Origin of the sequence: Streptomyces sp. NPDC051064 (assembly GCF_044455985.1) — a bacterium.
Lineage (GTDB): Bacteria > Actinomycetota > Actinomycetes > Streptomycetales > Streptomycetaceae > Streptomyces.
Genome location: NZ_JBITFK010000007.1, coordinates 179,202 through 236,872 on the forward strand (window position 1 = coordinate 179,202; position 57,671 = coordinate 236,872).

At 70.7% G+C, this 57,671-nt stretch carries 47 protein-coding genes and 4 pseudogenes; 30 read left to right on the forward strand and 21 right to left on the reverse strand.

Annotated elements, in window-relative coordinates; translation table 11 throughout:
- Positions 1-273, reverse strand: a pseudogene (locus tag ACIBCU_RS25290) (hypothetical protein); the annotation flags it as partial.
- A 256-nt stretch (positions 274-529) separates the two neighbouring features.
- Here ACIBCU_RS25290 and ACIBCU_RS25295 point away from each other — a divergent pair.
- The 7 genes from ACIBCU_RS25295 to ACIBCU_RS25325 all read left to right on the forward strand — a co-directional run bounded on the left by ACIBCU_RS25295 (position 530) and on the right by ACIBCU_RS25325 (position 9,424).
- Complete coding sequence (locus tag ACIBCU_RS25295; protein WP_399234170.1) at positions 530-1,510, forward strand: formylglycine-generating enzyme family protein; 981 nt, start codon at positions 530-532, stop codon at positions 1,508-1,510.
- 66 nt (positions 1,511-1,576) lie between these two features.
- Positions 1,577-2,791 carry an ROK family protein gene (locus ACIBCU_RS25300; RefSeq protein WP_362927622.1) on the forward strand — a complete coding sequence of 405 codons (1,215 nt, stop codon included), beginning with the start codon at positions 1,577-1,579 and terminating at the stop codon, positions 2,789-2,791.
- Positions 2,788-3,618 carry an ABC transporter permease gene (locus ACIBCU_RS25305; RefSeq protein WP_362927623.1) on the forward strand — a complete coding sequence of 277 codons (831 nt, stop codon included), beginning with the start codon at positions 2,788-2,790 and terminating at the stop codon, positions 3,616-3,618. The genes ACIBCU_RS25300 and ACIBCU_RS25305 overlap by 4 nt, the downstream gene beginning before the upstream one ends.
- The gene (locus ACIBCU_RS25310; RefSeq protein ID WP_399234173.1) at positions 3,615-4,394 is read left to right on the forward strand and encodes an ABC transporter ATP-binding protein; all 780 of its coding nucleotides are present in this window, start codon (positions 3,615-3,617) and stop codon (positions 4,392-4,394) included. Before ACIBCU_RS25305 ends, ACIBCU_RS25310 begins: the two co-directional genes overlap by 4 nt.
- Before the next feature lie 45 nt (positions 4,395-4,439).
- The gene (locus tag ACIBCU_RS25315) at positions 4,440-5,423 is read left to right on the forward strand and encodes an aliphatic sulfonate ABC transporter substrate-binding protein (protein WP_362927625.1); all 984 of its coding nucleotides are present in this window, start codon (positions 4,440-4,442) and stop codon (positions 5,421-5,423) included.
- Positions 5,420-6,931, forward strand: coding sequence for a sulfatase-like hydrolase/transferase (locus ACIBCU_RS25320; protein ID WP_399234175.1), 1,512 nt, complete (start codon positions 5,420-5,422; stop codon positions 6,929-6,931). The genes ACIBCU_RS25315 and ACIBCU_RS25320 overlap by 4 nt, the downstream gene beginning before the upstream one ends.
- A 312-nt stretch (positions 6,932-7,243) precedes the next feature.
- A complete protein-coding gene (locus ACIBCU_RS25325) occupies positions 7,244-9,424 on the forward strand; it encodes a discoidin domain-containing protein (protein ID WP_399234177.1) in 2,181 nt (726 codons plus the stop codon).
- A gap of 75 nt (positions 9,425-9,499) precedes the next feature.
- On the opposite strand, the gene ACIBCU_RS25330 is transcribed toward ACIBCU_RS25325, so the two are convergent.
- Together ACIBCU_RS25330 and ACIBCU_RS25335 are read right to left on the reverse strand one after the other, a co-directional pair.
- A complete protein-coding gene (locus ACIBCU_RS25330; protein ID WP_399234565.1) occupies positions 9,500-11,122 on the reverse strand; it encodes an FAD-dependent monooxygenase in 1,623 nt (540 codons plus the stop codon).
- A gap of 120 nt (positions 11,123-11,242) precedes the next feature.
- On the reverse strand, positions 11,243-13,945 hold the full coding sequence (locus tag ACIBCU_RS25335) for a cellulose binding domain-containing protein (RefSeq protein ID WP_399234179.1): 2,703 nt from the start codon (positions 13,943-13,945) through the stop codon (positions 11,243-11,245).
- Between the two features lie 758 nt (positions 13,946-14,703).
- On the opposite strand from ACIBCU_RS25335, the gene ACIBCU_RS25340 reads away from it, so the two are divergent.
- From ACIBCU_RS25340 to ACIBCU_RS25355, 4 genes are all read left to right on the forward strand, one after another.
- Entirely contained in the window at positions 14,704-14,931 is a 228-nt protein-coding gene (locus ACIBCU_RS25340) for a type A2 lantipeptide (protein ID WP_362927629.1), read from the forward strand.
- 83 nt (positions 14,932-15,014) lie between these two features.
- Positions 15,015-15,821, forward strand: a complete 807-nt coding sequence (locus ACIBCU_RS25345) for an HlyD family efflux transporter periplasmic adaptor subunit (RefSeq protein WP_399234181.1) — start codon at positions 15,015-15,017, stop codon at positions 15,819-15,821.
- Entirely contained in the window at positions 15,818-18,091 is a 2,274-nt protein-coding gene (locus tag ACIBCU_RS25350; protein WP_362927631.1) for an NHLP family bacteriocin export ABC transporter peptidase/permease/ATPase subunit, read from the forward strand. The genes ACIBCU_RS25345 and ACIBCU_RS25350 overlap by 4 nt, the downstream gene beginning before the upstream one ends.
- 1 nt (position 18,092) lies before the next feature.
- Positions 18,093-20,951 (forward strand): NHLP bacteriocin export ABC transporter permease/ATPase subunit, encoded by a 2,859-nt coding sequence (locus tag ACIBCU_RS25355; protein ID WP_362927632.1) that lies wholly within the window; start codon positions 18,093-18,095, stop codon positions 20,949-20,951.
- On the opposite strand, the gene tkt is transcribed toward ACIBCU_RS25355, so the two are convergent.
- A complete protein-coding gene (gene tkt / locus ACIBCU_RS25360) occupies positions 20,948-23,149 on the reverse strand; it encodes a transketolase (RefSeq protein WP_362927633.1) in 2,202 nt (733 codons plus the stop codon). The genes ACIBCU_RS25355 and tkt overlap by 4 nt on opposite strands.
- 299 nt (positions 23,150-23,448) lie before the next feature.
- On the opposite strand from tkt, the gene ACIBCU_RS25365 reads away from it, so the two are divergent.
- Positions 23,449-25,224, forward strand: coding sequence for a serine/threonine-protein kinase (locus ACIBCU_RS25365; RefSeq protein WP_399234184.1), 1,776 nt, complete (start codon positions 23,449-23,451; stop codon positions 25,222-25,224).
- A 9-nt stretch (positions 25,225-25,233) separates the two neighbouring features.
- On the opposite strand, the gene ACIBCU_RS25370 is transcribed toward ACIBCU_RS25365, so the two are convergent.
- Entirely contained in the window at positions 25,234-26,904 is a 1,671-nt protein-coding gene (locus tag ACIBCU_RS25370) for an IclR family transcriptional regulator C-terminal domain-containing protein (RefSeq protein ID WP_399234186.1), read from the reverse strand.
- 126 nt (positions 26,905-27,030) lie between these two features.
- Here ACIBCU_RS25370 and ACIBCU_RS25375 point away from each other — a divergent pair, with 126 nt between their 5' ends.
- The 5 genes and pseudogenes from ACIBCU_RS25375 to ACIBCU_RS25395 form a co-directional block, all read left to right on the forward strand.
- The gene (locus ACIBCU_RS25375; RefSeq protein ID WP_362927636.1) at positions 27,031-27,801 is read left to right on the forward strand and encodes a CoA transferase subunit A; all 771 of its coding nucleotides are present in this window, start codon (positions 27,031-27,033) and stop codon (positions 27,799-27,801) included.
- Entirely contained in the window at positions 27,801-28,448 is a 648-nt protein-coding gene (locus ACIBCU_RS25380) for a CoA transferase subunit B (RefSeq protein ID WP_399234189.1), read from the forward strand. Before ACIBCU_RS25375 ends, ACIBCU_RS25380 begins: the two co-directional genes overlap by 1 nt.
- Entirely contained in the window at positions 28,445-29,659 is a 1,215-nt protein-coding gene (locus tag ACIBCU_RS25385) for a thiolase family protein (protein ID WP_399234191.1), read from the forward strand. The genes ACIBCU_RS25380 and ACIBCU_RS25385 overlap by 4 nt, the downstream gene beginning before the upstream one ends.
- Positions 29,660-29,859: 200 nt before the next feature.
- The gene (locus ACIBCU_RS25390; RefSeq protein ID WP_362927639.1) at positions 29,860-31,683 is read left to right on the forward strand and encodes a SpoIIE family protein phosphatase; all 1,824 of its coding nucleotides are present in this window, start codon (positions 29,860-29,862) and stop codon (positions 31,681-31,683) included.
- A gap of 28 nt (positions 31,684-31,711) precedes the next feature.
- Positions 31,712-31,954: pseudogene (locus ACIBCU_RS25395) on the forward strand (serine hydrolase); the annotation flags it as partial.
- A gap of 54 nt (positions 31,955-32,008) precedes the next feature.
- Here the strand turns inward: ACIBCU_RS25395 and ACIBCU_RS25400 are convergent.
- Both ACIBCU_RS25400 and ACIBCU_RS25405 read right to left on the reverse strand, forming a co-directional pair.
- Complete coding sequence (locus ACIBCU_RS25400) at positions 32,009-32,506, reverse strand: hypothetical protein (protein WP_399234193.1); 498 nt, start codon at positions 32,504-32,506, stop codon at positions 32,009-32,011.
- A 75-nt stretch (positions 32,507-32,581) separates the two neighbouring features.
- A complete protein-coding gene (locus ACIBCU_RS25405) occupies positions 32,582-33,157 on the reverse strand; it encodes a CGNR zinc finger domain-containing protein (protein WP_399234195.1) in 576 nt (191 codons plus the stop codon).
- 102 nt (positions 33,158-33,259) lie between these two features.
- On the opposite strand from ACIBCU_RS25405, the gene ACIBCU_RS25410 reads away from it, so the two are divergent.
- Together ACIBCU_RS25410 and ACIBCU_RS25415 are read left to right on the forward strand one after the other, a co-directional pair.
- Positions 33,260-34,432, forward strand: a complete 1,173-nt coding sequence (locus ACIBCU_RS25410) for an epoxide hydrolase (RefSeq protein ID WP_399234197.1) — start codon at positions 33,260-33,262, stop codon at positions 34,430-34,432.
- A gap of 243 nt (positions 34,433-34,675) precedes the next feature.
- Positions 34,676-35,287, forward strand: coding sequence for a dihydrofolate reductase family protein (locus tag ACIBCU_RS25415; protein ID WP_399234199.1), 612 nt, complete (start codon positions 34,676-34,678; stop codon positions 35,285-35,287).
- Positions 35,288-35,317: 30 nt separating this feature from the next.
- On the opposite strand, the gene ACIBCU_RS25420 is transcribed toward ACIBCU_RS25415, so the two are convergent.
- Positions 35,318-35,449, reverse strand: coding sequence for a hypothetical protein (locus tag ACIBCU_RS25420; RefSeq protein ID WP_362927645.1), 132 nt, complete (start codon positions 35,447-35,449; stop codon positions 35,318-35,320).
- Positions 35,450-35,635: 186 nt separating this feature from the next.
- Positions 35,636-36,541 (reverse strand): NAD(P)-dependent oxidoreductase, encoded by a 906-nt coding sequence (locus ACIBCU_RS25425; RefSeq protein ID WP_399234201.1) that lies wholly within the window; start codon positions 36,539-36,541, stop codon positions 35,636-35,638.
- 84 nt (positions 36,542-36,625) lie between these two features.
- Here ACIBCU_RS25425 and ACIBCU_RS25430 point away from each other — a divergent pair, with 84 nt between their 5' ends.
- Both ACIBCU_RS25430 and ACIBCU_RS25435 read left to right on the forward strand, forming a co-directional pair.
- A complete protein-coding gene (locus ACIBCU_RS25430) occupies positions 36,626-36,997 on the forward strand; it encodes a winged helix-turn-helix transcriptional regulator (RefSeq protein ID WP_399234203.1) in 372 nt (123 codons plus the stop codon).
- A 174-nt stretch (positions 36,998-37,171) separates the two neighbouring features.
- Positions 37,172-37,690, forward strand: a complete 519-nt coding sequence (locus ACIBCU_RS25435) for a GNAT family N-acetyltransferase (protein WP_399234205.1) — start codon at positions 37,172-37,174, stop codon at positions 37,688-37,690.
- A gap of 59 nt (positions 37,691-37,749) precedes the next feature.
- Here ACIBCU_RS25435 and ACIBCU_RS25440 read toward each other — a convergent pair whose 3' ends face one another.
- Positions 37,750-38,268 (reverse strand): hypothetical protein, encoded by a 519-nt coding sequence (locus ACIBCU_RS25440; RefSeq protein WP_362927648.1) that lies wholly within the window; start codon positions 38,266-38,268, stop codon positions 37,750-37,752.
- Positions 38,269-38,386: 118 nt separating this feature from the next.
- On the opposite strand from ACIBCU_RS25440, the gene ACIBCU_RS25445 reads away from it, so the two are divergent.
- Entirely contained in the window at positions 38,387-39,061 is a 675-nt protein-coding gene (locus ACIBCU_RS25445; RefSeq protein ID WP_362927649.1) for a TetR/AcrR family transcriptional regulator C-terminal domain-containing protein, read from the forward strand.
- A gap of 355 nt (positions 39,062-39,416) precedes the next feature.
- Here the strand turns inward: ACIBCU_RS25445 and ACIBCU_RS25450 are convergent, their stop codons facing one another.
- The gene (locus tag ACIBCU_RS25450; RefSeq protein WP_399234567.1) at positions 39,417-39,836 is read right to left on the reverse strand and encodes a TetR-like C-terminal domain-containing protein; all 420 of its coding nucleotides are present in this window, start codon (positions 39,834-39,836) and stop codon (positions 39,417-39,419) included.
- A gap of 139 nt (positions 39,837-39,975) precedes the next feature.
- On the opposite strand from ACIBCU_RS25450, the pseudogene ACIBCU_RS25455 reads away from it, so the two are divergent.
- Positions 39,976-40,193: pseudogene (locus tag ACIBCU_RS25455) on the forward strand (DUF2470 domain-containing protein); the annotation flags it as partial.
- A gap of 54 nt (positions 40,194-40,247) precedes the next feature.
- Here ACIBCU_RS25455 and ACIBCU_RS25460 read toward each other — a convergent pair.
- The 3 genes from ACIBCU_RS25460 to ACIBCU_RS25470 all read right to left on the reverse strand — a co-directional run bounded on the left by ACIBCU_RS25460 (position 40,248) and on the right by ACIBCU_RS25470 (position 42,268).
- A complete protein-coding gene (locus ACIBCU_RS25460; RefSeq protein ID WP_362927651.1) occupies positions 40,248-40,787 on the reverse strand; it encodes a hypothetical protein in 540 nt (179 codons plus the stop codon).
- 68 nt (positions 40,788-40,855) lie between these two features.
- Positions 40,856-41,950: a hypothetical protein gene (locus ACIBCU_RS25465; RefSeq protein WP_399234208.1), complete on the reverse strand. Its 1,095-nt coding sequence runs from the start codon at positions 41,948-41,950 to the stop codon at positions 40,856-40,858.
- Between the two features lie 240 nt (positions 41,951-42,190).
- On the reverse strand, positions 42,191-42,268 hold the full coding sequence (locus ACIBCU_RS25470; protein ID WP_371604899.1) for a 50S ribosomal protein bL37: 78 nt from the start codon (positions 42,266-42,268) through the stop codon (positions 42,191-42,193).
- 400 nt (positions 42,269-42,668) lie between these two features.
- Between ACIBCU_RS25470 and malX the strand changes: the two genes are divergently transcribed.
- Entirely contained in the window at positions 42,669-44,270 is a 1,602-nt protein-coding gene (gene malX / locus ACIBCU_RS25475; protein WP_399234209.1) for a maltose/glucose-specific PTS transporter subunit IIBC, read from the forward strand.
- A gap of 2 nt (positions 44,271-44,272) precedes the next feature.
- Positions 44,273-45,460, forward strand: coding sequence for a MalY/PatB family protein (locus tag ACIBCU_RS25480; RefSeq protein WP_399234211.1), 1,188 nt, complete (start codon positions 44,273-44,275; stop codon positions 45,458-45,460).
- Positions 45,461-45,618: 158 nt separating this feature from the next.
- On the opposite strand, the gene ACIBCU_RS25485 is transcribed toward ACIBCU_RS25480, so the two are convergent.
- Positions 45,619-45,795, reverse strand: coding sequence for a hypothetical protein (locus ACIBCU_RS25485; protein WP_362927655.1), 177 nt, complete (start codon positions 45,793-45,795; stop codon positions 45,619-45,621).
- Between the two features lie 184 nt (positions 45,796-45,979).
- Between ACIBCU_RS25485 and ACIBCU_RS25490 the strand changes: the two genes are divergently transcribed.
- Both ACIBCU_RS25490 and ACIBCU_RS25495 read left to right on the forward strand, forming a co-directional pair.
- Complete coding sequence (locus tag ACIBCU_RS25490) at positions 45,980-46,450, forward strand: MarR family transcriptional regulator (protein WP_362927656.1); 471 nt, start codon at positions 45,980-45,982, stop codon at positions 46,448-46,450.
- Complete coding sequence (locus ACIBCU_RS25495; RefSeq protein WP_399234214.1) at positions 46,447-49,191, forward strand: FUSC family protein; 2,745 nt, start codon at positions 46,447-46,449, stop codon at positions 49,189-49,191. The genes ACIBCU_RS25490 and ACIBCU_RS25495 overlap by 4 nt, the downstream gene beginning before the upstream one ends.
- Positions 49,192-49,227: 36 nt before the next feature.
- Here ACIBCU_RS25495 and ACIBCU_RS25500 read toward each other — a convergent pair whose 3' ends face one another.
- The 3 genes and pseudogenes from ACIBCU_RS25500 to ACIBCU_RS25510 all read right to left on the reverse strand — a co-directional run bounded on the left by ACIBCU_RS25500 (position 49,228) and on the right by ACIBCU_RS25510 (position 50,552).
- Positions 49,228-49,746: a hypothetical protein gene (locus ACIBCU_RS25500; RefSeq protein ID WP_362927658.1), complete on the reverse strand. Its 519-nt coding sequence runs from the start codon at positions 49,744-49,746 to the stop codon at positions 49,228-49,230.
- Positions 49,747-49,916: 170 nt separating this feature from the next.
- Positions 49,917-50,009, reverse strand: a pseudogene (locus tag ACIBCU_RS25505) (maleylpyruvate isomerase); the annotation flags it as partial.
- A 72-nt stretch (positions 50,010-50,081) separates the two neighbouring features.
- Complete coding sequence (locus tag ACIBCU_RS25510) at positions 50,082-50,552, reverse strand: HIT family protein (RefSeq protein WP_399234217.1); 471 nt, start codon at positions 50,550-50,552, stop codon at positions 50,082-50,084.
- A gap of 141 nt (positions 50,553-50,693) precedes the next feature.
- On the opposite strand from ACIBCU_RS25510, the gene ACIBCU_RS25515 reads away from it, so the two are divergent.
- Positions 50,694-51,092 carry a hypothetical protein gene (locus tag ACIBCU_RS25515; protein WP_399234219.1) on the forward strand — a complete coding sequence of 133 codons (399 nt, stop codon included), beginning with the start codon at positions 50,694-50,696 and terminating at the stop codon, positions 51,090-51,092.
- A 78-nt stretch (positions 51,093-51,170) separates the two neighbouring features.
- On the opposite strand, the gene ACIBCU_RS25520 is transcribed toward ACIBCU_RS25515, so the two are convergent.
- Positions 51,171-52,610, reverse strand: coding sequence for a gamma-aminobutyraldehyde dehydrogenase (locus ACIBCU_RS25520; protein WP_399234221.1), 1,440 nt, complete (start codon positions 52,608-52,610; stop codon positions 51,171-51,173).
- 104 nt (positions 52,611-52,714) lie between these two features.
- Positions 52,715-54,250: a purine-cytosine permease family protein gene (locus ACIBCU_RS25525; protein WP_399234223.1), complete on the reverse strand. Its 1,536-nt coding sequence runs from the start codon at positions 54,248-54,250 to the stop codon at positions 52,715-52,717.
- 103 nt (positions 54,251-54,353) lie between these two features.
- On the opposite strand from ACIBCU_RS25525, the gene ACIBCU_RS25530 reads away from it, so the two are divergent.
- Positions 54,354-55,805 (forward strand): PucR family transcriptional regulator ligand-binding domain-containing protein, encoded by a 1,452-nt coding sequence (locus tag ACIBCU_RS25530; protein ID WP_362927663.1) that lies wholly within the window; start codon positions 54,354-54,356, stop codon positions 55,803-55,805.
- Between the two features lie 106 nt (positions 55,806-55,911).
- Complete coding sequence (locus ACIBCU_RS25535) at positions 55,912-56,403, forward strand: ATP-binding protein (RefSeq protein WP_399234569.1); 492 nt, start codon at positions 55,912-55,914, stop codon at positions 56,401-56,403.
- Positions 56,404-56,474: 71 nt separating this feature from the next.
- Here the strand turns inward: ACIBCU_RS25535 and ACIBCU_RS25540 are convergent, their stop codons facing one another.
- Positions 56,475-57,023, reverse strand: a complete 549-nt coding sequence (locus ACIBCU_RS25540) for a transglycosylase SLT domain-containing protein (RefSeq protein ID WP_362927806.1) — start codon at positions 57,021-57,023, stop codon at positions 56,475-56,477.
- Between the last annotated feature and the right edge of the window lie 648 nt (positions 57,024-57,671).

A 57,671-nucleotide genomic window follows, 5' to 3' on the forward strand; every position in this document is an offset into this window, starting at 1 on the left:
GCTGCCGGAACCGGACTCCTTGTCCTTGTCCTTGTCCTTCTCCCAGTCGTCGGCCGACAGACCGGCGAGCGCACCGCCACCGGTGTGGACGCCGCCCTCGGGCTTGTCGTGCTTCCACGAGTCCGGCTTCTCACGGTCGTCGTTGCTGCTGGCGGAGGAACCGCTGTCCTTGTCCCAGTCGTCCGCCGAGGTCACGGCATATGCGGCGGGAACGGAGACCGCGAGGACCGCCGTGACGGCGGCCGATGCGAACAGGGTGCGGGCAGAGCGCATGGATACACAGTCCTTTCGCCACTCCCGCGCTGGCCGGCTAGTTGCCGACTCATCGGATCACGGGTGCGACGTGATCCACCGTCAGCCGAAAACCGGTGGCGCACCACTCGGGAAGGCCGCATTCGAGGGAAGCGCTGGGCTCATCGTGTGAGAGGGAGCCAGATGTCACCCGTTGGACGGCACGCCGCGCCGGGAGGAGGTTTGGGCGGCGACGATCACCGGTGTAGGGGCTCAGGGGTGCTCGTAGGATCACGGCATGAACGACATAGCACCTGCCGGCTGCTGCTCACCCGGCCGTGGGAGGCCTGACGGCCCGTCCGGGACCGCCCCCTCCGTCCGCCCAGGACAGGACCGGACCGCCCCCGCGGTATCAGCTTCGAAGGATGTCGCCGACGGGATGGTGCTGCTCCCGGGCGGACCGTTCCTCATGGGGACCGAGGACCCCGACGGGTTCCGGGCGGACGGCGAGGGCCCGGTCCGCGAGGTGCGGGTGTCCGCCTTCCGCATCGACGCCCACGCGGTCAGCAACGAGCGGTTCGCGGAGTTCGTCTCGGCCACCGGTCACGTCACGGAGGCCGAGCGTTTCGGCTGGTCGTACGTCTTCGCCGGGTTCCTGCCGGCCGCGCTCCGGCGCGGCGCCGGCCGTCCGGACGGCGCCCCGTGGTGGTGCGGGGTGGAGGGCGTCCGGTGGGACAGGCCCGAAGGTCCCGGCAGCGGGATCGAGGACCGCGCGGACCATCCCGTCGTGCACGTCTCGTGGAACGACGCGCGCGCGTACTGCCGTTGGGCCGACGCCCGGCTGCCGACGGAAGCCGAGTGGGAGTACGCGGCCCGGGGCGGCCTGGTGCAGGCACGCTTCCCGTGGGGCGACGAGCTGACCCCGGACGGGGAGCACCGCTGCAACGTCTGGCAGGGGCACTTCCCCACGAAGAACACCGCCGAGGACGGCTACGCGGGCACCGCACCGGTCGACGCCTACCAGCCGAACGGATACGGCCTGTACAACATGGCGGGGAACGTCTGGGAGTGGTGCCAGGACCGGTGGAGCACCGGCCGTCAGGCGGCCCGCCGGAGCGACCCGCACGGCCCGGGCACGGGCGACGCCAAGGTGATCCGGGGCGGCTCCTACCTGTGCCACCGCTCGTACTGCAACCGCTACCGGGTGGCAGCGCGCACCCGCAACACACCGGACAGCACAACGGGGAACCTCGGCTTCCGCTGTGTGCGCCCGGCCTGACCCCGCCGTCATTGCGGCAACATGAATATTTTTCCGGGTCATTGACTAAAAAATCGCGCGGTCATCATGCTGGGCGCCATGCACTCACACGGTGGACCTCTCTCGCGGCTGAGGCGCGGGCACGAGGAACGCGTACTCGGTCTGCTGCGCCGTCACGGACCACAGAGCCGAGCCGAGCTCGGACGCCAGGCCGGGCTGTCGCGTACCACGCTGTACGACATAGTCGGGACCCTGGTCGCGAGCGGTGCCGTCGTGGCGGCAGCCGCGGAACCGGGTCCGCGCCGGCGCGGCCGTCCGGTCGAGCACCTCACGCTCAATCCCGCGGCCGGCCAGGCCGTCGGCATCGATTTCGCCCGCCGAGCCGTTCATGTGGCCGCCGCCAACGTGGCTCACGAGGTGATCGGGTCGGCGAGCCGGGCCCACCCTCCCGGGCTCTCCTGGGAGCGGCGGGTGGAGCTGGCCGAGCGGCTGGTCGCCTCGCTGGCGGGCGGCACGCTGCGGCTGGCCGCCCTCGGCACGACCGGTGCGGTCGGGGTCGGTGTCGTGGGCCCGGTGCGGACGGCCGGGGGCGCACCCGAGGAACCGCTGGCCAATCTGGCCGGGCTGCTCGGCAAGCGGTTCGGGGCCCCGGTCCTGCTGGACAACAACACCCGGCTCGCGGCCCTCGCGGAGTCCACCTGGGGGGCAGCGGCGGCGAGCCAGGACGTGCTCTATCTGCGGCTGTCGCACGGAGTGGGCGGCGGCCTCGTGGTGAACGGTTCGCTCCACCGGGGTGTGGACGGACTGGCGGGCGAGCTCGGGCACATCACCGCCGAACCCGAAGGCCGACCGTGCGAGTGCGGGGGCACGGGATGCCTGGAGACGATCGCGTCGATCGGGCCCGTACTCGCCTCCTTCCGCGCCCTGGGCGGACGCGCGGACGACGTCCCGACCCTCCTGCGAGCGGTCGAGAACGGCGACCGGGCGGCACATGAGGTGCTGCGGACGGCGGGGGCCCGGACCGGTGCGGTGCTCGCGGGGGTCGTCAACGCGGTCGGTCCGGGTGTGATCGTGCTGGGCGGCGAGCTGGCCCGGGCCGGCGAGGCGCTGCTCGCACCCGTGCAGGAGGCACTCGACGCGCATGTCATGCCGCTGGCCCGTGGGCGCGTGACGCTACTGCCCGCCGGGCTCGGCGAGGCGGGCGGCGCGCTCGGCGGGGTCGCCCTCGCCCTGCATGAATCCCCTCTGCTCGCCCGCTACCCGGGTCCGGGCGCCGACGACCTTCCCGAGGACGCCACATGAGTTCCACGGAGACACCCCTGAAGCAGGCCGGCCCCGTGCTCGAGGAGGCGGTACCCGCCCGCGAGCGCCGGCGGAAGCGCCTCCGGGCCCCCGCGGTCGTCCTGAACCTGATCGCCCTGGCGGCGGGCATCGGCCTGTGGGCCTGGCTGGCCTCGCTGGGGGTGCAGGCACTCCCCGGGCCCGCCGCCGTGGCGGGCAGGGCGGGGGAGCTGATCGCGGACGGCACGCTGGCCGACGACTCGCTGGCCAGCCTGCGCCGTGTCCTGAGCGGCTTCGCGCTGGGCACCCTGCTGGCCGTGCCCGTGGGCTTCCTGATGGGCTGGTACCCGGTGGCACGCGGGCTGCTGGAGCCGTACGTCCAGTTCTTCCGCACCGTGCCGCCGCTGGCCATGATCCCGCTGGCCATCGTGCTGCTGGGCATCGGCGAGGTACCCAAGGTGTTCGTCATCTTCCTGGCGGCGTTCCTGTCGAGCGTCGTGGCGGCCTTCCAGGGCGTCGTAGGGGTCGACAGGACGCTCATCGACGCGGCCCGGGTACTGGGCGCCCGGGACGGGACCATCTTCCTGAAGGTGGTCGTCCCCGCCTCCGCTCCGTTCATCCTCGTCGGAATGCGGATCGGCCTGGGCTCCGCCTGGGGAACCCTCGTCGCGGCGGAGCTGATCGCCGCCCAGGAGGGCCTCGGCTACCGGATGCAGAACGCCCAGCTCTACTACGACCTCCCCACCATCTTCGTCGGTCTGATCACCATCGGTCTGCTCGGCCTTCTGATGGACCGGCTGCTGCTGCTCGCCGAACGTCGCCTCACCCGTTGGCAGGAGACCCGTTGAACGCCAAGATCTCCTTCCGGAACGTCTCCCGGACCTTTCCGCTGAAGAAGACCACCTTCACCGCCCTGGACGAGGTGTCGCTGGACATCGGTGACGAGGAGTTCGTCACCGTCGTCGGCCCGTCCGGGTGCGGCAAGAGCACCCTGCTCAATCTCGCCGCCGGCCTCGCCGTCCCGACCTCGGGCGAGGTCCTCGTCGACGGACGGCCGGTCGACGGCCCCGGACCGGACCGTGGGGTGATCTTCCAGCAGTACGCGCTGTTCCCGTGGCTGACCGTGCGCGGCAACGTCGAGTTCGGACTGAAGCTGGCGTCCGTGCCGGCCGCCGAGCGGAAGCGGCGGGCGGAGCACGCCATCGCGCTGGTCGGTCTCACCGACTTCGCCGACGCGCTGCCCAAGACGCTGTCGGGCGGGATGAAGCAGCGCTGCGCGATCGCCCGTGCCTACGCGGTCGACCCACAGGTGCTGCTGATGGACGAGCCCTTCGGAGCGCTGGACGCGCTGACCCGGGTCCAGCTGCAGGATCAGCTCCTGGACACCTGGAGCCGGGACCGACGCACCGTCCTGTTCGTCACGCACGACGTGGACGAGGCCGTGTACCTCGCGCGTCGCGTCGTGGTGATGGCCGCGCGGCCGGGCCGGATCCAGTCGGTCATCGATGTGGACCTGCCGTATCCGCGTACCGAAGCCATCCGGCTCTCCCCCGAGTTCGCCCGGATCCGCAATGCCGTGTGGACCTCCGTCTACCACCAGTCCCCGGCCGCCCCGGCCGCCTGAGACCTCCCACCCGCTCCCCCTGACTCCCGTAAGGAACCCTGCGTCATGCGTCTACCTCAGCGCGCCCTGACGGCGGCCGTCGCCGTGTCCGCCCTGGCACTCTCCGTCACCGGGTGCTCCGGTGACTCGTCGTCCGACGGAGCGTCCACCGTCCGCTTCGGCTACATCAGCGACTACAACGGCGCGAGCCTGCTGGCCATCGCGGACAAGCAGGGGCTGTGGAAGGAGGAGGGGCTGAACCCCGAGTACAAGCCGTTCACCAACGGCCCGCTGCAGATCCAGGCGCTCGGGTCCGACAACCTCGACTTCGGCTACATCGGACCCGGAGCCATGTGGCTGCCCGCGTCGGGCAAGGCCAAGGTCGTCGCGATCAACACGCTCGCCCGCGCCGACCGGGTCATAGCCCAGCCCGGCATCACCTCCATCGAGGGCCTCAAGGGCAAGAAGGTCGGCGTGCCCGAGGGCACCTCCGGTGCGATGGCGCTCAACCTCGCACTGCAGAAGGCCGGGATGTCGGAGAAGGACATCGAGAAGGTGCCGATGGACCCGTCCACGGTCGTCTCGGCGTTCGTCTCCGGTCAGATCGACGGAGCCGGCCTCTGGTATCCGCTGATCGACACCATCAAGGCGAAGGAGCCGAAGCTCAACGAGGTGGCCAGTACGGCGGACTTCAAGGACCGGGCGTTCCCCACGGCCTTCGTGGCGCCCGCCGACAGCGACGAGAAGTTCAACGGCAAGGTCGTCAAGGTCCTCCAGAAGGCCAACGACTGGCGCGCCGCACACCCCGGCGAGGCCATCGACGCGGCCGCCTCGCTGCTGAAGATCGACCGCGCCAAGGTGGCGGCGGACGCGGCCAACGTGGAGACGCTGTCGACGGCCGATCTGGTCGCCAGGACCGAGGACGGCACCGTGGACGGCTGGCTGGACGGGCTCGGCGAGTTCTTCGTGGACACGGGCCAGCTCAAGAAGGCCCCGGCGGCGGACACGTACTACGAGGGCGGCCTCTACACAAAGGCGTACAAGAAGTGAACCTGCTTTTCCTGATGACCGATCAGCACCGGGTGGACACCCTCGGCTGTTACGGCAACCCGCATGTCGCCACCCCGAACCTGGACCGTCTGGCGGCCACCGGCACCCGCTTCGACCGCTTCTACACGCCGACCGCGATCTGCACCCCGGCGCGCGCGAGCCTGCTCACCGGACAGGCGCCCTTCCGGCACCGGCTGCTCGCCAACTACGAGCGCAACGTGGGTTATCTGGAGGACCTGCGCGAGGACGCCTTCACCTTCCCGGCGGCCCTTGCGGAGCGCGACTACCGGCTGGGGCTCATCGGCAAGTGGCACGGCGGGACCCATCGCAACGCCGCCAGTTACGGTTTCGAGGGCCCGGACCTGCCGGGCTGGCACAACCCCGTCGACCATCCGGACTACCTGGCGTATCTGGAGGAGCGCAGACTGCCGCCGTACCGCATCTCCGAACCGATCAGGGGCACGGCCCCGGGCGGTAACCCGGGAAATCTGCTGGCCGCCCGGCTGCACCAGCCGGTGGAGGCGACGTTCGAGCACTACCTCGTCACCCGGGCCGTCGAGCACCTGGAACGGTACGCGGCCGGAGAGGAGCCGTTCTTCCTGGCGACGCACTTCTTCGGCCCGCATCTGCCCTATCTGCTACCGGACGCCTACTTCGACCTCTACGATCCGGAGCTCGTCGAACTGCCGCCGTCCATCGCCGAGACCTTCGAGGGCAAGCCACCGGTGCAGCGCAACTACAGCGCGCACTGGGCCTTCGACACCATCCCGATCGAGACGACCCGCAAGCTGATCGCCGTCTACTGGGGCTATGTGACCCTCATCGACGAGCAGATCGGACGCATCCTCACCCGCCTCGACGAGCTGGGGCTCAGCGAGGACACCTCCGTGTTCTTCACCGCGGACCACGGCGAGTTCACCGGCGCCCACCGGCTCCACGACAAGGGTCCGGCGATGTACGAGGATATCTACCGCATCCCCGGCATCATCCGGATCCCCGGTGCAGCCCCGCAGGTCAGGGACGAGCTGGTCAGCCTCACCGACTGCACCGCCACACTGCTCGAACTGGCGGGATGCGACCCGTCACCGGCCGTGGACAGCCGCAGCCTGGTCCCGCTGGTCAAGGGTGAGACCCCGGACTGGCCGGGTGAGCTGGTCGCGGAGTTCCACGGTCACCACTTCCCGTACCCGCAGCGGATGATCCGCGACGACCGCTACAAGCTCGTCGTCAATCCGGAGTCGGTCAACGAGCTGTACGACCTGGAAGCGGACCCCCACGAGCTCAGCAACCGCTACACGCACGCCGAGTTCACGGCGGTCCGGGCCCGGTTGATGCGGCGGCTGTACGAGCTGCTGCGGGACAGGGGCGACAACTTCTACCACTGGATGACGTCCATGTACGACATCGGCGCCTCCGACTACGACCCGAGCCTGAGCGCCTTCGAGACGGACGACACGACCTGGACCGCGGCGGCGGATCCGGGCGGGACACTCGCGGAGACCCCGTAAGCGGGCGAGGTGTTCACGCCGGGCGCGACAGCGGACTTCGACTACGTACGGACGCACGGAGCCTCCTGAAACCAGCCACCACTTCCTGAACCCATAACCCGGCAGTTATCACAATCAGTCACCGAGGAAGGTGATCCGGAGGGGCCGTCACCGCGCCGCAGTCATCAGTTCTTGTCGACAACAGGCCCTGAGATACCGGTTGTTGCACATCTCTTGACGCGTCCGTAACCAGGGTGGAGTATCTCGCACAGCCGGAGAGAGCGCTCTCTGGCTGTGCGCGTCGTGTACCCACCCCACGACTCAGGAGACCCCATGTACGCACCTCCGAACCTCCACAGACCCGCGTTCGCACCGCTCGGAAGACGCAGCGGCGTCCTGGCCGTCATCGCCGGCCTCGTCCTCTCGCTCCTGGCCTTCGTCCCCCAGTCCCCCGCGAGCGCCGCACCCTCGCTGCTCTCCCAGGGGAAGACGGTCACCTCGTCCAGCCAGGAGAACGACGGCACCCCCGCCGCCGCCGCGGTGGACGGAAACAACGGAACACGCTGGTCGAGCGCGTTCTCCGACCCCCAGTGGATCAAGGTCGACCTCGGCGCCGCCGCCTCGGTCAGCCAGATCGTGCTCCGCTGGGAGGCGGCCTACTCCACCGGCTACCGGATCGAGTTCTCCCCGGACAACAGCAGCTGGAGCACCGCCTACTCCACCACCACCGGCCCCGGCGGCACGGAGACCCTCAACGTCTCCAGCACCGCTCGCTACGTCCGGCTGACCGGCATCGCGCGCGCCACCGGATACGGCCACTCCCTCTGGGAGTTCCAGGTGTTCGGCACGACCGGCCAAGGCGACCCGCAGATCCCCGGCGGTGGCGACCTCGGCCCCAACGTGCTGGTCTTCGACCCCTCGACCCCGGACATCCAGGGCAAGGTCGACGCGATCTTCAAGCAGCAGGAGTCCGCGCAGTTCGGCACGGGCCGCTACGCGCTGATGTTCAAGCCGGGCAAGTACGACAACATCAACGCCCAGATCGGCTTCTACACCTCCATCGCCGGCCTCGGCCTCAAGCCCGACGACACCACCTTCAACGGCGACGTCACCGTGGACGCGGGCTGGTTCAACGGCAACGCCACCCAGAACTTCTGGCGTTCGGCCGAGAACCTCGCCCTCAACCCGGTCAACGGCACCAACCGCTGGGCGGTCTCCCAGGCCGCCCCCTTCCGCCGTATGCACGTCAAGGGCGGACTCAACCTCGCACCCGACGGCTACGGATGGGCGAGCGGCGGCTACATCGCCGACAGCAAGATCGACGGCCAGGTCGGCCCGTACTCGCAGCAGCAGTGGTACACCCGCGACAGCTCCATCGGCAGCTGGGGCAACGGCGTCTGGAACATGACGTTCTCCGGCGTCGAGGGCGCCCCCGCCCAGAGCTTCCCCGAGCCGCCGTACACCACGCTGAACACCACCCCGGTCTCCCGCGAGAAGCCCTTCCTCTACCTCGACGGCAACGACTACAAGGTCTTCGTCCCCGCCAAGCGCACCGACGCACGCGGTGTCTCGTGGAACGGCACCCCGCAGGGCGAGTCCATCCCGCTGAGCCAGTTCTACGTCGTGAAGCCGGGCGCGACCGCGCAGACCATCAACGCGGCCGTACGCCAGGGGCTGCACCTGCTGTTCACCCCGGGCATCTACCACGTCGACGAGGCCATCGAGATCAACCGTGCGAACACCGTCGCTCTCGGCCTGGGCCTCGCCACGATCATCCCGGACAACGGCGTGACCGCGATCAAGGTCGGCGACGTCGACGGCGTCAAGCTCGCCGGACTCCTCGTGGACGCGGGGACACAGAACTCCTCGGTGCTCGTCCAGGTCGGTCCCGAGGGCGCGGCGGCCGACCACTCGGCCAACCCGACCAGCCTCCAGGACGTGTTCGTCCGGATCGGTGGCGCGGGCGCCAGCAAGGCGACCACCGGCATGGTGGTCAACAGCGACGACACGATCATCGACCACACCTGGCTGTGGCGCGCGGATCACGGCGACGGGGTCGGCTGGGAGACCAACCGGTCCGACTACGGCCTCCGGGTGAACGGTGACGACGTGCTGGCCACCGGGCTGTTCGTCGAGCACTTCAACAAGTACGACGTCCAGTGGTACGGCGAGAACGGGAAGACGATCTTCTTCCAGAACGAGAAGGCGTACGACGCCCCCGACCAGGCCGCCATCCAGAACGGCGACATCAAGGGCTACGCCGCCTACAAGGTGGCCGACACCGTCACCACCCACGAGGGCTGGGGCATGGGCAGCTACTGCTACTTCAACGTCGACCCGACCATCCGCCAGCAGCACGGCTTCCAGGCCCCGGTGAAACCCGGAGTCACGTTCCACGACCTGCTCGTCGTCTCCCTCGGCGGCCAGGGACAGTACGACCACGTCATCAACGACACCGGATCCCCCACATCCGGTACGTCGACCATCCCCTCCCAGGTGGTGTCCTTTCCCTGAGACGGGATGAGAGGGGCCGAGTCGGCTCATCACACGGCGCGGGGCCCGGCCGGTCACTCCCTGCCGGGCCCCGCGTCACGTCCCGAGGAGCATGGCCAGATGCGCCGGCAGTTCCGGCCCGTCCGCCGGGATCGCGCGCAGCCCGAGATAGCCGTCGGGCCGCACGACGACCGCCTCGCCGCCCCGCGCGCCGTACGTACGACGGAACTCGTCGAGGCCGTCGTGCACGGCGGGCAGGCGCAGCGCGGGCGCGCTCACCTTCGGGGCGAGCACCGCGCAGGCGTTCAGCATGCCGTGGGCCGCGTGCACCGCCGCGGCCGCCACTTGGTCGAACGAGGCGAGCTGGTCCTCGTGGTCGGCGTAGAGGATCAAGGTGTGCTCGCGCTCCCGCAGCATGCTGAACAGCCGGACGGGGAAGGCCCCCAGGGCGTACAGGAGGCCGCCGCAGTCGGGCGCCCGGTCGCCCGGTGCCGGGCCGTCGTGTGCGGAGCCGTCCGGCCCCACGATCTCGCTGCCCCGGTAGCCGACGAGGAGCTGGGCCTCGCGGAGCATCATCGTCGCGAGGTTCTCCGGGTCGGCCTGGATGCCGCTCCGCGCGTGGCGCAGGGTGCGGTCCACCACTTCCTCACCGACCGGCCGGCGTTCGGCGTCGTAGCTCTCGAGCAGCCCGGGGCCGGCGCGGCCCCGTACGGCGGCGGCGACCTTCCAGGCCAGGTTGTAGGCGTCCTGGATCCCGGTGTTCATCCCCTGGGCGCCCGTGGGCGGGTGGATGTGCGCGGCGTCCCCGGCCACGAAGACCCGCCCACGGCCGTACCGGCCGACGATGCGGTGGCTGATGCGGAACACGGAGGACCAGCGCAGCGAGGACGCGGTCGTGGGGCGGGGGGAGAGCCGGTCGAGCACTGTCTGGATGTGCTCGATACCGGGCACCGGGCCCTGGTCACCGCTCAGGCCGTGCGTGACACCGTCCGCGTCCTTCCGCCCGGCACGGGACAGTTCGGGCGGGGCGGCCATCGACATCCGGTAGCGGTGGTCGCCGGGCAGCGGGATGCACACGAGGAGGTCGTCCGGTTGTTTGTCGACGACGTGCGAGGCGCGGATGCCGTATCCGGCCGGCAGGTCCCAGTCGACCTCGACGTCTCCCAGCATGTACTCCTCGGGAAGGGCCGCGCCTTCGAAGGACAGGCCCAGTCCTTTGCGCACGGCGCTGTGGGCGCCGTCGCAGCCCATGAGGTAGCGCGCAGTCAGTTCCTCGGTGCCTCCCGACGGTGCGGAGAGAACGACCCGCACCTCGTCGGAGTCCTGCTCGAAGGAGACGAGTTCGGTGCCGCGTTCGACGTCACCTCCCCTGCGGTGGAGGAGTTCCTCCAGGAGCCGCTCGGTCTCGTACTGCGGGAGGGCGGCGAAGCCGTAGGGCACCTCCGGCGGCAGTTCGAGATCGATCCGCAGGCCTTCCTCACCATTGACGTAGAGCAGTTGCCCCTTCAGCGGGACGGCTGTCTCCAGGGCCTCACGGACCATCCCCATCCGGTCCCAGATCTCCAGTGTCCGGGGCTGGACACCCACGGCCCGGGCATAGGGAAGCCGTGCCGGGAGCCGGTCGACGATCCGGCACGACACTCCGCGGCGGCACAGTTCGGACGCGGCTGTCAGGCCGACGGGGCCCGCCCCTGCGATCAGCACATCGACGTCCACCACGGGTGCCTCCCAGGGCGAGGTGCGTTCACTCCAATGCAGCACGCCGTGGGCGGTATGTCCATTTGGCGGCCCGCGGGGCCGGTGCGGGTGTGCTCTGCTCGCCGTACCGGCCCCCGGACGTCAGCCGACGGTGCAGACCTCACCGCCCAGCGTGAACGCGTCGGGCTCGGTGCTGCCGCCCGGTGTCGTACCGGTGAAACCGAAGCCGGCCGAGGAGCCGGGCGCCACCTTGCCGTTCCAGCCGACGTTCGTCACGGTCACCTTCGCCCCGTCCTGCTGGTGGGAGGCGTTCCACATCTGGGTGACCTTCTGGCCGCCCGGGAAGGACCAGCCCAGCTGCCAGCCGTCGTAGGCCGTGCTGCCGGTGTTGGTGACCGTCACCTCGGCCTGGAAGCCACCCGACCACTGGTTGGTGACCGTGTACGTCACCGCGCAGTCGGCATCCGCCGGCGGCTCCTCCGGGTCGGGATCGGGGTCCGGGTCGGTGCCGGACCCGTCGGTGCCGGAGGACTCGCCGACCTGGATGCCCCGGCCGTTCGTGGAGACGTACACCCGGCCGTAGACCCGTGGGTCCCCGGTGATGGCCGCGCCGGTCCAGGCCCACCGGTGCGCGTCGTCGTTGATCCGCGTCCAGTTGGCGCCCGCGTCCGTGGACCGGAAGATGCCGCGCACCCCGCCGATCTTCGCGCTGACGAAGACGGTCTGGTAAGAGGCCCCGGATGCCGCCTTGCCGAAGCCGACGCTGTCGGCCTGCTCCACTCCGGAGAACTCGGTGAAGCTCGTGCCGGAGTCGGTGGAGCGCCAGAGCCCGTACGCCCCCGTGGCGGCGCCGCCCGCAAGCCAGATGTCGCCTTCCTTGCCGGGCAACGCCTTGAAGCGGACGTTGCCCTCGGCCGGGAGGCCGGTCGCCTTCGCGGTGAACGTGGCGCCGCCGTCGGTCGACACGTAGAAGGTGCCGGCCTTGAATCCGTAGAACTTCTCCGGGTTCTCGCGGTCCGACTCGACCGTCGCACCCGCCGGGATTCCGGTCGAGGCCGTCCAGGAGTTGCCGTAACCGGTGGTGTGATGGACGGCCGCGCCGTCCGGGCTCCAGACGAATCCGCTGCCGTCCGCCGCGGCGGCGACCGTGCCTCCGCCGGTGACACCAGGGGGCTCGGAGCCCTGGAACCAGTTGGCACCGTTGTCGGTGGAGAAGCCGATGTGCGGAGCGGCGTCGGCGTTGCCGGCCCGCACGACCGTGCCGGGAGACTTCTCCGCGAAGTCCAGGCTGGTGGTCGAGTCCAGGTTCGGCGAGGTGAACATCATGGCGGGCACCGCGTCGAGGTCGGTGTGCCGGAAGCCTCCGATGTCACCGAGGGCGCTCAGCAGCGGCGCGCCGGAGGGCGGGCTGGCCAGGTCGTTGACGGCCGTCTCCTCCAGCCCCTTCACCATCGGCGTGATCGTGAACTGACTCCCGGAGTCCCAGGACGTGAGGTCCTCGGTGCCGTAGACCGTGGCGCCCGTGCCGTACATCATCCGGTCCGAGTCGAAGGGGTCGATCTCCAGGGACTCGGTCATCCAGCCCAGTTTGGGCGCGGTCTCCGGCGGTGAGGGGTTCGCGCCCCAGCTGAGCCAGGGCACCGAGGAGACGTCCAGCGTGTACCGGTTCGAACGGGTGGGGTAGCTGATGTAGTCCCATGCCTGTGTCCACGTCGCGCCGCTGTCCGTGGAGCGGAAGATCTGGGTGTCGGGCCACCACGAACTGTATGCGGTCGCCATCAGGGTTCCGGGCTTCTGCCGGTCGACGGAGATGCCGCTGAAGCCGTAGTAGGTGTCGGCCTCCGCGACGGGACTGACGTCCGTCCAGGCGCCGGACTCCGTGTCGTACCGCCAGATCTGTCCCTTGCCGCCGTCGTACGGACCGCCCGTGTCACTCAGCGTCAGATAGAGATGGCCCGTCGAGGAGTCGAGTACGCCCTTGTGCGCGAGGTATCCGGTCGGCTGGCCTGCGATCCTGGACCAGGTGGAGCCGCCGTCCGTGGAGCGGTAGACGGTGTTCTCCTTGTCGGCGACCCCGACGTAGATGACCTGGGTGGTGCTGCCCGCGCTGCCGGAGCGCTCGTCGAAGGTCACCCACACGATGCCCTGGTTGTCGTTGCCGTACCCGCTGGTGTCCGTGGGGTCCTGCGCGTAGTTGCCGGGGTTCGGGAAGGCGGTCACCTCCGACCACGTGACGCCCGAGTCGGTGGACCGCCAGAGTCCGTTGCCGCTGGGGGCACCGAGGTACAGCACGGAGTTCTTGTTCGGGTCGACCGCGAGCCGCTCCCCCATCCCGCGTCCCGGCATGTTGCCGCCGAGCTTGAAAGGCAGCGTGGCCGCTTCCCAGGAGGCGCCCCGGTCGGAGGAGCGCAGGACGGCCCCCTTCGTCGGGTCCCAGTCGTTGGTGTACGTGCCCACGGCGGCGTACACGTTGTCGGGCTCGGCCGCGTCGGAGGCGAGGCTCACCACCCCGGACCAGCCCCACCGGTCCCAGTCCACCCAGTCCAGCAGCGGTGTCCACTGCTTGCCCGACTGGTCCCAGCGGTAGGCGCCGCCGATGTCGGTGCGCGCGTAGGCGAGGTTCTTCTCGGAACGGTTGAAGACGATGCCCGGCACGAAGCCACCGCCGTCGATCCGTGCGTTCTTCCATCTGTAGGTGTCCGCGGCGACGGACACCTCCGATGCTTCGGCCGCGGCGGGCCCTTCGTCCGAGCGTGCCACGGCCGGGGTTCCAGTGACCGATAACCCGGCGGTGAGGGCAAGTGCCGCCAGTAGGGCGGCGATTGGTCTGGCGCTCAAGCGCACGGAAACGTCCTCTCCGAGCTGGACCGCCGCTCAGCGGCGGTACGGGGCCGACACAGAGATGGGAGCGCTCCCATAAGGCATCCCGATGGTAGCGCCGCACGCCGCCCCGGAGAAGGGTGGTGCGGACCTTTCATCGGATGAATCAGATCCGCCCCTCCCGTCTCGACCGCGCGAGCACCCGCACCCCACCCCGCGACACCCAGGGAAGGCGGCACATCTTCTCCACATATCCGGAGGCCACGTGACAGGGTGAACACCCGAACGCGGAAAACGCTTCATAAATGCGCCGTTCATTCATACGCCGAGCACAGAGAAAAACGAGTCATGTTCACCTTTCACAACCGCGTGAATACCGACACCTTCCGAACTTCGCACGGCTGCCCTCGTCACCGGCTCGGGGAATCGGAAGGGCCCCGGATCGAAGAAACCTGCACACGGCGTGCGCACACCGATCACGCGCCCTGGCACGAAATGCCAGGTCCAGACCGGGTCGGGGGGCGATTGGGGCGGGAGTGCCCCACTTGGGGGGAGTGAGGTTGCGGCGTCACGGAATTCATCCGGTGAAGCTCGTGAAGGATTCGCCGCCATGGAATGAACACTTCTGCACGTAAGTCGATTCCAGCGGGCCGATAACCACAGATCCGCCGCAGTTCGATTGGCTGTACGAGGCACAGGCGTGCTTTGATCCTGGCCCATACGGAGGCCGCACCACGGGTTTCCGTATATAGGCAATTTCCATACGAAGGGCAGCGCTCATCATGAACTACACCCCCCAGGTCGAGACCGCCGAGATCTCCGACAGCGACCTCGACAACGTCTCGGGCGGCCTCGTCGGCGGCGTGCTCGGCAACGTCACGGGCACCGTCGAGGGCATCGTCCCGGTCGCCGGCGTCGTCGGCTCGGTCACCGGTCTCGTCGAGGGCACCACCGGCGTGAACACGGGCGCGGTCACCGGCCTGGCCACCGGCCTCACCGCCGGTCTCTGAGACACGGCAGTACCCCGCCGAGCCCCGGAACCCATCGGTTCCGGGGCTCGGTGCCGACCGCTGACAGGTGAGGGAAGAGTTCCGTGCAGTTCCGCCAACAGGCCCTTTCCAAGCTGCAGTCGCCCGAACAGCTCGACCTTCCGGTGCGCTTCGCCCGCCCGCAGGGCCTGCTCGTCCTCTGCGTCACCGTCGCCGTGATGGCGGCCGCCTGCTTCTGGGCGGTGACCGGCTCGGTCGCCAGTACCCTCGACGCGCCGGGCATCCTCACCCATTCCCGCGGCAGTTACATCCTGCAGAGCCCCGTCGCCGGACAGATCACCGAGGTACTCGCCGACGAGGGCGAGACCCTGCCCCGGAACTCCCCCCTGCTCAAGGTCCGTACGGAGAACGGCGAACGCGTCGTCCGCACGATCGACGCGGGCCGGCTCACCTCTGTGACGGCCACGATCGGCGCGGTGGTCACCACCGGCGCGGACGTGGCGAGCGTCGAACGGATCGACGGCGCCGACGATCCGCTGGTCGTCCTGCTCTACGTATCCGGCAGCAGTGCCGCCTCGGTCCCGGTGGGCGCCTCCGTCGATCTCACCGTCCAGTCCGTGCCCGCCCAGCAGTACGGGGTGCTGCGCGGCAAGGTGGCCGCCGTCGGCAGGGCCGCGCAGACGCAGCAGCAGATCACCCGCTTCCTCGGCGACGCCCAGCTCGGCGAGCAGTTCTCCCGGCACGGCAGGCCGTTGGCGGTCCTGGTGAAGATCGAGCCCTCGGACTCCACGAAGTCCGGCTACCGGTGGTCCTCGGCCGACGGCCCCCCTTACGCGATCGGCTCCATGACCCTGGCCACCGGCTCCGTCCGTCTCGCCGACCAGCGCCCGATCGATTGGCTGCTCCCGTGACCGCACCGCATCCGTCCCCCACCGCCCAGCAGCTGCCGCCGCCCAGCCGTGGCAGGCACCGCCCGGAGGGGGCCCCGGGCAGCAGGCGGCGGTCGCGTCCGGCGCCGAAGCCCGGGCGGACCAAGACCGTGCACACCCCCACCGTGCTCCAGATGGAGGCCCTGGAGTGCGGTGCGGCCTCGCTGGCGATGGTGCTCGCGCACTACGGCCGCCACGTGCCGCTGGAGGAGCTGCGCATCGCCTGCGGCGTCTCGCGTGACGGCTCGCGGGCCAGCAATGTGCTGAAGGCCGCCCGCAGTTACGGTCTCCAGGCCAAGGGCATGCAGATGGAACCCGCGGCCCTCGCGGAGGTACGGGCGCCCGCCATCCTGTTCTGGGAGTTCAACCACTACGTCGTGTACGACGGCGTGGGACGCCGTCTCGGACGGCGGGGCGTGCACATCAACGACCCCGACAAGGGGCGCCGGTTCGTGCCCTCCGAGGATTTCGACACCAGCTTCACCGGGGTCGTCCTCGTCCTCGAACCCGGCGAGGACTTCGAGCGCGGCGGCCGGAAGCCCGGTGTCATGGCCGCGCTGCCGGCCCGGCTGCGCGGCACGACGGGCACGATGCTGGTCGCCCTGCTCGCCAGCCTGCTGCTGGTGGCGGTCGGGGCGACGCTCCCGGCCCTGAGCCGTACCTATATCGACATGTTCATGATTGGCGAGCAGACCTCGCTGCTGGGCGTGCTGTTCGCCGCGATGGGCACCATGGTCGCCCTCACCGTCGTACTGACATGGCTGCAACAGGCGAATCTGCTGCGTGGGCGCATCATCTCCTCCACGCTCGGCAGCGCGCGCTTCTTCCGGCATCTGCTCCGGCTGCCCGTCACCTTCTTCTCGCAGCGCAGCCCGGCCGACCTCGTCCAGCGCCTCCAGTCGAACGACGCCGTGGCCGAGACCCTCGCCCGGGACCTCACCGCGGCGGGCGTGGACGGCATCGTCGTCCTCCTCTACGCGTTCCTGCTCTGGACCTACGACCCCCAGCTGACCGTGATCGGAGTGGGGATCGCGCTGCTCAACGTGGTCGCCATGCGCATCGTCGTACGGATGCGGGCCGTCGGGACGCAGAAGCTGCGGGCCGACAGCGCTCGGCTCACGAACACCTCGTACACCGGTCTCCAGCTGATCGAGACGATGAAGGCCACCGGTGGCGAGAACGGGTACTTCCGCCGGTGGGCCGGGCAGCACGCGACGACCCTGGAGGAGCAGCAGCGCCTCGGGGTGCCGAGCGCCTGGCTGGGCATCGTCGCCCCCGCCCTCGCGACGCTCAACAGCGCGCTGATCCTGTGGATCGGCGGCCTGCGGGCCGTCGAGGGGCACATCTCGATCGGTCTGCTCGTCGCCTTCCAGGCTCTGGTGACCCGCTTCACCGCGCCGCTCACCCGGCTCAACGGGGTGGCGGGCCGGGTGCAGGACTTCGCGGCCGACGTGGCCCGTCTCAAGGACGTCGAGAACTTCCCGGTCGACCCGCTGTACTCCCGCCGTGAGCCGGCCGCGAGCACCCGCCGCCTCAAGGGCCATGTGACGCTGGAGGACATCACCTTCGGTTACAGCCCGCTCGACAAGCCGCTGCTCACCGGTTTCTCCCTGTCCGTCGGGCCGGGTCAGCAGGTGGCGCTCGTCGGCGGCTCCGGCAGCGGCAAGTCGACCGTCTCGCGGCTCATCTCGGGTCTCTACAGCCCCTGGGAGGGCACGATCCGCATCGACGGGCAGCGTCTGGAGGACATACCCCGGGGGGCGCTGGCCGCGTCCGTATCTTTCGTCGACCAGGATGTCTTCCTCTTCGAGGGGACGGTCCGGGACAACGTGGCGCTGTGGGATCCCTCGGTCCCGGACGAGGCCGTGGCCGAAGCTCTCCGGGACGCCGCCCTGTACGACGTCGTCGCCCGTCGCCCCCGCGGCATCCACAGCCGGGTGGAGCAGGACGGCCGGAACTTCTCCGGCGGGCAGCGTCAGCGCCTGGAGATCGCCCGGGCGCTCGTGCGCCGCCCCAGCATCCTGGTTCTGGACGAGGTGACCAGCGCGCTGGACGCCGAGACGGAGCGGGTCATCATCGACAACCTGCGGCGGCGCGGCTGTGCCTGCGTCGTGATCGCGCACCGGCTGAGCACCGTCCGCGACAGCGACGAGATCGTGGTCCTGGACCACGGGACCGTCGTGGAGCGCGGCCGGCACGAGAACCTGGTGGCCGCCGGGGGCCCGTACGCCGATCTGGTCAGGGAGCACTGACGTGGCATCCGTACATCCTCTCGCGGGCACGGAGGCTCCCGGGCAGGACCCGGTCATCGGCGCGCTGGGAGCTCTCGGCGAGCCGGTCGACTGCGCCGGGCTGCGGAGTCTGTCGCTGGAGGGCCCCCAGGTGCTGTGGCTCGTCGTGGGCGGCGCCCTCGACCTGTTCGCCGTGGACGCGGTGGAGCAGGGGCACTGGCACTTCCTGGGCCGGCTCGAACCGGGAACGCTCGTGCTGGGCCCGGTCGAGGGCCCGCAGCACACCCTGGTCGGGCGGCCGCTCCAGGAGTGCGTGCTGCGCCGGATCCCTCTGCGTGAGCTGTACCGGCCGGAGTACGCCGACCAGGGGGCGTACGAGGCGCAGTACCGCAGCCGTTACGACGCCGGGGACGCGACGCTGAGCCTGCTGGAGCACGCCTTCTCGCTCGGCGTGGGCCGGAGCCAGCGGGTGCTGTTCGAGGCCCCGCTGGACGGACGGACCACCTTCGACGAGGCGGTGGGCGACGACGACATCCTGTGGCTTCCGGTGTCGCCCGGCAGTGTGCAGTACGGCGCCGCGTTCAGCGCCGAGGCGGCGGGTGACCTGCTCGTCGACCCGGCGATGTGGCAGGGGATGGTCAATCAGCAGTACCGCCTGCTGTCGGCGCTGGACCGCTGGATCGAACAGCTGGAGCGCGCGCACGAGGACCGGACCGCGGCGGGCATGAAGGCGGGCGAGGCCGTCCGCAAGGAGGCCGACCATGCGCTGCTGACGTCGATCGGCCGGTCCCGGAGGGGCTCCTCGCCTGCGGCGGGGGCCTCGGACGACGCGGTGTACGCGGCCTGCCGCCTGGTGGCGCGGGACTCCGGGATCGTCCTCGGCGAGCCCGCGACGGGCGGGGCGGTGAGCGAGCGGATCGACCCGGTGGAGCGGGTCGCGGTCGCCTCGCGTGTCCGCACCCGGGCGGTACGGCTGGACGGACGCTGGTGGCGGGAGAACTCCGGGCCGCTGGTGGGCCGTCGGGCCGCGTCCGGAGCACCGGTCGCCCTGCTCTGGCGCCGTGGCCGCTACGAGGCGGTCAACCCGCTGACGGGGCGGCGCAGCCGTGTCGACAGCTCCTCCGCGCAGGAGTTCGACGAACGAGCCGTGATGTTCTACCGGCCGCTACCGGAGCAGCCCTTGGGCAAGAGGCAGCTGCTGCGGTTCGGCCTGTTCGGCACCCGGAGCGACCTGCGGAGACTGGTGCTGGCGGGGCTGGTTACGGTGGCGCTGGGTGCACTGGTGCCGATCGCGACCGGCAAGGTGCTCGGCGTGTACGTGCCCAACGCGCAGAACGCCCTCATCGTGCAGGTGTCGCTGGCCGTCATCATCTCCGGTGTGGTCTCGGCGGCCTTCATGCTCCTGCAGAACCTCACGATCCTGCGGATGGAGGGGCGGATCGAGAGCACGCTCCAGCCCGCGGTCTGGGACCGGCTGCTGCGGCTGCCGACGAAGTTCTTCACCGAGCGCTCCACGGGCGAACTGGCCAGCGCGGCGATGGGGGTCAGCTCCATCCGCAGGGTGCTGTCCGGCACCGGTCCGGTCGTGGTGCAGGCGGGCACGCTCGGGGCGATGAATCTGGGCCTGCTGCTCTGGTTCAGTGTGCCGCTGGCTCTCACCGCCGTCGCGATGCTGGTGGTCATCGCCGGGGTGTTCCTCACCATGGGCATGTGGGAGCTCCGTTGGCAGCGCCGTCTGGTCGTGCTGGGCAACAAGCTCAACAACCAGGCGTTCCAGACGCTGAGGGGGCTGCCCAAGCTGCGGGTCGCGGCGGCCGAGAGCTTCGCGTACGGGGCGTGGGCGGCGGAGTTCGCCCGCAGCCGCGAGTTGCAGAAGCGGGCGGGCCGGATCAAGAATCTGACGACGGTCCTGAACGCGGTCTATCTGCCGCTGTGTTCACTCGTCATCTTCGTCCTGCTGGCGGGCCCGGCACGCGGATCACTCACAGCCGCCGAGTTCCTGACCTTCAACACGTCCGTGACGATGCTGCTGACGGCCGTCACCCAGCTCACCGGGGCCTTCGTGTCAGCCGCCGCCGTGCTGCCGATGTTCGAGCAGATCAAGCCGGTGCTCGACGAGGCACCCGAGGTACGCGGTGCCAGCACCCAGCCGGGCGAGCTGTCCGGGGAGATCGAGGCCAGGGGTGTGTCCTTCCGCTACTCCGACGACGGCCCCGTCGTCCTCGACGACGTGTCGCTGACCGTGCGCCCGGGCGAGTTCGTCGCGGTCGTCGGCCCGAGCGGATGCGGCAAGTCGACCCTGTTGAGGCTGCTCATCGGCTTCGACAAGCCGGTCTCGGGCAGTGTCCTGTACGACGGCCAGGACCTGACGGCGCTCGACCAGGCGGCGGTGCGCCGCCAGTGCGGGGTCGTCCTGCAGAACGCCCAGCCGCTGTCCGGGTCGATCCTGGACTGCATCTGCGGCGCCGAGGTCTTCACCCAGGAGGAGGCGTGGGAGGCCGCAGCGATGGCGGGGCTGGCCGAGGACATCAAGCGGATGCCGATGGGGCTGCAGACGATGATCTCCGGCGGCGGCGCGATCTCCGGGGGGCAGCGCCAGCGGCTGATGATCGCCCAGGCGCTCGTCCGGCGCCCACGCATCCTGTTCTTCGACGAGGCGACCAGTGCGCTGGACAACGAGACCCAGCGCACCGTGATCGAGAGCACCAGGTCCCTGCGGGCCACCCGTGTGGTGATCGCGCACCGGCTGTCCACGGTCATGGACGCCGACCGGGTGATCGTCATGGCGGACGGCCGTGTCGTCCAGGAGGGGCCGCCCGTCGAGCTCCTCGCGGACACGGACGGGCAGCTCCATGAACTGGTGCGGCGTCAGATGAGCTAGTTGTGTCGTCCCGGCCCCTGGGACCGGCGACCGCCCGGTACAGGGGGCTCCACCGCGTCGCGGATGCTGGCGCGGGCCGCTGCGGCGACGGCCTCGGCGGTGATGCCGAACTCGTCGTACAGCCGCTGGTAGTCGGCGGAGGCGCCGTAGTGCTCCAGGCTGACGATCCGGCCGGCGTCGCCGACCACCTCGCGCCAGCCCTGGCCGACGGCGGCCTCGACACTCACGCGTGCGCGCACGTCCGGCGGCAGCACTTCGTCCTGGTAGGACAGCGGCTGCTCGGCGAACCATTCGCGGCAGGGCATCGAGACCACGCGGACGGCCAGGCCTTCGTCGACGAGCAGTTTGCGGGCGTCGAGAGCGATCTGGACCTCCGACCCCGTCGCCACGAGGATGACGTCGGGGGCGGTTCCGGAGGCCTCCACGAGGATGTAGGCGCCGCGCGCGGCTCCCTCGGCGGGGGCGTGGACCCCGTCGGCACGGTCGAGCACCGGCAGGTTCTGCCGTGTCAGGACGAGGCCGGCAGGCCGGTCCGTGTGCTCCAGGATCGTCCGCCAGCAGGCGGTGGTCTCGTTGGCGTCCCCGGGGCGTACGACGTCGAGCCCGGGGATCGCACGCAGGGCGGCCAGGTGTTCGACGGGCTGATGGGTCGGGCCGTCCTCGCCGAGTCCGATCGAGTCGTGGGTCCACACGTAGGTGGCGGGAAGCTTCATCAGGGCGCCGAGGCGGACCGCGGGGCGCATGTAGTCGCTGAACGTGAGGAACGTGCCGCCGTAGGGACGGGTCAGGCTCTGCAGCGCGATGCCGTTGAGCACCGCGCCCATGGCGTGCTCGCGGATGCCGAAGTGCAGGGTGCGCCCGTAGGGGCCTCCCGAGAACTCGGCCGTCTGCCGGTCGGCCGGGACGAAGGAGGGCTCGCCGTCCATGGTGGTGTTGTTGCTGCCCGCGAGGTCCGCGGAGCCGCCCCACAGCTCGGGCAGGACCGGTGCGAGCGCGGTGAGCACCTTGCCGGACGCCTTTCGGGTGGCCATGCCCTTGGGGTCGGCCGGGAAGTCCGGCAGGGCGTCGGTCCAGCCGTCCGGAAGCTCCTGCTCACGCAGCCGGTCCAGCAGGGCCGCCCGCTCAGGACTGGCCGTCCGCCACTCCTCGTAGGTCCGCTCCCAGCGCTTCCTGGCGTCCCTGCCCCGCTCCCCCACGGCCCGGGTGTGGGCGAGGACCTCGTCCTCCATGGGGAAGTACGCCTCGGGGTCGAAGCCGAGGAGCCGCTTGGTGCCGGCGACCTCGTCGTCCCCCAGGGCCGCCCCGTGCGCCTTGCCGGTGTTCTTCTTCGTCGGCGCGGGCCATCCGATGATCGTGCGCAGCATGATCAGTGAGGGCCGGGACCGCTCCGCCTTCGCCTCCTCGATCGCGGCGAGCAGGGCGTCGACGTCCTCGACGTAGTCGCCGGTACGGGTCCAGTCCACGGTCTGCACGTGCCATCCGTACGCGGCGAAGCGGGCCGGGACGTCCTCGCTGAACGAGATGTCGGTGTCGTCCTCGATGGAGATGTGGTTGGAGTCGTAGAAGGTGATGAGGTTGCCCAGTTGCTGATGTCCGGCCAGCGACGCGGCCTCGGAGGCGACGCCCTCCATCATGTCGCCGTCGGACGCGAGCACGTAGACGTGGTGGTCGAAGGGGCTGGTGCCCGGTGCGGCGTCCGGGTCGAGCAGGCCCCGCTCCCGGCGTGCGGCCATCGCCATCCCGACGGAGGCGCCCATGCCCTGGCCCAGCGGACCTGTGGTGATCTCGACGCCGCGGGTGTGCCGGTACTCCGGGTGGCCGGGGGTCGCCGAACCCCAGGTCCGCAGCGCCTTCAGGTCCTCCATCTCCAGGCCGTAGCCGGCCAGGTAGAGCTGGATGTACAGGGTGAGGCTGGTGTGGCCGCACGAGAGGACGAAGCGGTCCCTGCCCAGCCACTGGTCGTCGGCGGGGTCGTGCCGCATGACCTGCTGGAACAGCAGGTAGGCGAGCGGGGCCAGGCTCATCGCCGTACCCGGGTGGCCGTTGCCTGTCTTCTGCACGGCATCGGCGGCGAGTACCCGTACGGTGTCCACCGCGCGCAGGTCCACGTCGCTCCACCCTGCCCGCTCGGCCAGCGGCCGGGCGAGGCCGGGGTCTCGCGATGCTGTGCTGCCGGAAGAGGATCGCTCGGGCGCCATGGTGTCGTCTCCCTCGGATGTCGCTTCTCGGTACGCCGGGGCCGGTCGGTGCGGCTCGCCACCCTTCGCATCCTCTGTTCCCTCGCCGTCGTCCGCACCCGGAGCGGGCATGGCGGCGGCGCGGCGGGTCCTCGGTGCTCGCCCGCGGGGCATAGCGGCCGGCCTGGGTGGCGGTGGCGCACGTGCCGCCTCCGCTCGCCTACCCCGGGAGGGGCGCGGCAGACCGTGCCTTCGCCGACGATCACCTCTCATTCCGGGACGCCGGGCCGGGCGGGCGGCGGATGTGGGAAAGTCATGCCGTGGATGAGCTGCGGCCTCAGGATCCCTCGTGCATCGGCGCGTACCGGCTACTCGCCCGGCTCGGTGCCGGCGGGATGGGGCAGGTGTATCTCGGCCGTTCCCCGGGGGGACGGCTGGTGGCGGTGAAGGTGATCCGGGACGAGATCAGTGACCACCCGGAGGCACTGGCCAGGTTCCGGCGGGAGGCCGCCACCGTGGAGGCCGTTCGCAGTGCCTACACCGCCCAGCTCATCGAGGCGTCGCTCGACACGGCGCCCTACTGGCTGGCCACGGAGTACGTGGAGGGGCCCACGCTGAGCGCGGCGGTGAGGGCTGACGGACCGTTTCCGGCCGGCAGCGCGATGAAGCTGTTCGCCGCCCTCGCCGAGGGGCTGGCCGCGGTCCATGTCCATGGAGTCACCCACCGGGATCTGAAACCGCAGAACGTGATCCTTTCGCCGCAGGGGCCGCAGCTGATCGACTTCGGCATCGCCCGGGCACTCGGGCAGACGGTGCTCACCCGGGACGGGACGGGGCCGGGGACCCCCGGATTCGCGGCGCCGGAGGTGGTCCTGCGCAACGAGGTCGGCCCTGCCGCGGACGTGTTCGCCCTGGGGGCCACGCTCGCCTGGACGGCGACCGGCAGGCCGCCCTTCGGCTCCGGGGACGCGGCGGCGGTGAGCTACCGGGCCGTGCACGAGGAGATCGACGTGGCCGGTGTGAGCCCCGCGCTGGCCGAGCTCATCCGGGACTGCGCCGCGAAGGATCCGGCGGACCGGCCGGACCCCGCGGCCGTGATCGCACGGTGCGCGGTGGACTCGGCCCCCGCGACGGACTTCCATTACCGTGCGCTGACGCGCGCCGAAGCCGGGGCCGTACCGGAGCGGACGGCAACCGCCCTTCTGCCGGGCGACGCTGCGGCGCAGGGCCGGGCGGCCGCCCCCGGCTCCGCAGCGTCGGCGCCGGCCGCGCTCGTTCCCGCCTCCGCAGCGTCGACGCCGGGCGGGACGGCCGTGCCCGCGGGTCCGCCGGGGACCACCCCGTACGACGAACCTGAGCGCAGGCCGGCCGGCCCGGCCCACACCGGCCGCCGGGGGGCGCTGGGCCTCGCCGCGGTCGCGGCGGTGCTGGCCGCGTCGGCGACGGCCTGGCTGCTCTCGGGGCAGCCGGACGACCGGGCGGCCGGAGCGGGGGGCGCGGCCGGGGCGGGGCGGGCCTCCGGTACCCAGGAGTCCGGGCGGCCCGCCACCACGGCGTCGGCCGCGGGGCCACCGGATCACATCGTCAACGACCGTGAGACGCGGGACCGCTGGACGCTGTCCGAGGATCCCGCGCAGGCGGCCCAGGGCATCGGCTCCTGCGACCTGTCCGGCCTCGACATGGCCTCGCTGCCGTCCAACCTGCAGTCATCCGTCTCGCACACCACCGGTTCGGACACCGCATCGGTGCGGCTGCGGCCGGAGAACGCCGGCAAGGGGAAGCGGCCCGCGCCGTACTACATATCCGTGGGCGTCCGTCCCCCGCACGGGACCGACCCCGCCACGGGCCGCCCCACCCGGTCCGTCGGCAAGGGAGTCGGCTTCACCAGCAAGCCCGTCGACGTCTTCTCGGAATGGACCTCGGGCGGCACGATCACCCTCAGGTATCCCGACGACTTCCGGGCCCACTTCGACGACCGGACCGTCGACGCCATTCCGGTGGGCGACGACAGGGGTGACTGGACCGTGGTGCTGTACCACGTCGAGGGCGGCCCGTCCGAGTTCACGTCGGTCGTGTGCAACGGCTTCCACGCCTGAGACCGCGGCTCACACCACCGCCACGGGGGTGAAGCGGGAGGCGATGTGCAGTTCGGACTCGATTCCGTCCGCGGTGAGGCGGAGCTGGGGCAGCACCTGGTCCAAGGTCTCCTCGATCGTCCGGCTGCTGCTGTGCATCGCCACGTTGATGGACGCGACCGCCGTGCCGGCCCGGTCCCGGACGGGTACCGCGATCGATCGCAGGCCCGCCTCGAGCTCCTCGTCGACCAGGGCGTGGCCCTCGGCGCGCGCCCGCTGCAGTGCCGCTTCGAGTTCCGCGCGGCGGGTCAGGGTGTGGGGGGCCAGCGGACGCAGCTCGGCATGGGCGAGTACGGAGCTGAGTTCGGCGGCGGACAGGCCGGCCAGCAGGACGCGGCCCAGCGAGGTGGCGTAGGCGGGAAAGCGGGTGCCGACAGTGATGTCGACGTCCATGATGCGGTGGGTGGCGGCGCGCGCCACGTACTGCACGGAGTCGTCGACGAGGACGGCGAGGGAGGCGGAGTCCTGGATCCGTCCCGCCAGCGCGGCGAGGTGCGGATCGGCGATCCGCGCCAGGGTCGTGCGGGAGAGCGGTGCATAGCCGAGGGCCAGGACGCGTGGTGTCAGCCGGTGGTCACGGCCGTCGGCCGTGACGTATCCGAGGTGTTCGAGGGTGATCAGGGCGCGGCGGGCGGAGGCGCGTGAGAGACCGGTTGCGCGTGCGACGGCGCTGAGCGTCAGGGCGGCGCCGTTCTCCCCGAAGGCGGTGATGACCGTCAGGCCCCGGGCGAGGGACTCGATGAACTCCCGGCCGAGTTCCTGCTTCGAGGCCGCGGTCCAGGAGGCGAGGGCGCCCGGGGACGGGGACGGAGTGGGGTTCGCGGGGGGCTCGTCACGCAGTCGGCGCTCCATCGCCGAGGCGGCGTCGAGCAGCCGGGGCAGGAGGTCCTCGCGGAGGCCCCGCACGGTGTGCCTGCTGGTGTGGCTGACCACGCTGAGCACGCACGCGAAGCCTCCGGCGTGATCCCGCACGGGCACGGCGAGGGCGAGGAGGCCGGGCTCGATCAGCTGATCGTCCACCACCCAGCCGTCCGCCCGCGCCGATTCCACCCGCTCCTCGAACAGGTCGACCGCCGGGCGGGAACTCGGAGGCAGGGACGGGAAGCCTGCTCCGTCGGGGTCTGAAGCCCGCCGCTCCCGCCAGGCCCGCCACTTCTCCGCTCCCCAGCGGGTGGCGAACAGCGTGCCCGGGGCGGTGCGTTCGGCCGGCAGCAGGTCACCGATGCGGAAGCGCAGGGACATCGCGCGCCGACGGGTGGTCTGGTGGACGAAGCGGACGCCGCTGCCGTCGGGGACGGCCAGGGAGACGGACTCGTCGAGTTCCTCCGCGAGGGCGTCCACCCGGCCGCCGAGGAGGCCGGGAAGGCGGACCGAGGAGAGGTAGGCGTTGCCCAGCTCCATCAGGCGCGGCGCGAGGGTGACGACCTTGCCGTCGAGGCGGACGTATCCCGTGCGGGCGAGCGTGAGCGTGATCCGGTCGACGGTCGAGCGGGCCAGCCCGGTGGCGCGCTCCAGATCGCTGAGGCCGAGGGAGCCGTCGGCGTCGGTCAGCCGGCGCAGGACGGCTATGCCGCGCATCAGGGGGGCCACCGCCTCCGCGGGCGTCCCCTCGCCCGGCTGTGACGTGCCGGTCGGTGCCATCTGTCCTCCGTCGGGTGGGGGCGGCCGATGCCGGGACCGTTGACAGAGCTCCGGCCCTGGCGGCAGACTCACACCATCATAGTGAAGGAAACTTCACCATGCGAACACTATTGGATGGACGGTCCCATGGACAAGGTGGTCGCGTCAGCGGCGCTGGCCGTCGCCGACGTGCCGGACGGCGCTTCGGTGGCGGTGGGAGGCTTCGGTCTCAGCGGTGTGCCGAACGTGTTGATCGATGCTCTGTACGCGAGCGGCGTCAGCGGGCTCGGTGTCGTGTCCAACAACTGCGGAGCGATGGACTCGGGGCTCGCGGTGCTGCTCTCCGCCGGCCGGATCACCCGGGTGACCGGCTCGTACATCGGCGGGAACAAGGAGTTCGCCCGGCAGTACCTCGGGGGTGAGCTGGAGCTGGAGCTGATCCCCCAGGGCACCCTCGCCGAGCGCCTCCGGGCGGGCGGGGCGGGGATACCCGCGTTCTACACCCCCGCCGGCGTGGGCACGCAGGTCGCCGACGGCGGGCTCCCCTGGCGCTACGACGGCGACGGCGGGGTGGCCGTGGCCTCCCCGGCCAAGGAGGTACGCGACTTCGACGGCACCGAGTACGTCCTGGAGCACAGCATCCGCACCGACTTCGCCCTCGTCAGGGCGGCGAAGGGCGACCGGCACGGCAATCTGGTCTTCAACAAGTCCGCGCGCAACTTCAACCCGCTCGCCGCCATGGCCGGCCGCATCACCGTCGCGGAGGTCGAGGAGCTGGTCGAACCGGGCGAGATCGACCCGGACCACGTGCACCTGCCCGGCATCTTCGTGCAGCGGGTGGTCGCTCTGACACCCGAGCAGGCCGAGGACAAGAAGGTCGAGAAGCGGACGATCACGGAGCGGGGGGCACAGGGCTGATGGCCTGGAACCGGAACGAGATGGCCGCCAGGGCGGCCGCGGAGCTGCGCGACGGCGAATACGTCAACCTCGGCATCGGACTGCCGACGCTGATCCCGAACCACCTGCCCGAGGGCGTTCACGTCGTCCTGGAGTCCGAGAACGGCATCCTGGGCACCGGCGCCTTCCCGTACGCCGAGGATGTCGACCCCGATCTGATCAACGCGGGCAAGGAGACGGTGACCGTGCGTCCCGGAGCCTCGTTCTTCGACTCGGCGCTCTCCTTCGGCATGATCCGGGGCGGTCACATCGACGCCGCCGTCCTCGGGGCCATGGAGGTCTCAGCCCGGGGCGACCTCGCCAACTGGGCGGTGCCGGGGAAGATGGTGACGGGCATCGGCGGGGCCATGGACCTCGTGCACGGGGCCCGCCGCGTCATCGTGACCATGACGCACACCTCCAAGGACGGCAGCCCGAAGATCGTCGAGGAGTGCACCCTGCCGCTGACCGGCAAGGCCTGTGTCCACCGCATCATCACGGATCTCGCCGTGCTCGACGTGACCGAGGACGGCCTGGTCCTGGTGGAGACCGCACCCGGCGTGACCGCCGCCGAGGTCCTGGAGAGGACGGCCGCCCCGGTCCTCATTCCCGAGAGGGTCGCCCCATGAGCTTCCGCCCCCGCGACGTGTACATCGTCGACGCCGTCCGCACCCCGATCGGCAGGTACAACGGGGCACTGGCGCAGGTACGGCCCGACGACCTCGCCGCCCACACCATCCGCGCCCTGCTCGACCGCACCCCGGAGCTCGACCCGTCGCGCATCGGGGACGTGGTGCTCGGCAACGCCAACGGCGCGGGTGAGGAGAACCGCAACGTCGGCAGGATGGCCGCGCTCCTCGCGGGTCTGCCGGTCTCCGTCCCCGGCGTGACCGTCAACCGGCTCTGCGCCTCCGGCCTCGAAGCCGTCGTGCACGCGGCCCGTGCGGTGGCGCTCGGGGACCACTCGCTCGTCGTGGCCGGCGGCGTCGAGTCGATGACCCGCGCCCCGTACGTCCTGCCCAAGAGCGACCGCGCCTTCCCCACCGGGCACACCGAGATGTACTCGACCACCCTGGGCTGGCGCATGGTCAACCCCCGGATGGATCCGCAGTGGACGGTGCCGCTCGGCGAGAGCGCCGAGCTGATCGCGGACAAGCACGCCATCAGCCGGGAACAGCAGGACGAGTTCGCTCTCGCCTCCCACCGGAAGGCGTCGGCGGCACGGGCGGCGGGGCTGTTCGACGGGGAGATCGCGCCCCTGACCATCCCGCGCCGGAAGGGCGATCCGCTCGTCGTCGACCGGGACGAGTGCATCAGGGACGACGCCTCGCTGGAGGCCATGGCCAAGCTCCGCCCGTCCTTCCGTACGGAAGGCGGCACCGTCACCGCGGGCAACTCCTCCCCGCTGAACGACGGTGCGGCGGCCCTGCTGCTGGCGGACGAGGAAGGCCTGCGCGCCACCGGCCGCGAACCGCTGGCCCGGATCACGGCCTCCGCCGTGTCGGCCAACGAACCGCACTACTTCGGGCTCGCCCCCGTCAAGGCCGTGAACAGGGCGCTGGACCGGGCGGGCAGGAGCTTCGCCGACCTCGCGGCCCTCGAACTCAACGAGGCTTTCGCCGCCCAGGTCCTGGGCTGCATCGCCGAGTGGCCCGACCTCGACCCGTCCGTCCTCAATCCTCGTGGTGGAGCGATCGCGATCGGCCACCCGCTCGGCGCCTCGGGAGCCCGCCTCGCCGGGTCCGTCGCGCACCAGCTCAGGGCCGCCGGGTCGGGGACCGGCGTGGCGACGCTCTGCATCGGCGTGGGCCAGGGCTCCGCGCTGGTGCTGGAGAGGTAGCCCGGGGCCGGAGGGCGGGCTCCTCCCGAGCGGCGGAACGGGCGTGCCGGATGAATGATGGACGGCATGACCTCCCAGACCGTGATTCCGGCGGCGGACACGATGCCGCCCGTGCGGCTGCCGCCGCCGGGCGGTCCGGAAGGCGTGAGGACGGCGAGCACGGGCGGAGAGGCCCGCCCGGGGACGGCGAGGGCCGCTCGATGAGGTCCGCGGACGGGCTGCTGGAGATCGGCTTCATGCGCACGGTGTTCGACAGCCTGGGGACAGGGGTGTTCGTCACCGACAACGCCGGCCGGCTCACCGCGTGCAACCCCCGCGCGCAGCAGATCCTCCGCCGTCCGCAGGAGCAGATGCTCGGTCACGACATGCACGATCTGCTGCACCGCGGACCGGACGGCGCCACGGTACCGCGGGCCGAGTGCGTCATGCTGACCGTCCTGGAGAGCGGCCGGCCCGCCGAGGGCAGCGAGGAACTCCTCCTGCGCGGGGACGGCACCCTGGTGCCGATCATCTGGGCGGCCACACCGCTGAGGCACGAGGGACGTGCGGAAGGCTCCGTGGTCGTCTTCCACGATTTCAGCCTGCACCGTGAGGCGGCCGAGCAGACCGCGGCCTACCTTGCGGCCCTGGAGGGGCTCACCGCCCGGCTGACGATGGTGGCGGAGGTGTCGACGGTCCTGATCTCCGCCCTGGAGACGCCGGAGATGCTGGACAGACTGGCCGGGCTGCTCGTGCCGGACATGGGTGACTGGGCGGCGATCGACGTGCACACCACGAGGCAGGCGGGCGAGATGCAGCGCGTCGCCGTCCGCGCCCCTCGCGACCACCGGGCCGCGGAGGCGCTCAAGGGTCCGCTGCCGCCCCTCCCCGAATCCACCCGTTCAGCTGTGGTCCAGGCCATGCGGAGCGCCGAGCCCGTCGTACTCGACGCGGAAGCCCTCGCGGCACCGCCGGACAGCCCGCTCGCGCGCGCCCACCGGGAATTGTTCGACCGGCTGGGAGGCAGCTGCGCCGTCGTGGTGCCCCTGCACACCCGTCGGCAGGTCTTCGGCGCGCTGACCGTGGCACGGGTCGACCCCGAATCCTCCTTCAGCGAGGCCGAGGTCTTCGTACTGGCCGACATCGCGCGCCGCGCCGGCCTGGTCATGGAGGCCGCCGTGCTGTTCGAGCAGCAGCGGCATGTCGCCGAGACCATGCAGCGCCAGCTCCTCACTCCCCTGCCGCAGGTCGACCACCTCACGATGGCGGCCCGCTACCGGCCCGCCGAGAGCGCCGCCGAGATCGGCGGGGACTGGTACGACTCCTTCCTCCTGGGCGACGGCGTCCTGACGATGGTCATCGGGGATGTCGTCGGCCACGATCTCAAGGCCGCGGCCCACATGGCCGAGGTCCGCAACATGCTGCGCGCCCTGGCCTGGGACCGGACGGAACCCCCCAGTCTGATCGTGCGCCGTCTGGACGAGGCCATGACCCATACGAGCGATGCCCCCATGGCCACCTGCGTCTTCGCCCGGATCGAAGGCGAGGAGGGCGGGCCCTGGCAGCTCCACTGGGTCAACGCCGGCCACCCGCCGCCGCTCCTGATCACGGCCGACGGGCACACCCGCTTCCTCGAGGACGGTCACGGCCCTCTCCTCGGTCTCAGTTCGGCCCTGCACATGGGGCTGGGGTGGCCCGACGCCCATGTGGACCTCCCGCCCCGGTCGACGCTGCTGCTCTACACGGACGGGCTCGTCGAGAGCCGTAGCCGTGACATCGAAGCCGGTCTCGCCACGCTGCGCCGGCATGCCGCGGCCCTGGCCGACCGCGACGTCGAGGACTTCCTGGACGAACTCCTGATCCGCATCGACCCCGGCGGCGACGACGTCGCCCTGCTGGTCCTGCGCATTCCGGCGGCGGGCGTCGGCGCCGGCACCGACGAGGCACCGGCGCAACATGCGCACAGCCCGGCCGCCGACAACCGCGGAGCACCCGGATCCCGTATCGAGGACACACCCGTCAGGGACACCTCCGAACCGGCCTGACGCATAGGACGGGCGTCCTGCGCAAGGGGTGTTGAGGACACCGGAGTATCTGGCGCGGGCGCTCGACGCGGAGCCCGTCTTCGAGCCCGGGGAGGACTGGGGCTACTCGAACACCAACTACCTGGTGCTCGGCATGGTGATCGACAAGGCCTCGGGCCTCAACGCCTTCTGGGACGGCCTGTTCGGCGGCCGGCTCCTGCCCGACTGGGCGCTGCGGGCGACAGTCTGGAGCATCTCCAGGGCGCGGTGGACGCCGCGCTGTGCGGCAAGAGCCACGGGTGAGCCGGCCCCACGCCACAAGGACCTGACCCGACGGAGTGCCGGGTCAGGTCTGGCCGGCGGCCCTTCGGCCGAGCTGTTCGAGAAAGTCCTGGACGGACTCTGCGGCGACTTCGAAATCGTCGAACCAGGAGGCAGTGGCCGACCTCCAGATCCGTCCGCTGCCTGCCGCCGCGAACAGATGTCCGCCCCCGTCACTGGCAAACACGATGCCAGGTGGCTCGTCGTCGATCTGGACAGATCCGTGCTCGCGCAAGTGCTCCGCTACCGTCGAGGCCGGGTGGACGAAGTATCCGTGCTCCACATCAGGCATGGAAATTTCGCAGACCACCCAGTAAAGGGTCGTCAGGTCGGAGGGGATCGGCGTCAGATCCACGAGTGCGTCCGTCGCCCCATGACTCTCATCCGTTGCGAGGACGACGGCGTTCTCACCCGGCGGATAGCCGTGCGTCTCCAGGAACGACGACATCAGAGCCGCGAGACCCGCAGAAGTCCCCTCGCACCAGCCCCGCACCCACTCCGGGTCGAGCCGCTCACCGGACACCTCCGTCCTCCTCGCACCCGACGCGACAGATATGTCGCAGGCGTGGGGCCCACCCGGATGTACCGAGGGTGACGGTCACTCCGCTGACCTGGTGCTTTTGCGCTGGCCCGCATTGAAGCGCGCCTTCTTCTGACGATTCCCGCACGTGTTCATGTCACACCATTTGCGGGTGCGACTCTGGCTGGTGTCGAAGAAGGCGGCTCGGCAGGTCAGGGATGCGCACAAGGCCAATTTTCCGTCTCGTTCGCCTGCGATGACGCTGATCGCGTCGGCGGCGATCACGCTGAGTGCATCTTCCACGCAGGAAGCCGAGCTGAGCCGCCACCGCCGTTCACCCTCGGGCGTCAGAATCGCTGCGGCCCGGCCTTGAGCGCTGCGGTCGTTGATGACGTGGACAGCGGATGCGGGGAGAGCGTCCTGGATCGCGGCCGCTGTCGCGGCGGCGTGGATCGACTCCCTCAGTTCCCGAGCGAGTTCGAGCTGGGCGGTGGTGCAGGAGTCCACGGCGAGGCCGCTCACCGCCAGCCAGTCGATGAGCCGGTGAGGCGTGGGAATGCGCTCCACAGCGTCACCACGACGCTCCGACAGAGTCCCGGTGAAGCTCATCGCGAGCACCTTGCCGAGGCGGAAGTCAGGGAACGCAGCACACATGGAACCACCTTAGCCGGTTGCAGCGGGCTCGAAGAACTGCTAGAACCGTCTTAGCCGGTTCACAGAAGACCGTAGCCGGCTCCACGACGGCCAGGAGGTCTAATGCCCCGACCGACCAGCGACGTGCAAGCATCTGAAACCCATGCCACTGACGCCGAGCTCGACGATCTGCGCGCGCGACTGGCCGCGGCGCGGCTGCCGGAGGCTGAGACGGTCCATCGCGCCGCGCCCGGCCCTCGCCGATGGGAGCAGGGCGTTCCTCTCGCCGACCTCGTCGACGTCGTGAACTACTGGCGCACCGGGTACAACTGGCGGTCGTTCGAAGAGCGCCTCAATCAGATCGGCCAGTTCCGCACCACCATTGATGATCTGGGGATCCACTTCCTGCACCGCCGATCCCCGCACGCGGATGCCACTCCTCTGCTCTTGACGCACGGCTGGCCGGACAGCATTGCTCGGTTCATCGATGTAGTGGACGAGCTGGCAGATCCGAAGGGTGCGGACGCGCCGGCGTTCCACGTCGTGGTCCCCTCGCTGCCAGGCTTCGGTTACAGCGACAAGCCGGCCACCACTGGGTGGGGAACCGAAAAGATCGCGGCCGCATGGGTGGAGCTGATGGGAAGGCTCGGCTACGACAAGTTCGTGGCCCACGGCGGCGACTGGGGAGGCAACATCACCACGGTCCTCGGCGGCAGGTTCCCGGCGCACGTCCTCGGCATCCACACCACGTTCGCGGAGGGGCCGCCCGGGCTGACAACGGACGGGCTGACGGCGGTCGAGCGCACGTGGACCGAGGAAACCCGTGATTTCTGGCGCCACCGCGCGGCGTACGCGAAGCAGCAGGCGACCCGACCGCAGACCATCGGTTACTCGCTCGTCGACTCACCGATCGGGCTTCTCGCCTGGATCCTTGACAAGTTCACCGAGTGGTCGGACACCGAGGACAGCCCGTTCGAGACGATTTCCAGAGACCGCGTTCTCGACGACGTCACCCTGTACTGGCTGACGCGGACCGGCGCATCGGCGGCCCGCATCTACTACGAGAGCCACAACTCGCTGGACCCCGAACTTCGGGTCGACGTCCCGTCGGCACTCACCATGTATCCCCGCGACGTCGAGAAGTGCCCGCGCCCCTGGGCGCAGGAGCGGTACCGACAGATCGTGCGATGGAGGTCACCCGAAGCCGGGGGGCATTTCCCGTCGCTGGAGGTTCCCGAGTATTTCGTCAAGGATCTGCAAGAGGGCCTCGCGGCAGTGCTGGCCGCCAACCGGTGAGTTGAAGACGGTCACTGGCACGGTGCGGCCTGCGGGACGAGGCGTGCACGGTCGCCCTCGGTCTGCTGGAGGCGTCGGCCCACCACGGTCACCGGAAACTCCCCTGGCCGTCCTCACTGCGCTGCTGGAGGAGGACGACGAACGTGTGTCTGCCCGCGACGGCGCCCCCGGGAGTGGCACAGTCGTCTCCCGTGGACCAGAGGCCGCAGCGGCCGTGACGTCGGCGGAAGAGAGTGATGCGCGATGAGGCTTGTCGTACAGGAGTTCCTGTCCCTCGACGGTGTCTCCCAGGGCCCCGGTTCCCCGGACGAGGACCGGAGCGACGGTTTCGACCAGGGCGGCTGGTTCGTACCGCACCTGGACGAGGAGTTCGAGGAGGTGGCTGCCACGTGGCTCGGCACAGCGGACGCGTTGCTGTTCGGCCGCCGCACCTACGAGAACTTCGCCCGGGACTGGCCGACGATGACCGGCCATCCTTTCGCACCCCTCATGAACGGCCTGCCCAAGTACGTCGCCTCCCACAGCCTGACGACGGCCGCGTGGAACCCGACAACGGTCCTGAACGGGGATGTCCCTGCCCAGGTCGCCGAGGTGAAGTCCCGGCGAGGCCGGGACCTGCAGATCCACGGCAGTGCCCGGCTGGCCCAGTCCTTGTTGGCCGCGGGCCTGGTCGACGAGCTGCGCCTCGTGATCGCCCCGGTCGTGGTGGGCCGGGGCCGGAGGCTCTTCCCGGACGGCGGCGCCCCGGCCGGCCTGCGGCTCGTCAGCCACAGGACGACCGCGCGCGGGCTCTCGGTGCACACCTTCGAATCGACGGGGCTGCCGGAGAAGGGCGTGTACGGGGCCGGGGCCTGAGCCCGCTCTCCGCGGAAAGGAGACGGGCTGCTACCGCTGTCCGTGCACCCTGTCCTGCAGGCTGCGGCCCTCGTCCCGCAGCCGCTGGTCCTGCAGGGCCTTGCCGTCCGCTTCCCTCTTCCGCCCACGCAGCAGCTTGAGCGCGGAAACCATCTTGCCCATGAGATCACCTCACGATCTCGATACCGCCGGACCTGTGCACGACAGATCCTTCCGCCCGGCCGGCCGCGGCGACTCCGAAGAGCCGCACCGGTCCGCCTTGCCCCAATTTTTCCCGCCGCTCGAAACCGAATGCAAGTGCGGACGGTCACCTTTCTCCGAACAGGCGGAAGAGGTGCGGGCGTGCGATCAGCGCGGTGCCCGGATCCTGTCGATGATGCGCGTCCAGTTGTCGCTGCCGTGCCCGTCCTCGATCGCGCGCCGGTAGTGGGCCTGCACGGCCAGCGGGAGCGCGAGATCGAGTCCGAGTGAGGTGCTGGTCTCGACGATGTGGTCGGCCGTGGCACCCATCATGGTGACTGTGCTGAGGTCTCCGGGATGCTCGCCGGCATCGAGCGCGGCGCCGGGACGCTCATCGCCGGCCCTCAGGATGTCGCTGATCGCGTCGGCGGCTGAGAGCAGCTCGGGAAGCGTTTCCTCGGCCTTCATCCCGGCGGTCCCCAGCATCGCGGTGGCGTGCATCAACGCGGAGAGGGTGGTCAGGAACACCGCGAGCTGGGCTTGGTACATCATCTGGGCGAGGCCCGGATCGTCGCCCAGATACCGGGGTGTCCCGAGCGGCGCCAGCGCCGCTCGATGGCTCTCCATCACTTCGCCGGGGCCGCTGTAGTAGACGTAGGACGCCTCCGTGCCGACCATCGGCGCCGGGGCCATGACCCCGCCGGTGAGGAAGGCGGCCCCGTGGCCCGCCGCCCAGGCGGCAGCCTCGCGTGTGCGATCGGGGGTGTCGGAGCTCAGGTTCACCAGCGTCCGGCCGGCCAGCGATCCGGTGGCGCTGCCGAGGGTGTCGTACATCGCCCGGTAGTCCGTGAGGCTGAGGATCACGAGGCCGCTCGCCTCGACGGCCTCGCGCGGTGTCGCCGCGCGCGCCGCTCCCTCGGCCACGACGCCGTCGGCCCGGGCGGCGGTGCGGTTCCATACGGTGACGGGGCGGCCTGCGGTGAGAAGGGTGCGTGTCATCGCCCGGCCCATCGGGCCGAGCCCGATCACGGTGACAGCGTCGTCCTGTCCGGTATTACGGGTCTGTTCGTTCACCCCTTCATCGTCGGAGAGCGCCACTACTCTCGGAAGTACCCACTATTTACTGCGGTACTTACCTTTTTGTAAGGGGAGCCACTGATGACCAAGGCACCGAGACGCGGGCCGTACATCTGCGGCATCGACGCCGCGTTCGACGTGGTGAGCGGCAAGTGGAAGGGACTGATCCTCTGGGAGCTCGACGCCCATCGCGTACGCCGGTTCGCCGAACTCCGCCGTGGACTGCCGGGAGTGAGCGAGAAGATGCTCACCCAGCACCTGCGGGAGATGGAGGCGGACGGCCTCGTGCACCGAAAGGTCTACGCCGAGGTGCCGCCACGCGTGGAGTACTCCCTGACCGAGCACGGGCGCACGCTCAACAAGGCGCTCGAACCACTCGGCGTCTGGGGGGCCGAGCGCATGTGCCGCGAAGGCTCGGAGAGGGCCGACGTGGTGGAGACTCCACACGGTTGAGCAGTTGACCGACCGGCGGGGCACGGCACTTCGGGAGACCGGCGCCCTCGCGGAGATCCGAGTTCTGCGGCCTTGACGCGCGGCGTCCCCCTCGGCCGATCATGACCCCATGACCCGCGCCCACTCGACCCCGCCCGTCATCCTCTCCGGCTCGCTCGCCGGTTCCCTCAGCCCGTGCTCACCGCTGCCGGGGGCCTGCTGCTGCGCCCCTGTGAAGAGGGCGACGTACCGGCATTCCTCTCCGCCGATCGCGACGGCGAGATCCGCCGCCGGCACACGCGCCGGCCTCTGACCGAGACTCAGGTCCGGGAGTGGTTCGACGACTATCGCCGGGACTGGCGACGCGAGAAGGGCGGCCACTGGGCGGTCACCCGCGACGGGGGCGAGATGCTCGGCCGGATCGCCCTGCGCGGGCTGGACTTCGACGACGGCGTCGCAGACGTCGCGTACCGGGTGCTCCCGGCCGCTCGCGGCGCCGGTGTGGCCTCCGGCGCCGTCGCCGCGCTCACTTCCTGGGCCCTGTACGAGATCGGCCTCCACCGTCTGGAGCTCGACCACTCGACGCGCAACACAGTGTCCTGCGGGGTCGCCATGAGATACGGCTACCCGCTGGGAGGCACCGAGCGCAGCGCCGCGGTGCACGCCGACGGCCGGCACGACATGCACCTGCACGCACGCATCCGGGGCGATTGACGGGGCGATCGGGCCCGGGCGGCCTCCACATCGCAGGCATCCGGACACAGTCGGCGACTTCATACGAGGGAGACGGAGATCAGCGCGACGGCGGAGCCGCCGAAGACCACGGTGTTACGCACATAGGTCTGGGCGCGCACCCAGCGGGGGAAAGCGTCCTCGGCGGCCCGGAGGAAAGGCGCCACCTCGACACGGGCCAGTTCCGGGTCGCCCTTGCGGCGGAAGGCGGCCTCCACGGACTTCACCGCGGTGAGGTTGCTGTAGACGATCACCGCGTTCATCAGCAGCACCAGCGAGGAGAATATCCAGGTCAGCAGCTGGGCCGGAGCGGCGCCCGCGTAATTCACGGCGGCGGTGGCGGTCATCACGGCGGCCACGGCCACGGGGGCCGCGGTCTCGTGACCGCCGGCGTCGAAGCGGAGATTGTTCTCCTCCAGCACGTCAGGGCGGACGTTCTGGCGTCGGAGCTCGGCCGCCGCGGCGGCCTTCGCGGCGGGGCCGAATCGGTGGCGGACCACCGGGATGCTGACGAAGGCGGCGGCGACGAGCAACTGCATGATGGCGGCGAGGGTGTTCACTGACTCTCCCTTGACTTGCACTTAGTTCAATTGATTGCCGAGAGGACAGTACTCCCGGACTTGAACAGCGTGCAAGTATCTTCTTGAACTTTGTTCAACTGCTGCGTACGGTGTGGCCATGGCACGCGACACGCTGACCCGGGACCAGATCGTCCGCACCGCCGTCGAGCTCCTGGACGCCGAGGGGCTCGCGGGGCTCAACATGCGTGCCTTGGGCACCAGGCTCGACTCCGCCGCCACCGCCGTTTACTGGCACGTGAAGAACAAGGACAACCTCGTCCTGCTCGCCACCGACCAGGTGTGGAGCGAGCTCACGCTGCCCGCCCCCCGGGCGGCCGGCTGGCGCGCCGCGGCCACCGTCATGGCCACCGACCTGCATGCGATGTTCACCCGGCACCCATGGCTGGTGCAGGTCCTCGCCGCACACCTGGTCCACGGCGAGGGAAAGGCCCGCCACGACGACCGCAGCCTCGCCGTCTACGAATCCGCCGGCTTCACCGCCGCCCAGGCCGATCAGGCGGCGGGCGCCGTCTTCACCTACGTACTGGGCAACGCGGCCGGCGCCGCCGCGACCGCCTCACTCACACGGAAGCGCGACGAGGGCGGAAGCGCCGCCGAGCAGCAGTTCCGGCACACCATGGCCGAGGCACGGAAGACCGCCATGCGCTATCCGCACCTGCGCGCCCGGCTGGACACCGAAGCGGCGCTCGACTACGCCGCCGCCCCCGACAACACCTTCGAGTTCGGCCTCCAAGCCCTCCTGGACGGCTTGGAGCAGCGACTCCCCGCGTAGAGCCGGGCAGTGACCGCGTCGGCCGCCGTAGCGGCGACGGGCAGGAGTCCGACGGTCATCAGTGCGGCTGCCACCGCGCCGATGACGAACCGCCATCCGAATTGCTTCCCTCTCATGTTGTCCTCCGTTCCGTGCGGCTGCGGGACCGGGAGGGCACGGTGACGCCTCACCGACCGCGCGATGCGTACGGCATCGGCGGTCGAGGACGGGCAGGTACCGGCTGCCGGCACACCGACGAGGGGGCGTTCAGTGACGCCGGCAGGAGAGGGAGCAGGCCACCTGCTGGAAGACCGCACTTTTGTCAACGGTCCTCACACCGGGCGCCGCTTCCCCGGGACGTCCGGGCGGCGGACCCTCACGCGTGCCGGTCCCACCGGAGCGCGACGAGCGGGAGGAACAGCAGGTCCACGACTTCCTCCAGGTCGGCCTCGGAGGGGGTGCGGCGGGCCATGAGGAGGTCATGGAGGACCAGGACCACCGGGAGCGCGACCAACCGGTCGGGAAGCGGAACCGCGGGATCGATCTCACCGCGGCGGGCGGCACGCTCCAGGACCGTACGCATCCAGTCGCCGCCAGGGCTGCGGTTACGCGAGGTCAGGTACGCGGACAGCTCCGTGTCCTGCCCCTGCTCCGCGGCGAGCGCCTGTCGCACATGGGCCAGACCGGCCGTCTGCCCGACGACGAAGCGGAGCAGGGCGAGCACGTCACCGCGCAGATTTCCCGTGTCCGGCGGCTCGTCCGGGACGGGCGGCGCCTTGCCGCGCAGGGCGGCCAGGACAAGCTCCCGCTTCGTCGGCCAACGGCGGTAGAGGACGGCGCGGCTGGTACCGGCAGTGGGAGTACGCGTCCGTCATCGCCCTCGTCGACAGCCAGGAGGCGGACGTCCAGGACCTGGCGCTCCTGAGCTGCGCCGCCGCCCGCAGCCGGAGAAGGGCGCGACGCGCGTCCTCCCGCTGGCGATGGACCGCTACGGCGTGACCCTGCGTCTGGAGTACCCCGGCACCCACCGCGATGTGCGCCTGCCGTTCGCGAAGCCCGTGGCCCGGCTCGGCTCGGCCAGGCCGGTCCTCAGATCCACGCCCTGCTGGCGGCCGCCCGTCGCGCGTCCCACCGGAGCCAGATGCTGACCTGAGCTCGGGCGACGAGAGAATCGGGCGGGAACCCGCGCCGGCGTACGCCGATTCCGTCACGCCGCAGCCTGCTCCAGCCCTGCGGCCCACTCCGACAGTGCGCTGAAGTCCTCCGCCAGGAGGCCCAGGCGTGGGTCCACCTGGTGCAGGAGCGCTGGGGCATCGTGATGCTCCTGGACCCATGCACGGTCCTCAGGGCCCAGCTCATCGTCCACCCAGGCGAACGGCCGGCCCTTGGCGTACACGACCAACGCCCGTGTCTTCCAGTGCAGTCGGTCATGGCTGTCCGGTGTCATGGAAGGCCAGTCGACGAAGGGGAGTGCGGGCAGCCCGAGGTGCGGGCCGATCCAGTCGTTCGCCTCGTTCTTCCACGTCGTCGCCCACACGAGCTCGTAGGGCAACGCCAAGAGGTCTGTACCGTGGTCGTGGTTGAGCCAGACCCGCAAGGGCTTGTCCCACGGGTTCTCCCACCCGGTCGGGCGCATGCGGTGCGTGCTGTAGCCCGCAGGCCGCTTGTGCGGCGGCGCGGCGTAAGGATTCAGAGGTCCGTCCACATCGAGCAGGAGCAGCGGACGTCCGTCGCTCTCGTTCCCCATGCCCCTCCCCGCGAAGCAGCAACGTAGAGGGGAGATTCTAGATGGGTGAGCGTGAGACGGTCCGCCGCTCACACGGTCCAGAGATGCAGAGCGGTCTCGGTGGCGGACACGGTGTACCAGGTGCCGTCGCCGAGGGCCCTTGGCAGGCCGGATACCTCGAAGGGATAGACGAGCCGGTCGGTCAGTCGCATACGGGCCGCATCGACGAGCCAGTGACGGCCCGTGCCGAACTCCTCGTCGCTCTCGACTGTCCCGACAACGGCGTTGTCGTCGTCGAGGAAGCCGCCCTCGTAGTCGAAGAACGCCTGCACCTCGTCGTCCTCGAAGGTCTCAGAATGCCCCGTATCCAGCGCGGGATGTCGTGGGAGCGCAGCCGCACTCAGTTCGGCTTCCACCGTGCCGTCGGTGACCCGGTGGAGGGCCAGGGTGTCCTGGTCGTGGGTGACGGTGAGCAGTCGGTCTCCGGTGGGGCTCACCGCCAGCATGACGCGGTCCTCGTCGCCGAAGCTGTCGATGGCGAGGGTGCGGCCGTCCCAGCGCCCCCAGCGCAGCGCGGAGCCGTCCTGTCCTTCACCGATGGTGAGGCCCATCTGACCGGAGTCCGGGTGCGGAACGTGACTGGAGCCCGCGGCTGCCGTATGTGTCGCGGCTCGTGCGAGCACAGTGCCGTCCTCGGCGGCGATGACCAGCCACTCGTCTGCTCCGCGGCCTCGGTCGTGGGCCAGGGGGCCGCGGACGTGAGCCCACACCAGCGTCCCGTCCGCGGAGAATCCGGCCGAGCCGCTGCCGGCATATCGGTGGTCACGCTCATCGGCGTATTCGGTGAAGTCTTCGTGCCCCGCGCACCCCGCCCAGCAACGGTGCCGCACCTCCCACCGCACCGTCCCCGCCCGGTCCACGGCCCGCAGCGCGTGGAGCCCGGCGAAGACAGCGAGATCACCGGCGGGCGACACCGCGCAGTGACCGTACCGGCGTGGCCAGGGGGCCGGAAAGCGGACTGGGGCCGTCGCCGACGGGTCGAGGTTCTGCACGATCAGCTCCGTGTCACCACGCTGTACGAGCAGCCGCTCTCCGAGTTGGCACTCCAGGTGCGGGGCGTCGTCGGCTCTGGAGAAGGCCAGAGGGGCGGCGATCGTGGTCACGAGGTGGGCAAGCTGCGGCACGAGGACTCCGGGAGACGGGGAAATTCCCCCAGGACCCTATGGCAAGCCTCTGACACCGCGGTCCGGCGGACGCTCTCCAGCCCGCGGGGAAGAGCTACTTCCTCAATGTCAAGGGTCCCGAGCTGGGCCGGCCCGGAGCCTCAGATCGACGTACCGTCGCCGTCGAAGTCGTCCAAGGTCCCGTCAGGAACGCGTCCGGGGGGTGGCACATGCCATCCCCCCGGTCATGTCGGCACACCCTCAGGTCTGCGGACGGCTGCCGTGGTTCGCGCCGTTCTTGCGGCGGGCCTTCTTCTTGCGACGTCGCTTCGAGGACATCGAACCTCCTGGATCAATAGTTTTCGCCCACTATCCACCGGATTGCCAGATCCGGCCAACGAGCCCCTTACCCACCGACGCGTCGGCAAACACCCGATGGTGATCCGGACAGGTGGCGTACGTCACGGCGTGCGACAGCCGGCGCACTCCCCGTCGGGCCCTCTGCGTCCGGTTCGGGCGGCGCTCCGGCCTCCATGGACAGCCGTCGACCCGCTGTGATGTGATCCGTTCGGCGGAACGGCCCCGTCTGGCGCTGCTCACCGGGCGATCCTCAGGTGCGTCGCGCGAAGGCGGCCCGGGCCCCTCGTCCATGTCCACCGACGCTCGATCACCCGTGGGTCCCCGCATCCCCACGGCGAGCGCCCGGGTCCGTCCCCCCAGGCTCGAAAGTTCCGTACACATGCAGAAGACCAAAGCCGCACTCTGGGAATTCCTCCAGGGGCTCGGCAAGACGTTCATGCTCCCCGTGGCCCTGCTCGCGTTCTGCGGCATCATGCTGGGCATCGGCTCCTCGCTCTCCAGCGAGGCCGTCACCGACAATCTGCCCTTCCTGAAGGCCGACGGCTTCCACCTCGTCTTCACCTGGATGGCCAACACGGGTCTGGTGGCCTTCACCTTCCTGCCCGTCCTCTTCGCGATGGCGATCCCCCTCGGCCTCGCCCGCGAGGACAAAGGCGTGGCGGCGTTCTCGGGTTTCGTCGGTTTCGCCGCCATGAATCTCGCGGTGAACTTCTACCTCACCGCCAAGGGTGTCGACTTCGAGGACGACGCCGCCATCGAGCACTACGGCATAGCCGATGTGCTCGGTGTGCAGTCCATCGATACGGGACTCCTCGGCGCCGTGGCCGTTGGCATCGTTGTCAGCCTCCTCCACCAACGCTTTCGTACGCAGCGCATGCCTGACGCACTGGCCTTCTTCGGTGGGCTGCGCTTCGTCCCGATCATCTCCGCTCTCGTCCTGAGCGTCCTCGGTCTGCTCATCCCCCTGGCGTGGCCGACCTTCAACGGCTGGATCACCGCGGTGGGCCGCGGTATCGGGCACACCGGCGTCTTCGGGCCGTTCTTCTTCGGCATGGGAGAGGTGCTGCTGCGCCCCATCGGCCTGCACCACATCCTGGTGGCCATGTTCCGGTTCACCGACGTCGGCGGTTCGGGAGCCGTGTGCGGGGACAACGTCTCCGGGGCCCTGAACATGTTCTACGCGCACCTCGACTGCGCGGGCGCGCCGAATGCCGCCGTCACCGACGCGACACACTTCCTCTCCCAGGGCAAGATGGCGTCCTACCTCGGCGGCCTGCCGGGCGCCGCGCTCGCGATGTACCACTGCGCGAACAAGAAGATGCGCCCGGAGATCAAGGCACTGCTCGTGTCGGGGGTCGTGGCCTGCGTGGTCGGCGGCATCACGGAGCCGCTGGAGTTCCTGTTCCTCTTCGTCGCGCCGTGGCTGTACGCCATCCACGCGGTCCTGGTGGGGCTCGGCTTCCTCACGGCCGCCCTGCTCGGCGTCTTCATCGGGAACACGGACGGCAACGTCATCGACTGGCTGGTCTTCGGCGTCCTCCAGGGATCGACGACCAAGTGGTACCTGGTGCCGGTGATCGCGGCGGTGTGGTTCGCCGTGTACTACTTCCTGTTCCGCTGGGCGATCAACCGCTTCGACCTCAAGACCCCCGGGCGCGAGGAGGAACAGGACGACAAGGACGATGAGCCCGTCGCAGCGGACGCGACGCAGGAGCCCGCACGCGAGCTGGTCGCAGGGAAGTACGACGCCGCCGCCATCCTCGACGCGATCGGCGGCGCCGGCAACATCCGGTCCCTCGACAACTGCATCACTCGCCTGCGCATGACGGTGGGGGACGCGGCGCAGGTGGACGAGGCGCGGCTGAAGAAGCTCGGCGCCGTAGGCGTGATCAAGCTCGACGGCCACAACGTGCAGGTCATCATCGGGCCGCAGGTCCAGTCGGTGAAGGACGCCATCGTCACCATGATCCCGGTGGGCTGACCATGACTGCCCCCTCCCCCGCCTCGCCGGATCCGTACGGCTTCGGCACCCTCGTGGACCGGCACGGCACCTGGTGCACACAGTGGGACTACGTCGAGGACCGCTTCGGCGTGCCGGGCCTGCTGCCGTTCACGATTTCCGACATGGACTTCGAGACCGCCCCGGAGATCATGGCCGCACTCCACGGCCGGCTTGACCACGCAGTGCTGGGTTACTCGCGGTGGCGGCAGGACGACTTCCTCTCCGCGGTCGTCCACTGGTACGCGACGCGGCACGCGACGGCCGTCGACCCCGCGTCGATCGTCTACGCGCCGTCCGTCGTCTACCAGCTGTCACAGCTGCTCCGGCTGTGGTCGGGCCCCGGGGACGGAGTGGTCGCCCACACTCCGATGTACGACGCGTTCCCCAAGACCGTGGCGGCCCACGGGCGCCGGCTCCGGGAGTGTCCGCTCGACGACTGGGCCGAGCTGGAGCGGCTCCTGGCGTTGCCCGACACGGCCGTGCTGCTGCTGTGCTCGCCGCACAACCCGACGGGCAAGGTCTGGACCGCCGACGAACTGGCCCGGATGGCGCGGCTGTGCGCGGAGCACGGCGTGGCCGTCATCAGCGACGAGATCCACGGCGATCTGGCCCATCCCCCGCACGTCCACCGACCCTGGCCCGGACTCGGCGGCGAGGGCCGGTGGGCGGTGATCACCTCGGCGTCGAAATCGTTCAACATCCCTGCCTTGACCGGGAGTTACGGGATCATCGGCGACCCCGCGTCGCGCGACGCCTATCTGCGGCAGCTCAAGGAGGCCGACGGTCTCTCCTCCCCCGCCGTGCTGTCACTGGTCGGGCACATCACCGCGTACAGGGAGGGGGCACCCTGGCTGGACGCCTTGCGTACGTACCTCGCGGGCAACCTCGCGATGGTCGCCGACCGTCTCCGCGGGGAGTTCCCGCAGCTCGGCTGGGAGCCTCCGGAGGCGGGGTACCTCGCCTGGATCGACCTGCGACCGCTCGACGTCGACGACGGCGCGCTGCAACGCGAACTCGTCGAGGTGGAGAAGGTGGCCATCATGCCGGGAGCGGCGTACGGCTCTCCGGGGCGGGTCCGGCTCAATGTCGGATGCCCCCGGTCCAAGGCGGTGGCGGGCGTCGAGGCACTGGTGCGCGCGCTGCGCCGGCTCACGCAGGCCGGTGGGTGACCGGCCCTCGCCCCGGTGAGGTCTGCCCCACCGGGGCCGGGCGGCGGCCCTGGTACTCCAACAGGTGCGGCGGTACCGCCGAAGGGCTGGGCTGAGCGCCACGGTGATCCGCGGAGAGATCCGTCAGTAGCTTGCCTGACCAGAGCTCTTGGTGCCGACTACACACGAGGTGATCCGCTCCGAGCTGTGGCGATGACAGCGGGGAGGACGGCGAGCGAGATGGCGCCGGCGGCGAGGGCGAGGACGGGGTAGCCGGCAGCTGCGACGACGATGCCGGAGGCCATGCCGCCGGTGGCTCCGGCGATGGCCAGGCCCGCATCCGCGGCACTCGCCACGCCGGTGAGCCCTGAATCGTCGATGGGCGCCCCACGCGGGCATCGGATGTGTTCGCATGGCGGATCTTCACCCACGCCCTGCGACGAGGGACACGAAGAAATCCGGCTGGAGCACCAGGAGGAGGCGGGGCATTTTGCCCGCGCATGGTTCCGCGCCAACTCTTGACATCTATATAATTGCCATATGCATCAATCGTCGTCCCCGGCAGGCCCCACCGACGAGCAGCGCATCGAAAGCGCTGCCCGGGGCCTCCTCCGAGGCATCGGACGGCTCTCGCAGACGCTCTTCCGCACCGGGGACTTCGGGCTCAGCCGCAGCCAGGTGGCCGTACTCGACGCCCTGGAGGACGGCCCCCGGCGGGTGACCGCTCTTGCCGCGTACACGGGCATGTCCCAGCCCCGCGTGACCGTGGTCCTGCAGAGCGTCGAGGAGCGCGGCCTGACCACGCGCGAACGCCGCGCCGCCGACCGACGTGTCGTGGAGGCCTCCCTGACCTCTGCCGGACGGGACCTGCTCGACCGGGGGCGCCGCCGGATGGCCATGGCGCTCCTGCGAGGCCTCGACGCGGGCGTCGACGACTCCGAGCGCGCCGTGGGCGCCGCCCGGAACGCTCTCACCACCCTGCTCGACGCGATGGATTCGGAGCCCAGTTGATCAGCCCAGGTACCGCGCCGTCGGACACGGCGTCGGAACTCGCGCCCTCCGCACCTCCCACCCGCACCCCCGTGCCCGCCGTCGTACCGCATCGGGTGGGCGGGCCACGGCGGCGCTGGGACTGGATACTCGCGGCAGACCCCGGCCTCGGGCAGCTCCAGGCGGGCTGGCGCACCCTCGTCGCGATGGTGACCTCGCTCGCGGTCGGCTACGGGATGGCGCGGGCCCTGGACGTCCCGGCCATGATCGGCATGATCGTCGGCGGGATGATGGGCCTGATGAGCGCCTTCGCCGTCGCCGAGAACACCTGGCAGCGGCTCACCCGCGCCATCCTGTGGATGCCGTTCCCGTACGCCGCCGTCCTGTGGGCGGCCGCCGAGCTGCACGACGACCGCGGCCTGGAGATCAGCCTGATGGTCGCGGCGCTTGCCCTGACCTTCTTCCTGGCCCGGTTCGGACAGCTGTCTCTGCTCACGGGCATGATGCTGTTCAACGGCCTGATGGTCGGCATGATGGCGGACATCCCCACCGCCATGTGGGGCAAGGCGCTCGCCGTCGCCCTGGTCTCCGCCGGGGCGGTGCTCCTGACACGGCTGCTGTTCTGCTACCCGATGCCGCGCGAGGACCTGCTGCGCACCCAGCGCGCCTTCGTCGTGGAGGCACGCCGGGTGGCCGACGCGGCCGTCGAGACGCTGGACCCCGACGCCGACCAGGAGCGGGCCGTGCGCCGTATGGCACGTGCCCTGCACCACCTCAACGTCACCACCGTCACCATCGACGGCCGGCTCGCCCAGCCGGAGGTCGCCGCGGACCCCGGCATGGCCGAGCTGCTGCACCGCCACCTCTTCGACGCCGAGCTGGCCCTGCGCGGTATCGGCCGGGCCGTGCAAGACCTGGCCCGCCTCGACGCGCCGCCGCACCTGCGCGAGGCAGTGGCCGTCGGCCTCGTCATCGCACGGGACACACCCCTCGGCAGCGCGCAGGGCCTGCGTCCGGCCGCCGAACGCATCCGCCGCCAGGCCGAGCACCTGCGCGAGCATCCCGGTACGGGCGACAGCTGGGCGGAGACCGTCGAGCTCGCCTGTCGCGTGGCCCATCTCCTCGACTCCCTGGCCGGATCGCTCTCCCACTGGCTCTCGCTGGGCTGGAGCTCCCCGGAATCCCCGGCGCAGGTCCCCTTCCAGCCGACCGTGGCCCTGGAGCGCAACCGCCCCGCCGGGTCGGCCGGCGCGACGCAGCGCGTGCTCGCCGCGCGCACGGAGAAGAGCTGGCGGCGCGCTGTCCCCTTCGTACGCGCACCACTGCACGCGGGGGTCGCCGCCGCCATCGTCTGCCCGATCACCGACGCGATCGACCCGCAGCGCTTCTACTGGGGTCTCGTCGGCGTGATGATCACCCTCTTCGGCACGAACACGACGCACGAGCGGCTGCGCAAGTTCGGCCACCGCATGGCGGGCACGGTGATCGGTGCCGTACTCGGCGTCGCTCTGCTCCATCTCCTGGGCCACGGCCACGTCTACGGGACGCTGACGGTCATCGTTGCGGGCCTCACCCTCGGGGCCTGGGGGATGCAGCGCGCGTACGCCCTCTGGGTCGTCGGGCTCGTCGTCGCGCTGGTGCAGTTGTACGGACTGACGACGCCCTACGGCGGCATGGACCACCTGCTCGGCGAGCGGCTGCTGGACAACGGCCTCGGGATACTCGTCGCGACCGCCTGTGCCGCACTGATCTTCCCGCTGTCGAGCCGCAGGATCACCCGGGAGGCGGAGCGCGGCTACGTGTCCGCCGTCGGCACGCTCGTCTCCCAGCTCGCCCTGCGCTGGGAGGACCCCGATGCCCCCGTACGGCTCCGTGGAGCCGCCCGTGGGGTGGACTCCGCCCTGTTCGAGGTCCTGAGCCTGGCCCGTCCGCTGGTCCGGATGCCACGTGGTCTGCGGGGGCGTGACGCGGACAACCGCACCGCACTGCTCACCACGGCGACGGGCCATGCCCGCGCCCTCGCGGCGGCGGCGGACATCGACATCGACCTGGCCCCCGGGCCGGCCGAACGGTTCGCCCGCATCACCACGACGCTGAGCCGTTCGCTGCGTGCCCTCGACCGCTCGCTGACGACCGGTGAGCCCGAGGGGGGCTGGCAGCGGGTGGGCCCGCTGGTACGGGAATTGAGGGCGGACCTGGACAAGGCGCCGCCCGGACCACGGGCGTCGCGCATCCGCACGACGCTGCGGGAGCTCTCCGCACTCGACGAGACACTCGCCGGGTACGCGGAGCGGTGCGGGCTCGCGGTGAACGACAACCCGCCCGAGCACACGACGAGTTCACCGATGGAACGCCGCACCCGGGCGCTCGTGGCGGAGTGGTCCCTGCGGCCGACGACACGGGCACCGGGCGCTCCGGGGAACGCCACTCGCACCGCCACGGCCACCGCCCCTGCCGCACCACGGACGAACCCGGGGCCGGGCCCGGTGAGCGGCGCGGAGACGGCCGGAGTGACCGTCGCGGGCACCGTCCGGTGCGCAGCGCATCCCGCGGGGTGTGCGGGATGGGTCACCGTGATCGACGCACGGGGGAAGCGGGTCGCGGCAGGGCCGGTGCGGTCGGGCCGGTACCGCGTCGACGGGCTCCGGGCGGGGAGCCACACGCTGATCGTGTCGGCGACGTCCCACGCCCCGCACGCGGAGTTCCTGTACGTGCCGGAATCGCGGGAGGCCGGCCCTATCGGCCACGACATGCGGCTGTAGCCGGCGCGAAGGCGCGCCGCGCCGTCACCGGCCCTGTCAGTGCCCGGCGGCCGCCTTCACCAGCGCGACCGCGACACCGATCACCGCGTCGGCCAGACCCGCCAGCACCGCCAGAAGAACGCCGCCTCCCATGCGCAGCCCTCCCGCGCAGCCCCAGGCGAAGAGTGAGGCGATGCCCACTCCGGCGGCCGTCGTCAGGGCGGCGGACAGGGACAGGACGTCCAGCGCCGCGAGGGTGATCAACACAGCCGGGCCGACCGCGCAGGACAGCAGCGGGCTGCTGACGTACAGCATGCGCCGCAGGTCGTGGCCGGTCGCGAGCCGGCGGTGGACTGTGCGGTGCGCCTGCTGGTCGGCGACGAACGCCGCGAGCCACAGCCCCAGAGCGGTCGTCAGCACCGTGGCCAGGGCGCCTGTGGTGCCGGCTTCGCCCAGGGACAGGCCGACCACCACGGCGATCATCGTGATCGTCGCGTAGATGCGCTCCTTGAGCCGGTCCGCCGGCGCACCCGCGGCCTGCTCGGGCGGCAGTCCTGACCGCCGGTCGTCCGCCATGTGGTTTCCCTCGTACGTCACGGGACGGCGGACGTCGCGCGTCCCTGGTCCGGCACCGCGGCAGCCCTACGGAATGCGCCGTGGCCACGGCCACCAGCATGCCCTGTCAGCGGTCCGAAACCCGGAACCACGAGACCGCCGCGGCGGGTGTCACGCCTCGGGCCTCCTTACCCGGCGCAGCCGGACGGCTGTGAGAAGCCCTCGTCCAGGAGTCCGGCGACCGCCGTGCGCAATGCCGTCCACGAGCGTGAGAAGAGATCCACACCGGCAACGCCGGTACAGTGCCGCCAGGGCCTACAAGGACGTCCGTCATCCGGGCGCGGGTGCCCCCGGCCTCACTGTGGCTCTCGCGGGCCCTCCTCGAGTTGGGCTCGGAGGGAACGGGCCAAGTCGTCCGCCTGGTCAGCCGTTACCCGCTCGGGCTCCGGTCGGCCGAGCAGCCGGAAGACGCCCGGCCCTCGTTGCTCGGGAGGCAGGTCCGTCATGCGCGGCACGATGTGGAAGTGCGCGTGGGCGAAACCCTCGGCTTCGGCGAACTGGACGACGTAGGTCTTGGCGCAGCCGGTCACGCTCCGGAGAGCCCGGGAGAGCCTGACCTGCCATGTCCCCAGGGCGGCTGCCTCGGCGTCGGTGAGCTCGTGGACGGCGGTGACATGGCGGCGGGGCAGGAGCACCAGCCAGCCGGGCACCGCCGTGTCGAAGGCGTGGGCCACCCGCCAGTGCTCGTCGGACGCGACGCGCTCGCGTGGTGGGAGTTCGCCGAACTGTGCTTCTCTGCCGCACGCGTAGCAGTCGGGAGCCGTCATGGACCCAGATCGTAGAACCACCCCTCGCCGCCAGACGGGTGTTCGGGCACATGGAGACGAGGTTGATGTCTACTTACGTGATACATCGGCGAGTTCACCGCGACGCGAGCAGAGAGGGCACCGCCCATGGGACGGCCTGCGATGTCAACACCCCTGCCGGGGAACACGAAGGTGCTGTCCATCGGGCTGCATCCGAGTGCGCTCGACTACAGCCGGATGCCCGACGGTCTTGACGAGGCCGCGCTCACCGCCCGGATCGAGGCCGGGAACACGGCACTGCGTGAGGCGGGGTTCGATGCCGTCCCGTGCCTGATCGACACCTCTCCGGACCGCGCCGAGGCGACCGTCCGGAAGCATCTCCAGGAGCATGCGTTCGGCTTGGCGATGATCGGTGGTGGCGTACGCATGGCGCCGGAGAACACTCTGCTGTTCGAGCGGCTGGTCAACGTCCTCGCCGAGGCGGCGCCCGGGATCCGGCTGTGCTTCAACACGTCACCGGAGACCACGGTCGATGCGCTGAGGCGGTGGATCCGGGAGTGAGGGGGGAGAGCCTGCGGTCCGGCCCCCGTCCTGCCACCCGGCTCGGTCGTACCGCGCCGGGCGGCAGGCTCCCGGATGTCAGAGCGACGTCATGACGTGCTTGATCCGGGTGTAGTCCTCGAAGCCGTACGCGGAGAGGTCCTTGCCGTAGCCGGACTTCTTGAACCCGCCGTGCGGCATCTCGGCGACGAGGGCCATGTGGGTGTTGATCCACACACAGCCGAAGTCGAGCTTCTTCGACATCCGCATCGCCCGCGCGTGGTCCTTGGTCCACACCGAGGAGGCCAGGGCGTACTCCACGCCGTTGGCGTACTCGACGGCCTGGGCCTCGTCCGTGAACGACTGGACGGTCATGACCGGTCCGAAGACCTCCTGCTGGACGATCTCGTCGTCCTGACGAAGGCCCGAGACGACGGTCGGGGCGTAGAAGTACCCCTTGTCGCCGACCCGGTGACCGCCCGCCTCGATCCTGGCGTGCCCGGGCAGGCGCTCGATGAACCCGCTGACCTGGGCGAGCTGACCCGCGTTGTTGAGGGGCCCGTACAGCACGTCCTCGTCGTCCGGGAGACCGGTCCTCGTCCCGGCCGCGGCCTTGGCGAGGGCGGTGACGAACTCGTCGTGGACCGACTCGTGGACGAGGACGCGGGTCGCGGCCGTGCAGTCCTGACCGGCGTTGAAGAAGCCGCCGACCACCAGGTCCTCGACCGCCTTCGCCAGGTCGGCGTCCTCGAAGATGACGGCGGGAGCCTTGCCGCCCAGCTCCAGGTGGACCCGCTTGACGTCCTTGGCGGCGGACTCGGCGACCTGCATACCGGCCCGCACCGAGCCGGTGATGGAGGCCATCGCCGGGGTCGGGTGCTCCACCATCAGCCGGCCGGTGTCACGGTCGCCGCAGACCACGTTGAAGATTCCGGTGGGGAGCTCCAGCTCCGTCAGGACACCGCCGATGATCTCGGCCATCAGCACCGTGGACGCCGGGGTGGTGTCCGAGGGCTTGAGGACCACCGCGTTGCCCGCGGCGAGCGCGGGCGCGAACTTCCACACCGCCATCAGCAGGGGGTAGTTCCAGGGCGCGACCTGCGCGCACACACCGACCGGCTCACGGCGGATGATGGAGGTGAGGCCCTCCATGTACTCGCCGGCCGAGCGGCCTTCGAGCATCCGCGCCGCGCCGGCGAAGAAGCGCACCTGGTCGATGGCGGGGGCGACTTCCTCGCTGCCGGTGAGGTGGAGCGGCTTGCCGGTGTCCCGGCTCTCCGCGGCGACCAGGTCGTCCGCCCGTGCCTCCATCGCGTCGGCGATCTTCAGCAGCGCGCGCTGGCGCACGGACGGTGTGGTGTCGCGCCAGACGGGGAATGCGGCGGCCGCGGCCGCCATCGCCGCGTCGACGTCGGCCGCCCCCGAGAGCGGGGAGGTCGCGTAGACGTCACCCGTGGTGGGGTCCACCACATCGAGCGTACGGCCGTCCGAGGCGTCGGCGAACGCACCGCCGATGTAGTTGCGGAACGTGGTGCTCATGGAGGTCTCTCCCGGTCAGGCGGTGGTGCGGGCGGAAAGGTGTTCGTGGACGGGGGTCCGGTGGCCGTCCTCGGCGAGGACGAGGGCGCGTCCGGGCGGAGGAATCAGTGGGCCGTTGCGGGTTCGGTGACGGGGCCCTCCGCGCCGCCGGTGATCGAAGGCACCGGGGAGTCCGAGGCCCGGACGAAGCGCGGTCCGTCCGGTCCGTACACGGCCCGCGGTTCGGGGAACAGGGCGAGCAGTGCGAGGTAGAGGACGGTGGCGAGGGCGAGGCCCACCGGCAGGGAGATGTCCGTGCCGTTGGCGAGGTCACCGAGCGGGCCGACGAACTGGCCGGGCAGGTTGGTGAAGAGGAGCGCCACGACGGCCGAGACGAGCCAGGTGGACAGGCCACGCCAGTTCCAGCCGTGCGTGAACCAGTAACGGCCGCCGCGCTGACGGCGGTTGAAAACCTGGAGCGCCTCGGCGTCGTACCAGCCACGGCGGGTGACGTAGCCCAGCGCCATCACGATCATCCACGGTGCGGTGCAGGTGATGATCAGCGTCGCGAAAGTGGAGATGGACTGCGCGAGATTGAGCGCGAAGCGGCCGACGAAGATGAACGCGATGGACAGGACGCCGATGAAGAAGGTGGCCTGGACGCGACTGAAGCGCGTGAAGACGCTGGAGAAGTCGAGGCCCGTGCCGTAGAGGGCCGTCGTACCGGTGGAGAGGCCGCCGATCAGCGCGATCAGGCAGAGCGGCAGGAAGTACCAGCCGGGCGAGATCGCGAGCAGTCCGCCCACGTAGTTGGGGGCCGCCGGGTCGACGTACTTCGCGGCCTTCGACGCGATGATCGACGCGGTGGCCAGGCCGAAGAGGAACGGCAGCAGGGTGGCGATCTGGGCGAGGAAGGCGGCCCCCATCACCCGGCGGCGCGGGGCCCCGGCCGGAATGTAGCGGGACCAGTCGCCGAGGAACGCGCCGAAGGAGACCGGGTTGGAGAGCACGATCAGCGCGGCGCCGATGAACGACGGCCAGAACAGCGGGTCGGCGGTCGAGGCGAAGGCTCCCGCGTAACCGGGGTCGAAGTCACCCGCGAAGGCGAACGCGCCGAGGACGAAGAGGAACGACGCGGCCAGCACCGCGATCTTGTTGACCAGCAGCATGAAACGGAAGCCGTAGACGCAGACGACCAGCACGAGTCCGGCGAAGACCGCGTACGCGACGCCGTACGTGAGATCCGATTCGGGGAGGTCGACGAGACGGTGCGCGCCTCCGACGAGCGCGTCCCCCGAGGACCACACCGAGATCGAGAAGAAGGCGATCGCGGTGAGCAGGGAGAGGAACGAGCCGACGACCCGGCCGTGCACGCCCAGGTGCGCGGAGGAGGAGACGGCGTTGTTGGTGCCGTTGGCCGGTCCGAACAACGCCATCGGGGCGAGCAGCAGCGCACCCGCGACGAGGCCGAGGACGGTCGCGGCGAGGCCCTGCCAGAAGGAGAGGCCGAAGAGGATCGGGAAGGCGCCCAGCACACAGGTCGCGAAGGTGTTGGCGCCGCCGAAGGCGAGCCGGAACAGATCGACCGGGCGGGCCGTGCGGTCCTCGTCCGGGATCCGCTCGACACCATAGGTCTCGATTTCGGTGATCGAGGTCGTCACGGGCGCTCCACCTTCCGTTCATGCGTCGGGGCGTCCCAGCAGTCTGTGGCCCGCAGATGATCAGCGACAACCGTGGTCACCACAAAGATGTAGGCTCCCGACTGTGGCCGGCAACAAACTCACCGTCGAGGATCTGCTCTCCTTCCCGGCGCTCCAGCTCTCGGTGAAGGCCGGCAGCGGCGGCCTGGGCCGGTCCGTGTCGTGGGCGCACGCCAGCGAGCTCGCCGACCCGACGCCATGGCTGCTGGGTGCCGAGGTGATCATGACGGCCGGTCTGGCGGTACCCCGCAGTGCGGCCGGGCAGCGCGCCTATCTGGAGCGGCTGGACGACGCGGGCGTATCCGCTCTCGCGCTCTCGGCCCAGCTGCACATGCCGCCCCTCCACGACGCGCTCTTCGAGGCGGCCGAGGAGCGCGGCTTCCCGGTCCTCGAAGTCCCGCTCGCCGTCCCCTTCATCGCTGTCGCCCAGGAGATCGCGGCCTCGGTCCAGGAGGACGCCCGGCACCGGCTGGGGGCGCAGCTCCAGGTCTTCGGCTCCCTGCGCTGGCTGGTCGCCGAGGACCTCGACACCCCGGAGCTCCTGCGCCGTCTCGAAGGCCTGTCGGGCTACGACATCTACCTCTGCACACCGCAGGGCCGCCCGCTCCTGCCGGGCGTTCCCACCCCGGACCCCGGTGTCCTGCCCGCGTCCGTCGACGCCCCGCCCACAATGCCGGGCGGCTTCGTCATCCCGGTGCCCGCGCCCGGCGGGCCGGCGGGCTTCCTCGTCGCGCACGAGCGCCAGGGTGCCCAGCCGGCGGGCCTCGCCGTGGTCCAGCACATCGCCACGGTGGCGGCGCTGCGGCTGGCCATGGTGCGCAATGAGCGCGAGGTGCTGCGCCGCGAGGGGGCGGAGACCCTGGCCGAGCTGTTGCAGGAGGTCCTCGACCCGGAGGCGGCCCGCCGTCGGCTCGCCCGGCATTCGATCGAGGGTGACGCCGTGCTGCTCGTGGTCCGCCGCACCACGGACGAGGCGCTGCTGACCTCCCTGGAGGATCACCCCCATCTGCTGCTCACCTGGGGCGAGGACCGCTACGTCCTGGGAGCGCCGGACCTGGCGGAGGCCGTCGGTGGGCTGCCGGCCGTGGCGGCCGGGATGAGCCGTCCCTTCGCGCCGGGCGTCGCGCTGAAGGTCGCCGAGCGCGAGGCGCTCTGGGCCGTCTCGAAGGCCGTGGAGTCGGGCCGCCCGGTCGTCCGGTACGGCGACGAAGCGACGGGCCGGTGGCTGCCCGACGACCCCGCTGTCCTGACTGCCCTGGTCGAGCATGTGCTCGGCGAGGTCCTGCGGTACGACGAGGGCCACGACTCGCATCTGCTGGTCTCGGCCCGCACCTGGATGGAGCGCGACCGTCGTACGGAGACGGCAGCTGCGGCGCTGCACATCCACCCGAACACCCTTGCGTACCGGCTGCGCCGCTTCGGCGCTCTCTCACAACGAGATCTGACATCGACGGGCGCCCTGGCCGAGGTCTGGCTGGCGATCCAGGCGGCAGGCGCGCTGGGCCTCACCGACTGACACCGGTCCTGTCTTCCGTGATTTCTCCGGGCCTGAAATCCGTGACGGGGGGTAGGCGGGCGGTGTACTGAGCTGCGTGGTGCGGCTGACGAACGGGGGAATCGGCATGGAACGGCTGGCGACGAGGTGCGGGACCGAACAGGACAAGCCGCAGGCCGACGCGGGCGTCGTGGCGGGTAGCGCCGCGTACGACATGGAGCCCGGGGACATTTCCCGGGCTCGTGGATTCGTTCGGGAGTTCCTGTCCGACGCGCGGTCCCTGCGAGGTGTGGACGTCCCCTCGCGGGCCATGGAGGTCTCGCAGCTGGTGGTGAGCGAGCTCGCCACGAATGTCTGCAAGTACGCGCCGGGCCCGTGCCTGCTGGATCTCGAGGTGGACGGCACCATGCTGACCATCACGATGTGGGACTCGGGCTCCGTGCTCCCCAGCGCTTTGAAGGGCAACCCCTCACGCGCGGGCCAGCACGGCCTGGAGATCGTTCTCGCGGTCTGCCAGAGCTTCGAGGTACGCCGCGAGCCTGTGGGCAAGCGGGTGCGCGTACAGATCTCGCTGCTCGACGGCCTGGATGGCGACCCTGCGGGACAGTCACCCTGGTGAGGTCGGGTAGATGACACACGGCACGGCCACGCCCCTCCCGGGGCGTGGCCGTGCCGTGTGTGACTCGTGCCTCAGTAGGCGGAGTCGACGTTGTCGATGGAGCCGTACTTGTCGGCCGCGTAGTTGGCGGCCGCGGTGATGTTGGCGACCGGGTCGGTCAGGTCCTTCGGGGTGCCCGAGACGTGATAGGCGTCGAAGGTCGGCTGGATGACCTGCAGCAGGCCCTTGGAGGGCGTGCCGTTCTGCGCGTTGACGTCCCAGTCGTTGGACGCTTCGGGGTCGCCGCCGGACTCACGCATGATGTTGCTGTGCAGACCCTCGTAGCTGCCCGGGATCCCCTTGGCGTCCATGATCTTGAGGGACTCCCGGATCCAGCTGTCCAGATTGTCCGTGTCGGCGGCCTTGCCGGCCTTCTCACCGATGGCGTCCGCCTGCGCGGCGACTCCGGCGGCCGAGACACCGGCCGACGCGGCCGCGCTGTGCGAGGCCGGCTCGGAGGCGTGCGCGGGGGACGGGGCGAGGGTCAGAGCGGCTGCTGCGGCTCCTGCCGCGCACAGTCCGGAGACCGCGAACCTGCGGATCCGGGCGGTGGGGGCCAGGGACTGAGCGGACGTACGGATAGAACACTCTCCTTGCGCTGATGTCAGGGACGTCCCGGGGCCGGAGCTGGAGCGGAAGGGCGCGGCGTGGTCCGTACGGAAGGTGCCGCACTCGACCGGTCCGGAGCGTCAGCTCCCCGGGGCTCGAACCATGGTTAGCGGCACGCCAGGACGACGGCAACGACCCGCGCTACTAGGCCCGTACGTAGACCGGGGCCGGAGGTGCGGCCGGTGCGCTCAAACACCGCGATCCGGGAACCGGCTGCTACTACCGCGCCTCGTATGTGACCTGGGACCTATGGGCCGACTCACAGACCACCCCCGAGGGCGCGACGTTCGGGCCACGCCACGGGCGGGCTCGAACCCGGGGCGTCCGAGCCGCCTGCACGGTGGTGGGGCCGCTTCCGCCCTGTCGCCGTCTCCGGCAGCCGCCGTGCAGGACACCTCGACCTTGGCGGGACGGTGGGTACGTATCCCTCTCATGCCGACGGCGGTCAGCACCGCGGCGACGGCGGCAGCCACCCCGCAGACCAGGTCCGGGGGCACGCCGTCGAGCGCGACGGTCGTCACCGAACTGACTGTCAGGGCGAAACCGACGCCGATCAGCAGGGCGCACCGCCGGGAAAGGCTGGGCCAGCTGTTCCTGAGGTCCCGTCAGGGCGTCGGCGG

Bases quoted from the DNA above. Each gene is read 5' to 3' on its own strand.
- ACIBCU_RS25420 (WP_362927645.1), bottom strand. From the start codon at position 35,449: ATGGGCAAGATGGTTTCCGCGCTCAAGCTGCTGCGTGGGCGGAAGAGG.
- ACIBCU_RS25325 (WP_399234177.1), top strand. From the start codon at position 7,244: ATGTACGCACCTCCGAACCTCCACAGACCCGCGTTCGCACCGCTCGGA.
- ACIBCU_RS25500 (WP_362927658.1), bottom strand. From the start codon at position 49,746: ATGGCGGACGACCGGCGGTCAGGACTGCCGCCCGAGCAGGCCGCGGGT.
- ACIBCU_RS25410 (WP_399234197.1), top strand. From the start codon at position 33,260: ATGCCCCGACCGACCAGCGACGTGCAAGCATCTGAAACCCATGCCACT.
- ACIBCU_RS25380 (WP_399234189.1), top strand. From the start codon at position 27,801: ATGGCCTGGAACCGGAACGAGATGGCCGCCAGGGCGGCCGCGGAGCTG.
- ACIBCU_RS25370 (WP_399234186.1), bottom strand. From the start codon at position 26,904: ATGGCACCGACCGGCACGTCACAGCCGGGCGAGGGGACGCCCGCGGAG.
- ACIBCU_RS25515 (WP_399234219.1), top strand. From the start codon at position 50,694: ATGTCAACACCCCTGCCGGGGAACACGAAGGTGCTGTCCATCGGGCTG.
- ACIBCU_RS25510 (WP_399234217.1), bottom strand. From the start codon at position 50,552: ATGACGGCTCCCGACTGCTACGCGTGCGGCAGAGAAGCACAGTTCGGC.
- tkt (WP_362927633.1), bottom strand. From the start codon at position 23,149: ATGGCGCCCGAGCGATCCTCTTCCGGCAGCACAGCATCGCGAGACCCC.
- ACIBCU_RS25300 (WP_362927622.1), top strand. From the start codon at position 1,577: ATGCTGGGCGCCATGCACTCACACGGTGGACCTCTCTCGCGGCTGAGG.
- ACIBCU_RS25535 (WP_399234569.1), top strand. From the start codon at position 55,912: ATGGAACGGCTGGCGACGAGGTGCGGGACCGAACAGGACAAGCCGCAG.
- ACIBCU_RS25470 (WP_371604899.1), bottom strand. From the start codon at position 42,268: ATGTCCTCGAAGCGACGTCGCAAGAAGAAGGCCCGCCGCAAGAACGGC.
- ACIBCU_RS25445 (WP_362927649.1), top strand. From the start codon at position 38,387: ATGGCACGCGACACGCTGACCCGGGACCAGATCGTCCGCACCGCCGTC.
- ACIBCU_RS25430 (WP_399234203.1), top strand. From the start codon at position 36,626: ATGACCAAGGCACCGAGACGCGGGCCGTACATCTGCGGCATCGACGCC.
- ACIBCU_RS25520 (WP_399234221.1), bottom strand. From the start codon at position 52,610: ATGAGCACCACGTTCCGCAACTACATCGGCGGTGCGTTCGCCGACGCC.
- ACIBCU_RS25480 (WP_399234211.1), top strand. From the start codon at position 44,273: ATGACTGCCCCCTCCCCCGCCTCGCCGGATCCGTACGGCTTCGGCACC.
- malX (WP_399234209.1), top strand. From the start codon at position 42,669: ATGCAGAAGACCAAAGCCGCACTCTGGGAATTCCTCCAGGGGCTCGGC.
- ACIBCU_RS25375 (WP_362927636.1), top strand. From the start codon at position 27,031: ATGGACAAGGTGGTCGCGTCAGCGGCGCTGGCCGTCGCCGACGTGCCG.
- ACIBCU_RS25340 (WP_362927629.1), top strand. From the start codon at position 14,704: ATGAACTACACCCCCCAGGTCGAGACCGCCGAGATCTCCGACAGCGAC.
- ACIBCU_RS25305 (WP_362927623.1), top strand. From the start codon at position 2,788: ATGAGTTCCACGGAGACACCCCTGAAGCAGGCCGGCCCCGTGCTCGAG.
- ACIBCU_RS25405 (WP_399234195.1), bottom strand. From the start codon at position 33,157: ATGTGTGCTGCGTTCCCTGACTTCCGCCTCGGCAAGGTGCTCGCGATG.
- ACIBCU_RS25315 (WP_362927625.1), top strand. From the start codon at position 4,440: ATGCGTCTACCTCAGCGCGCCCTGACGGCGGCCGTCGCCGTGTCCGCC.
- ACIBCU_RS25490 (WP_362927656.1), top strand. From the start codon at position 45,980: ATGCATCAATCGTCGTCCCCGGCAGGCCCCACCGACGAGCAGCGCATC.
- ACIBCU_RS25460 (WP_362927651.1), bottom strand. From the start codon at position 40,787: ATGGGGAACGAGAGCGACGGACGTCCGCTGCTCCTGCTCGATGTGGAC.
- ACIBCU_RS25295 (WP_399234170.1), top strand. From the start codon at position 530: ATGAACGACATAGCACCTGCCGGCTGCTGCTCACCCGGCCGTGGGAGG.
- ACIBCU_RS25385 (WP_399234191.1), top strand. From the start codon at position 28,445: ATGAGCTTCCGCCCCCGCGACGTGTACATCGTCGACGCCGTCCGCACC.
- ACIBCU_RS25415 (WP_399234199.1), top strand. From the start codon at position 34,676: ATGAGGCTTGTCGTACAGGAGTTCCTGTCCCTCGACGGTGTCTCCCAG.
- ACIBCU_RS25390 (WP_362927639.1), top strand. From the start codon at position 29,860: ATGAGGTCCGCGGACGGGCTGCTGGAGATCGGCTTCATGCGCACGGTG.